Here is a 57,671-nt window from a genome sequence, read left to right on the forward strand (position 1 = left end):
TAAATTCGTTGAGTATTATTTTCTTAATTATCCTAATTTTTTGCGTTGTCATTAACTGAAATTAATTCATACTTCAAATTGAAGTGCGGAATGTGGGTAAAATGTTTTCTATTTTGTAAACTGTTCGGCATACTGCCGATTCTGATAGTCCCCAGTCTAATCCAATATGATAATAAGTGCGGTATTCTCTCCAGTACTGAATAACCATTAAAACTTGGTCTTCAATAGTTAATTTAGGACGGCGACCAGGCTTCTTCTTTTTTTGAGCATCAGCTTTAACTACGTCAACCATTAATTCAAAGGTTTTACGGCTCACTCCAGTCCCGAGGCTTAAATTTTTTTGCAGTAAGCTGTTTGGCGTTCTCTATTTTCACTGCTCCTCAAAGTCCTAATTGCAAATTGCCAAACCCCCTATTATACTACAAAACACTTTTGCAAGAGTTCTATTCAGAATTGCCCTTAAATGCAGCAGTTGAACTAGTTTTGATTGCCATTATTAAATCTGAAATTCATTAGGGCGTGTAATCAATTGAGCCAAATAACAGAAGCAGCAAGATAAATTGGGGTGGAATCAGCGAGGCTGTCATTTGCCGCCACTTAACTCTCAAAAGCTTTACAAGGTAAAGCTTTTAGAAAAAATCTTACTTTTACCTGTTGGCGAAGGCTCTAGTGGACTTAATAGGCTATGGAGGTCTGTACCATTTGAACCGCTCTAATTTTTGTAGCCTGAAACCCTTATGGTGACGTTGCAAAACTCTCCACCAAATAAAGTAAAGGTCAATTGGTACTGCCAAAACAAGCTAATTCTTAGAATTGCGGGTTAAAGAGCTATTTTATTTTTGTAACCCCTGCGGAACATAGCTTTCAGGCGTTGCGTGGCGGCTCATGACAGGCTCGCTACTTTTACCCCGGGTAGTGGCATGGTCGAAAGTGCTTGCAAATGGTTGATTCAACAGAGATTTAAAGGTGTTGGGATGCGGTGGAGTGAAGACGGATTTAACCATTTGTTACATCTGCGTTTGGCTTGGGTCAATGGACGCTTTGATCATCTTTTTCCTAATTCCACTTTTTCCTCCCCCAACCGCTAGATACGCCCAAACTAATGTATGTTTATAGACTCTACTGTCATTGGTTTTAGGTTATTCAAGCGACGCGATCGCTCTTTCCGCGAAGGGCATAATCCGAAAACCAATGAGCCAAGGACAATTCCAGTAACCATTGTGCCTGAATTTTCTGTTTGTTGCAGTTTAAAGAAAAAGTAGCACCATAGATGAATTGCTTTACCACTAGTAATCCAATCACTGCAAAGCCGTAGCCCTCGCTCTTATAAAAACAGGGTATGGCAACGGCGGAGAAAACGTGAGTGTTGAATAGCAGATGTTACACAAGCGCGATCGCTGTTACTGCCAAGAAAGTGCGATTGCCCTTTGAGCCGAAGCCGTAGCCAATCGGCTCCTTCATTGAACGTTGCAATGTATTCTCCAGTTTGTTGCAGAAACGATTAACGTAAATTAGACTTGTCGGGAAATAAAAGATGAGTGAGGCAATGTTGGTCTTGCAACTGGGATTTTCTTAAGCAGCCATCAAGTAGAAGTTCCATAATCCTGCTGCGGTCAGCATCAAGTGATCATCAAACTTTTTAATCCGATTACGATAAATGACACTGACGGCGTTGTATCGCTTCACACCAGCAAAAGCATTTTCGCAAACTACACGGGATTGACTCAATTGGCGATTCTCTGCTTTTTGAAGATCACTTAACTCGCCCCCTTTAGGCTTTTTGTGAGGAAGATGGAGATTGTCATACTGCTTCTGTATTCCTTGAAAGCCAGAGTCTACTTCAATCGGAATTTCATCAGGCACACTGCCGGCAATATCTTCTTCGTCATGAAAGCGTAAGTCCTGGCAGTTTGCCTTCTCTTGCCTTGCTTAACACTAAAATCCGTTTGCTTTCATCAACCGCCGCCAAGTGTTTACGTGTATGACGTTTCTTTTTACCGGAGTAGTTCTGTTTTTGTTGTTCAGGATCTTGAGGACGGGCAATTGGGCGCTCTGTGCCATCAATCATTACCCTTTGGACTCCGGGAAACCGTGACAAAAATGCTTCAATGCTTTGGAGATGGCGTTCCGGTAGTGCCATCTTCTGTCCCAAAGCCGCTTCTAATATTGGTTGCAATCGATGCATCCACTCATGTGCCTGGGAGCGATGCATATCAAATAGCAGTCCCGCCACATCGAAGGTCGGATAACACTTGAAGTAGAACAGGATGAAAAACAATTTGTCTTGAGTTGTCAGCAAGCGGGCTTTGCGTCCTCCACCCAAGGCACGTTGACGAGGCTTGGTCTGTTGATTCTCAAAGTATGTGCTGCTAAAGGTGGGCAATAGAGCGTCAAACGCTTTCCGGTTCAATCCAGTTAATGCACGCAACAGTCGATCTTGCTTCAGCGCACCTTCAATATTCAGCATCATCCTTTCCTACCACTGCTGTCTATTCTCTCTTATTTACCGACAAGTCTAATATCTTTTGGGATGGTGCTGTTTTATTAGCTACGCTTTTAGCCGCCTTTTTTGATGGTAAAGGCAGATTAAGACTAGCATTTTTGCCAGAGTTATCCCTCTTCTGTCACTCTCCGAAAACATTTGCCATTTCTGCATTCTAGAGCTTTTGTATAGCAAGCGATCGCGCGATTATTTTCTAATAACAAATACAAGACCCATTTTTTTCTAATAGTATAGCTTGTATTGATTGCCCCATAAGGCTTATAGCGATCGCCCTTCCGGAAAGTGACAGAAGAGGGATATAGGACTCATATCTGATTTTTGAACAAGATTTCATATAAAACCCTGATAAAACGGGCTTTTCAGTCTCAGGATGTTTTCAGAAATCAAATCGGAGTCCTATATGATAATGATTATTATAATAAAATGTAACTATACAAGATTTTTACCGAGTCTGTTGCTTGGGAGGGAAGAGGGTACACTTCGACTACGCTTAGTACAAGTCAGTGCATCGCGGGTAACGAGTAAGGGAGGACGCAACAAATACATTACTGCACTTTCTGTTGGGCAGGAAGCCTACAGTGTACGTGTTGACGAAAGCCTCTTGTAGAGAAGCTTAAAAATATCCAACTGAATGCTGACTTTTGACTCCTGAATTCTGTTTCGGTAAAACAGACTTTATGCCTTCTTTTGAGACTTAAGTTATGTACTTTATTAATTTTAAGCCCTTGTAACTAATAGTATTTCACGAAATTAATTGAGAGAGTCAGCATCTTAATTTTTCTTTTTGCAGAGATATAAAAGAGATGTGGGCAAGAAAGTTTATAACAGAGGTAATGTTATCGAAGCTGTAAACCAAGGACAAATTAGTACACAGGAGATATAATTGGAACTTTCACTACTACTTCATCATATTCTTTTTGTGCTTCCGCCTATTGACAGATATGTTTAACGTAAATAGTCAGTCCAAAGATTTCTTTGCTGAGAATTTACCTTGAATATTTTATAAAAAGGCCTTGGAAAAACCTAATATTTTCTTTTTTAGACCGTTAACGGTTAACAGTCAACATTCAACTTTAGAACGTTAACGGTTAACAGTCAACAGTCAACAGTCTTTTTTGTGAGATGTAGCTTAGATCGCTACAATCTGATAAGATTTCCAAAAGTACAACAGCTGCTTGTTCTCTTTTTCTTGAAGCCAGTGATTTTGGGTCTTTTTTGGGAAAGGAAAATAAAAAAATGTCTCATCTATTGTGGAAAACTCTGGTACTAAGTCCAGTAGTTTTGGGAGTGACGGTGTTGGTTTCCGCTAGGGCTATGGCTGCTGAAGTAGCAAGTTCTTCTGAGGCAAAATCTGCTCAGACAGAAGCACCAATAGCTTCTAGTGCTTCAATGTCCATTCAAACAGAGCAACTAAAAGTTAATCGGCAGTTGGTTGCCCAAAACACTGATGGAAATAAGGTTTTAGAAGAAGTTAACCGCTACAGCAGTGAAGGCAAGAACCAGAATTCACTGTCTCAAGTCACATCAGTTTCTCAGTTTTCTGATGTACAGCCTACTGACTGGGCATTCCAAGCTTTGCAATCTCTGGTTGAACGCTACGGTTGTATCGCAGGATACCCTAATGCCACTTATCGGGGCAACCGGGCACTAACCCGTTATGAATTTGCCGCAGGTTTAAATGCTTGTTTAGATCGAGTTAATGAACTGATTGCCACTGCAACTGCTGACTTGGTGACAAAACAGGATTTAGCAACTCTCCAACGTTTGCAAGAAGAATTCTCGGCAGAACTAGCAACTCTGCGTGGCCGAGTAGATGCTGTAGAAGCACGGACTGCTGAACTGGAAGCAAATCAGTTTTCTACTACTACAAAATTGGTGGGTGAAGCTATTTTTGCCGTTACTGATGTGTTTGGCGGTAATACTGGCGATGCTAACAATACTGTCTTCCAAAATAGGGTACGTTTAGACTTACAAACCAGCTTCACGGGCAAAGACGTTTTACACACCCGTCTTGCAGCCGGGAATGCACTAGCCTTTAGTCAAGTAGATAATGGTGGTCTTCCTATCGATACTGCTGAAGGCACACAAACTTTTCAAGTCGGCAGCACTGGTAACAACGGTGTCATTATAGACTGGCTGGCGTATTACGTACCCATAGGCCCAGCCCAAGTTTACTTGGCGGGCACTGGAGGTATTCATAGCGATTATGCTGCCACTAACAACCCTTACTTTGAAGACTTTGATGGTGGTAATGGTGCTTTGTCTACCTTTGCTTCTGAAAGTCCCATTTATCGGATTGGTGGTGGTGCCGGTGCAGCACTGACTTTACCCTTTGGTAGCGGTGGTAGCATTTTTAAGCCAAGTTCACTGACTGTAGGCTATTTGGCGTCAAATGCTAATAATCCTGGAGTAAATCAAGGTTTGCTTGAAGGTAACTATGCAGCTCTTGGACAGTTGAACTTTAGTGTAGGCGATCGCTTGGCTTTGGCTGCTACCTACGTTCACGGTTATCATGGTGCTGGAGGCGGTAATTTATTTGACTTAGGTGGTGGTTTAGCTGGCACTAACCGCGTCGTAGGTACTGGTCAAGCTAACACCCTCACTACACTCAACGCATCTTCCAGTAATTCATACGGCATATCAGCAGCCTTCAGACCCAGCGATAAGTTGTCAATTAGTGGCTTCGTTTCTTACCACGATGTCACAGGCTTTGGTGTTGATGATGATTATGAAGCTTGGAGTTACGGTGTTGGGGTAGCCTTACCAGACTTCGGTAAACAAGGTAACGTTTTAGGGATTTTTGCTGGTGCAGAACCCTATTCGTTTAACCGACCAGCTTTTGCTGGTACTGGCAATGATATACCTTATCACATTGAAGGTTTTTACAAGTATCGCGTGTCAGATAACATTTCAATAACTCCTGGTGTTATCTGGTTGACTTCTCCCGGTCAAAACAGCGATAACGACGATGCGATTATCGGTACACTGAGAACAACTTTCACCTTCTAAAGGTTTACTGTAGGGGCGCACAGATGTACGCCCTTACATATCTATCTGTATCAAGTATTTCGTGAAATGGTATTAGGCGATCGCTATGCAGGTGGAAGTCCATTGGAGAGCTATATAAAATATCCAAAATGCGAGAACTTTACCCAGCGATCGAGCCTTACTTAGAAGGTAGTTTAAAGGTTTCCGATCTTCATACCATTCATTTTGAAGAATCAGGAAATCCCCAAGGTCAACCCATTGTTTTGCTGCATGGCGGCCCTGGTGGTGGGTGTCCACCTTTTTATCGACAATATTTCCACCCAAAAAAATGGCGATTGGTAATGTTTGACCAGCGCGGTTGTGGTAAAAGTACGCCCCATGCCGAATTACGAGAAAACACCACTTGGGATTTAGTCTGTGATATCGAAAAACTACGCCAACATTTAGGTATAGAAAAGTGGGCGGTCTTCGGTGGAAGTTGGGGTAGCACTTTATCATTAGCCTACAGTCAAACCCATCCCTCTCGCTGCACGGCGTTAATTCTCCGTGGTATCTTCATGCTGAGACAAAAAGAGTTGCGATGGTTCTACCAAGAGGGTGCTAGCTATATTTTTCCTGATGCTTGGGAAGAATATCTCAAACCAATTGCGATCGCAGAACGTGATGATATGATCGCAGCATATTACAAACGCTTGACCAATCCAGATTTAGAAATTCAATTAACAGCAGCGCGTGCTTGGTCAATTTGGGAAGCGAGTACCAGTAGACTTTTTTTAGATCCACAACTCATGCAAAAGTTTGGCGAGAGCGAATTTGCTTCAGCTTTCGCTCGTATTGAATGCCATTATTTTATGAATAAAGGCTTTTTGGAAACAGAAGATCAATTACTCTTAAATGTAGACCGCATCCGCCATATTCCATCTGTAATTGTTCAGGGGCGCTATGATGTAGTTTGCCCGATGATATCAGCTTGGGAATTACATCGGGCTTGGCCAGAAGCCGAATTTATTGTGGTTCCTGATGCCGGGCATTCGATGAGTGAACCAGGAATTTGCAGTGCTTTAATTGAAGCAACAGATAATATTGATTTCCCTTGAGGGGCTTCGCTTCCAAGACTTTTTAATAAGTAGCTAGGCATAAATAAATTAAGGTTTGTAGTCAGGACTTTAGCCTTAATAAACATTGCTATAAGCGATGAATCACTCATTAAGAATCAAAATATTAATGTTTTAAATTATACTTTTTGGTGGCGTATTTCTATATATATATGGCTAGTATCTTGAAATGCACAAAAATGAGATTTTACTTGGAAAAAACCTTTCAATATTCGTTTGAGTGAATTAAACTTAACCCACCTGATAGCTGTAGCCACTTCTACCCACTTCCGTTTTCTTTTACTTGCTTCTGGATAATCTTCACTTAGCATTTCGACTGGTAACAAATACATCTTGACACGGTAAATTTTGCCTCCTTTGCGATACTTGTAAGTTCCCAGTTCATTAGTGTCTACCTGCCCAATTACCCCTGCTTCTTCCCACGCCTCTTTGGCTGCTGAAGCGGGTGGACTCATGCCATTAGGAATATCTCCTTTTGGAATTACCCAGTGTTGAAAATTACGGGTCGTGATTAGCAAGATTTCGACTTTGCCATTATTCACTCTATAAGGAATCACCCCAGATTGTTTAAAGACTTTGCTGATTTTTCGACTCATCTAACTGCATCCTGTATGGTCTAGCTTTTTTGTACAATGTTTATTTCAAAAATTCAAGAGCTGATACCGGATAAATTTTAGTTAATTCTAGGTTATGAAAAGGTTAAAAGTTTTTTACCCATAAAAGTTAACTATTGAAAGTTATTGATTCTTGAAGTAGCGCCATCTATGCACCCCTACCGTATGTTGCAATAAGACGCGTAGTAAACTATCGCCCATCCCATCTAAGTTGCACATTTTTCTATGTTGACTGTTGACTGTTAACTGTCAGCAGTCAACAAACCTCTTTTTCAAGTTTTGGTAGAGATACAGCGAAGATATTGTATTTAAATCTACTTCTTTACACTCATTTTCATAGTCGTTAGTATTTTTAAACAGTACTGTAAATGCACCAGCGCCTAACCTATCTTGAGGAAACATCCGGTAACAAGGCATCGTAGTTAAATGTGACTGATATTTAGCTAAATTACTAATTTCCATCGCCTCAAACTGGGGAAAGCGTTCCAAAAACCATTCACAAACTTGCTCATTTTCTTCAGGTGAATATGTGCAAGTCATGTAAGCAAGATATCCTTGTGGTGAAACAAGTTTAGCAGAGTTAGCTATAATACGTTTTTGTCGATTTGCACTTTTATTAATAGCAGTTGGATGAAAACACCCAGGTGCTTTTTCACCTTTAGCAAGTAAAGATTGTCCAGTACAAGGAGCATCTACTATTACTAGATTGCTAGAACAGGGAAACATTTCGGCAAATATACTCGAATCTCTATTTACCACCGCACTAGGGCTGATCTGGCAACGTTTCAAATTAGAAATTAGCATTCCCAGACGTTTGCCAATTACTTCATTACTGATAAGTAAGTCAGGTTGTAAAGCTTTCCAAGCGAAAATACTTTTACCTCCTGGTGCGGCACACATATCAAAAACTAAACGCACTGGCGCAGGAATAGCTAACAAAGTAGTAGCTGCAAACACCGAAGAAAAATCTAAACAATAGAAATATCCTTGTTGATGCAAGAGATGCTGACCAGGTTTTTCTCCCAGGTATAAACGCTCAGTAAATGGTGGTTGCCAATAGGTTGGCGTTTCTACTGCTAAAGGTGAATTTTCAGGCTTTTCTTTACACCAAAGAATGCTAGGTGAAAAAGGCTGAGGATTCATTAAAGCATCGATAAATTTTTCTTGCTCATCTAGATTAGTGAACAAACGCCGTGAGACTTTAAGTAATAAATTAGAAGGTTTTTCCATCTGGATATATAAAAAATAACAATTTTCAAAAATCAGAGTAAAGATGCAATTGTGTGAAAACCATATGAAATATGACGCTTCTTAATTCCGAACTGCGTAGCTTGCTTCTCGCCGAAGGCGAGTATTACGAATTAAGTTATATCAAAATCAAACTGTTATACAAGAACAATGTAATTAAGGCTTTTGGCTTCATACTCAAAATATAATGACCGCCATTGGGAACGCAATGGCCAAGCTACCCCACTGCACCGGAGAAGGTCATGTTCTTAGATAATTTTCCGCAAAAGTTACGCAAAGAAGCACAATTATGGAGGGATGAAGGATTAATTAGTTCTTCACTGTATGAGCAAATAGCAGAACGTTATCAATTTAAAAACCTGGAAGCTGCTGCACGCGATCGCAATAAAGTGATTGCTATTGCTATAGGCGGCGTACTTTTATGCTTAGGCATAATTACCTTTGTAGCAGGAAACTGGCAGGGAGGATCGCGAGAAGTCAGATTTATTCTCATGATAAGTTTGTTCTTTGCGATCGCTATCACTGGATTTTACAATTGGAGACCACCTGAAGGAAAGAAGCCAGATAAAAGCAAACGCTTACTAGGAGAAGGGTTGCTAATTTTAAGCGCCTTCATTTTCGGTGCAAATTTACTGCTGATGGCCCAAATGTTCAATATTGTCGGTTCAACTTCCCAACTGTTCCTCGCTTGGGGGTTGGGTGTTGTAGTGATGGCCTTCAGTTTGTGCATAAATTCTTTAGGAATTCTGTCAATTATCCTCGTAGAAATCGGCTATTGGACTGGGCTAGAAGGCTTGTGGTACTCTTCAAGTGAGTTAACTTGGTCGCGGCTAGTAGTGCAGCATATGCCTTTGTTAGCATGGCTGGTATTTGTCCCTTTAGCCTACTTTTGCCGTTCGCGCTGGATTTTTGGTCTAGCAGCCTTTGTCTTTGCTAGTTCCTTACAAGCCAACCTTAATCCTCTGCCATTGCTGAATTATGCTGATATAGCCCCTTGGGTGGCATCTTTTGCTTTTACACTCCCACCTGCACTATTCTGGAGTTATGATGACCTGCTGTTTCCAACCATAAATTACAGATTGTTTCAACCTCTGGCCCGTAATTTAGCATTGGTAAGCTTTGGCATTGTCTTTTATGTCCTGTCTTTTCGTTGGGTCTGGGAATTGCCAGATTATGGTTATAATCGACCAACGACTTTGACAAACTTGTTCGAGTCTCTGCCGATCATTGATTTAGGGATTCTCAGTGGCTTGGCGGTATTGCAATGGTTGTTTCTACTGCGTCAAAGAAATAACCCTCCTCGCCGTGAAGTGATTTTCACAACTGCTGTTATTGGTACCTTTCTTGCTTTCATAGCCATAGTACCTTTTTGGCATCAAACTATCAGCCGAATTGATGAGCTTGGTGTTTTTATTTTCAATGTACTTCTAGCAACATTAGCCTGGGGACTAATTCAAGAAGGATTGAAATTAAGTAACAGAAGTTCTTTTTGGGGCGGGATGCTGCTATTAACACTGCAAATTATCAGTCGCGTGCAAGAGTACGATACCGATTTACTTTTTAAGTCCTTAGTCTTTGTTTTGTGCGGTTCTGCTTTAATTAGTGCTGGACTCTGGTTTGAACGCCGTCTACCTGGTGGTAGCTCTGCAAGTAAGAAGTAGTGTAAAGGATGAAAGAATTCAGGAGTCAGAATTCAGAAGTCAGGAAAAGGTCAACCATAAAGATGATTTTGCCTTCCACTCCTAACTCCTAACTTATTCTAAAATCTCTGTACTTCAAAGTTTTTAAAGTTTCTCTGCGTTAGTCCTAATCTCGTTACTTTTGACCTCCTCAATACCTCTGCTTTTTAGGACTACGCTCATGACTAATAGTTCTTCTGAATCTAAAAATAAAACCTTGTCTCCCGAAGCAGAATTCTCCAGTAAGGTGACTTTTCGGGATTACTTGATTGCTACTGAACAAAAATCGAATAAGCCCTTACCTTTTTGGCGTTTACTAGTTCCTCTGGCGCTGCAAACAGGGTTAATTATGGCAGTACCAGCCCAAGCTCTTTATACAGATGTGACAGGTAAGACGGTGATTTTGCAAACCGTACCTGTAGATTCTAACAATGTGCTGCAAGGTAACACCTTAGCGCTAGATTACAATATATCCCGTACCGCAAATTTGAGCAGATTACCTGGTTGGCAAACATTAGTCAGCAAAGGTCGTGGAAGCGGCAGAAGATTGCCTGAAGGAACCAACGTTTACGTGATTTTGCAAGAGCAACTATCCTCTGGTCGCGGTGTTCCTAGAGCTTGGAGACCGTTACGAGTGACTAGCGATCGCCCCAGTTCTTTAAGAGCCAATCAGGTAGCTTTAAGAGGTGTTTATCAGGATGGTTCAGTCAACTATGGCTTAGAAACATATTACATCCCAGAAAACCAACGGCAGCAGATGAGGAACGATTTGCAAGCCCAACGCGCCCGTAGAGGACAAGTACCCCCCATTGTAGTGAAGGCGAAAGTAGATCCACAGGGTAAGGCAGTCCCAGTTAGTATGTGGGTGCGCGATCGCAACTATCGTTTTTAAGGTCTCTGGAAGAAAAATAATCTTGAAGCAATTCACGAGAGTTGCCACGATTACAAGCACATGAGCAAAAGCGCAAGCTAAGAACATCGGGAGCCGTGTGCAGTGAAAGCTGCACGCACGGATCTAAATGAGAGGTGCGGGAGATAATACTCCCCATCGACTCAACCCAAACAGAAGCAGCACGGCAACAAGCCCAGTATGACTTAGAGCCGTAGTGAAGTTCAGAAATTGGATAATTTATTTTTTGGAGTTCACTAAGATACTGCTGTGACTGGATTTTGAAATTACATCCGGATTACACAAGTGCAAAGTAGTTTATGTATAAAAAAGAGATTGCTTTGCATGATTAACCAAATTGTCACTTTAGAATCTTGTTGGCATAGTTCTGCACCGTGGGGAAAAGCTATGCCGCCATTAGCAGTTCAAATCCTCGAAAAAGTCTTTTTATCAAGTTCTGATATATCAGGCTACTGTTGTGGTGTCCAATGGGAGAAGCAGGAATGGATTTATGCCATTGTCTGCTGTCGTGAAATACTCTACTTGCCTCAAGAAGAATTTTTGAGAACAAACTTTGTGGAAACAGCCACAGTTACCACACCAGTTTTTAAATTGGGCGATGTGGTAGAAGTTGATTTTAGTGAAGAACCAGTACGTCGTATTATTCAAGGGATTTTTAGCCTGAAAAACAATTGGCTATATGCAGTAGAATGGCGTTCTCCAATTTTGGATGAAATGGCATCGGCTCAAAGTAGAATTATCTGGCTTGCAGATGTGGATTTAGTCAAAGTGAATGTATGATTGTGTTTTTAAAGTTTTAACAAAAAAGTTAGTGTGTTCATCCGAGTGTGTGTTTAATTGTTTGAGTTGGTTTACTATTGCTAGGATTGAATCTGAATAGTGAGCCAACTGAATCCCAAATTCGATGTTGCTTTCCAAAAATTGCGTCATCACTAATGTTTAGCTTTCTGCATTGACAGTAACTTTTTATAGTTAGACAGTGTTAATTCTAAAATTAAACCTACAGACTGTAGTAAATTAGCCCTTGTTTTGTCTAGAGTGAAAAACAAGTCATAAGCTAAAATTTCAACTCATGCTGCATCGCGTATCAAAATATGGAGTGATTTGTATCACTCAACCACATCATGCTTGGCTTTCAGGTCAATTAGCACGAGCTTGGGGTAATGAACAATTTGGTCAGTTTCTTCCCAAAGAAGAAGTTTCTCTAGCCGCAGAACAGCATGACATTGGGTGGTTGCGGTGGGAGCAACAGCCTACGCTTAACCCCCAAACTGGTTACCCTTACAAATTTACAGAATTGGCAACTGAGGTACATATAGACATTTGGTCGGGTGCTAAACAGTTAGCACTTCCTTTAGGTAGATATGCAACGCTACTGATTTCATTGCACGGAACAGGATTGTATGAGAGATTCACAAATTGGCAGAACTCAGAAAAGTCTGCTCGAATTGTTCAGGATTTTTTCAAAAACGAGTATGCTTTTCAAAACCAGATTATTGAACTTCTTCAAAAAGATGGATATTATGCATCTTATGTAATGCCACAGGTAATAGAGCGAAACAAAAAGCTTGTAGCAACATGGGATGCACTTTCGATAATTTTATGTGAAGGAAAAACTGGAGAACACTATGTCAATCAAGTTCCAACAACTAATGGTACTACTACATTAAAGTTAAGTTTGACAGAAGATAAAGAGCATCTTCATACAGTAATCATTTCTCCTTGGGTATTTGAGCAAAGTGAAATCAAGCTGGTCTATGAAGGACGCCTTTTGCGAGAAACCTTTAGCGATGAAGCAGCGATGCAAAAGGTTTTGACAAGTGATTGTTGGGTAACTCTAAGCACTACTTTGATACCAGGCTGACGTATGAGATTTTGAATCAAATATTTGACTGAAACTGAACGATAAACTCATGTTTAGCGTTGATAGAATTACGCTATCACTGGCTTTAATGCTCAACTCACTGCACCTCCAAGGAATATCGCCACTTTCGTATCCACACCCGTTACAAGTCAGCGTGCCGTTCAAAACTCCCAGTACTTGTACGGTGGTATAAACATTGACTATTGAATAAAATAATGCTTAGAGGCATAAGATACATATACATTTATATACTCTACTGAAACAAATAATTCAGTAGAGTATTTTTATAGGAATGCGATGTCTGCTCCCTGCCGCTTACCTAACAATTTTGGGGAAGCCAGCCTACTGCTAGTTTTTCTCTCCTAGCGAACCCTACGGTGTACACACAAGTCTTATAGAGTTGCCCCAGAGCCTTTTGATCCCCCCAACCCCCCTTAAGAAGGGGGGCAAAAGTCTCTTAAAGTCCCCCTTTTTAAGGGGGATTTAGGGGGATCTCCAACGATTTTGGGTCTGTACAGAGATGTGTGTACACCGTAGCCTAGCGAACCGGAGGATGTCGAAGGAATAGCTACTGTGTTGACATCCTAGTAAACTCAGCGAGTCCCTCACGAAACTCGCTGGTCTTCAAAACCGTGCTTAATAGTTTCCCATTACACGGCTCCTCAATGATTCGGCACTTTGTCATGTGTACTTTACAACTAAACCATCTTCGGTTGTCTTTTTATTGTGGCAGTGTCTGTGTAATATCTGGGTTGTTATGCTGCTTCCTATTTGCCATCATAAATGTTTGTAAAAAGGACGATACAGGTAGCACTCAAAGCCAGCACGCTTGTAAAAAGATTGATGTTTTCTTCTTGATTGAAGCCTGACATTAACTCAAGTAGCAAGTCACTATCTTGGCTCGAAGCTTCTTTAAGTTCTAGGCTGCTGTACTGGGTCATCTTCTAGATCATTGCTACTAAAATATGAGATTGAAACCGTTATATTACGAAATTACTAATATATTTCAGCGAACTAAACTGGCGAAACAACTACTGAATATAAAAGCCGGGCAATCTCTCAAAAATTCTCTAAATTTACCTATTCAGTTTTATAGCGATCGCCAACTTCATCAACAAGCTAATCGTACAATAATTGAAGCTTCCTGCTCAATAACTGCTTGCCTCGACAGATAAATTTCTTAACCGAGCAGTATGGGGAGTGGGTTATAGCCATCTTAGCTTTGGCTATCCACGTAGGGTGGGGTAATTTACAATTAGGAGATTTTCATTGCCAGAATCTTCAAAGCTACTGCTTCAGGGACAGGCATCACCGATAATCTATTTCCTTGTCTCAGCAACATTAACTCTTCGGCGCTAAACTCCTCTTTGAGTATTGATAGCGATATGGGGTTAGAAAAAGTCTCAACAAATTCTACTACAACTGTTTGCCACCGAGGAGATTCGGAACTTGATTTCGGGTCGTAGTATTTACTTTCTGGCTCAAACTGTGTTGGGTCAGCAATGTCTTTTTTCACCACACGCATTAATCCAGCAATATTGGGAGGATTAGTGTTGGAGTGGTAGAAAAAAGCTAAGTCTCCTTCATCCATTTGGCGCAAAAAGTTGCGAGCTTGATAATTGCGAACACCGTCCCAGATAGTCTCGCTTTGCTTTTGAAGGTCAGCAATGCTATAGGCTTGTGGCTCTGATTTCATTAGCCAATAATTCATTTACACAAATTATATAAAAATAACAAGGGTTTTTTAGACAAGGGGATTTTGCCCCTTGTCTTTGAGATGGTAGCTGGATTTACGCCAAGTTGTACTAGTGAATATTTGACTTAACTGCGGTAAGCTATAACGGCATAAAACGGATCTCCTCCAGCTGCACCCAACCACTGTAATAAATTCGGTAATGTTGACTTATGAACTATAACTTCTGCGGTTGTAAATCCTGAAACTGAGGCGAAATAAGCTTTGACTAATTCTACTCGCTGTGCTTCTGAAGCCTCCCGCCAAGCTTGAATTGCCTTTTCAAAAAACATCCGGTTAGAAAAGCTGATAATTGCGACACCACCGGGTTTCAGGATGCGGTAAATTTCGGAAAATACTGCTTCTGGATATTGCACATACTGCACAGATACGCAATTAAGAACAGCATCAAAATCTTCATCTGGTAAAGGTAGCTGGGGATTTTCGTTAATATTTTGCACAAAGTAATGATTTAAGTGGGGATTTCGTGCTAATTCCTCACTATTGAGTCCATGTCCTTCCACATGGTCAAACTGCATCTCTTCTGGTAGATGAGACACCCAGCTGCTCATCATATCAAAAATGCGGGTGTTGGGTTTCAGGCGATCGCGATATAAATCCGTTAGCTGTTGAATAAATCCTTCATCTACATGAGTGACCAAGCGGGGATAAGCATAAAACAGCTTATCGTCTGTGTCGTCTAATTTCAGGCGCTGATTCGGTCTTAACTGCATAAATCTCTGTTTTGGAGTACTTTTTGGGAAAATTGCTGCAATTTCAGGTATTTTTTTACAAACCTATGTAACATATTTTAATAACACCGAGACACATGAATGAGTTTAAATAGCAGCATTCAATTTTTATCAATTCAATGTTATATAAACTACACTTCTTGCAGCATATTTGGCGACAACTCCGCTTAGTCGCATCATTACCCTATTTTAGTTTGTTAGTTTGGATACTTCCATTATTATTATTTACTTCAGGGCACAATAGCCTAATGGCACATGATGAAGGGCTTTATGCATCGCGTGCCCGTCTGATGTTTGATTCTGGTAATTGGATAGCTCCTTGGGAAAGGGCACATCATAAAACCCCTGGCCCTTATTGGATAATTGCTAGTTTCTACAAGCTGTTTGGTATCAGTGATACTACTGCGCGTTTTCCTAGTATGATTGCTGGCATTTTTAGCTTATGGCTTGTGTATGAAATCGGCAAAAGTATGCTAGACAAAAAATTAGGTTGGCTAGCTGCGGCAATTTTAAGTGTGGAATTTCTCTGGCTGCAATACTCTCGCTTAAGTACACCTGATTTACCGACGGTTCTCTTGGTACTTTTAGCTATTTTGTCTTTAATAAAAACAGAATTGCATCCTAAGTCCCGTTATTTGTGGAGTTTTCTAGCTGGTTTTAGTTTAGGTTTAGGCTTCTTAGTCAGAAGCTTTATGATTTTTTTGCCAATTATAGCTTTATTGCCTTATTTAATTTGGGAAAATCGCCGTCATCGTCATCTTAATAACCCAATTTTGTATTTAGGCTTTTTCGTAGGTTTAATACCTACCTGTGTTTGGCTGTGGTTAAGTTGGCGGCACTACGGAATTCAGAGCTTGCAGGAGTTGTTCAACTTTGTTGTGCAACTAGGTTCTAAAGATAATTACCAAAATGATCGGCTGTTTTATTTATGGAATATTCCTTTAAAAGCATTCCCTTGGGCTTTTTTCGGACTTTTAGGTTTGTTTTTGACCCTCCGTCGTCCTATTCCTCGTTACCAGTTAATATTAGTTGGGTTTCCACTTGTCCTATTTGTAGAACTTAGTCTTTTTACCACTCGTTTATCTCACTATAGTCTTTGCCTTTATCCGTTTATAGCTTTGTTTGCATCTGTAGGTTTAAACTGGCTAGGCAATATCTATCAAATAGGAATGACCCCACAATTACCTCTTAAAAAAAGTAAAATAAATGTATTAAACGTTTTTGCAAAGAAGAATCTTCCCCGAAACCTCAGTTATGGCTTTGGTGGGTTAGGAGTTCTACTTGTGATAGCAAGTATTGGCATTTTTAGTTGGGGTAGTTCTGATATTCGCAAGTATGCAATTATTGGCTTGGCTATGGGCTTGGGTTGGTTAATTTTGCCTATAGTGTGGATTGGCCGTTACCACTTTGGCAAAAAGTTTCTCACAGCGCGTTATTGGATTGCAGGTTGGTTAATTCCCTGCTGGCTGGCTTTGGCGGCGATGGGTAGCGTAGGTTTTTTAAGTGACTATAACCCTGGTTTAAAAACTTTTTTACAACAAAGTGCGATCGCCTCAATTGTCCAATCTTATCCTACCTACTATGTAGATATAGATGCTAAAACCAAAGTACTGTTTAATTTCTATCTTCCTAGTCGCCCTCAAGCAGTAGCCTCTATCTCCCAAATACCACCTTTGAGCTATGCTTGGATATATGCTAACCAATCCCCTAAATTATCTCGACCTCACCGCATTATCGGCACTGTCAAAGAGTCCCAATTGATTCAAGTTATTCCCTAAGACAGATGCAAAACAACTATTGCTAAAAAAGGTCAATTCATTTATAATAGTACGTACGCTAAGTATTATATTAAATGGTTTCTACATCTAATCATTCCTCAGCTTTAGATTCGTGGCAGCAAAACCTAGCACCATACAATTTGGGTTACAGAATCAAATTAGTCTCACAACTGCTCAGTCGCAAGTTTACTGAGAGGCTAGAACCATTTGGACTTACGCCATTTCATTGGTTGGTGTTGTGTTGTTTGTGGCAAGAAGATGGTTTACCTACTTCTAGTATTGGGGACAAACTCAAACAAGTAGGAGGGACTTTAACAGGCGTACTAGATCGGATGGAAGAACGCGGCTTGGTGCGCCGAGAACGCGACACTCACGATCGCCGCATCTGGCGAATCTGGCTAACGGATGCAGGTAAGGAACTAGAAGCTGTCTTACCCCCAATCGCCGCCGCAGTGCGTGATGAAGCGATGGATGGCATTTCCTTTGCTGATCGGGAACTGTTTTCCCAAATCTTGAATCGGGCGATCACTAACCTCTCCTAAAGATAGTCCCACAATCACCCGACTGGAGGAAGTGGTGTAAAGATTTGTTTTGAGACAATACTACGTATACGAAGGAAATAAGGATTTTTTTCAGGAAATACTACGCATTCTAAATAAAAGACTATTAATCAAATTTATTGAACGAACAAGCGAGTTAAGAATCATGGAGGCTAATACTTTTAACGGACGCAATCAAAACAAAACCCCATTTATCGGAAAACAATTGATTCCTGATTCCGAGACTTTAGAAACTGTGATAGCACAAGCACCAGTTGTAACAGATGAGATAGAGAAAGAGAAAGAAGTTCCACCGAAGCGGAAAAAACCGATTGGTTTAATTTTGACAGCATTAGGTGTGGGTGCGATCGCAGCAGGTACTTTTGGTTATAACTATTGGCAATACGCTTCCACCCATCAAGAAACAGACAACGCCACCGTTGCCGGAAATATTCACCAAGTTAGTAGCCGTATTCCCGGAACTGTAAGTCAGGTGCTAGTGAATGATAACCAACTGGTGCAACCGGGACAATTGTTAGTGAAGTTAGATCAACGAGATTATGAAAGTAAGGTACAGCAAGCAGCAGCAGCCTTAGAAAATGCTCGTGGGCAGGCGCAAGCAGCCGAAGCAAATATTGCTTTAAGTTCACAAACCACCAGTGGTAAAACAACTCAGGCACAGGGCGATGTTAGCGGTGCGGTAGCAGCAATTTCCACAGCAAAAGCAGCAGTACAAGAAGCCCAAGCTGGGATACCAGCAGCGCAAGCTGAAGTCAGACTAGCCCAAGCTGGGATTCCCGCCGCGCAAGCGCAGGTAGCACAAGCAAATGCGAATTTGGAAAGAGCACAAGCAGATTACAATCGCTATAACCAGTTGTATCAATCAGGTGCGATCGCTCGTCAGCAATTAGACACCGCCAAGGCAGCTTATAACGTGGCTACGGCAGAAAAAAATGCCGCCATTCAGGGAGTAGAACAAGCCCAAGCTAAGTTAGCCTCTGCTAGAGTTGGTGTCGCCAAAGCGCAGTCTCAACTAGCACAGGCGCAAGAAAATGTTACCAATGCCCAAGCTAAATTGGCAGCATCCAAGGGGGGATTGCAACAAGCCACCGCAGGCGGACAAGATACAACAGCAAAACGTAGTCAATACGAAGCGGCAAAAGCAGCGATCGCGCAATCAGAAGCATCGCTTAAAGACGCGCAATTGCAACTATCTTACGCCAACATTACCGCTCCCAGTGCCGGACGCGTAGGTAGAAAAAACGTGGAAGTTGGCAACCGAGTCCAATCGGGAACACCATTAATGGCGATCGTGGATAACAACTATTGGGTAATTGCAAACTTCAAAGAAACCCAATTAGAAAAGATGCGTCCAGGCGAACCAGTAGAAATCAAGCTAGATGCTTTCCCTCATCACACCTTTATTGGTCGTGTTGACAGTATTTCGCCAGCTTCCGGCGCTCAGTTTGCCTTATTACCACCGGATAACGCGACAGGTAACTTTACTAAAGTTGTCCAACGCATTCCAGTAAAAGTAGTTTTTGATCAAAAGAGCATTCAAGGGTACGAATCGCGGGTTACTCCAGGAATGTCTGCGGAAGTTGCGGTGGAAGTCAAGTAATAGCAAATTACTTAAAAACATATGAAAAACATCTTTCTTGTTGTAACATCTTCCTACATCTACGGAGAGGCGTAAGAGATGAGGTGAAATGATATTTATGAAAGCAGATTGATATAAAGCAAGCCTGAGATGAAAAAACCGCTACTACCTGCATTAAAGTCAAAAAACTACCAGTTGTTTTTTGCCGGACAAGGTATTTCTCTAATTGGGACGTGGATGACGCAACTTGCGACAATTTGGCTAGTTTATGACTTGACAAACTCACCATTAATGCTAGGAGTTGTGGGATTTTCGAGTCAAATTCCTAGCTTTTTTTTAGCTCCCTTTGGCGGAGTATTTGTAGATCACTTTTCTCGATATCGTACCTTAATTAGTACGCAAGTCTTGGCGATGATTCAGTCGTTAACATTAGCAGTGCTGGCGCTGACTGGTGTGATTCAGGTATGGCATATCATTGCCTTGAGTTTATTCCAAGGATTTATTAATGCCTTAGATGCGCCAGCCCGCCAAGCGTTTGTGCCAGAATTGGTTGAACGCAGAGAAGATTTAGCAAATGCGATCGCCATTAACTCTACCATGATCAACGGTGCGCGATTAATTGGCCCTGCGATCGGAGGTTTACTAATTGCCGGGGTTGGAGCGGCCTATTGTTTTTTAATAGATGGTTTGAGCTACATTGCTGTAATCGCCGCTTTATTGGCAATGAAAGTTAAGCCTTGGAAACACTCGGTAACTAACGGTAATCCCTTGCAAAGAGTCAAAGAGGGATTTATATATGCCTTTAGTTTTCCACCCATTCGAGCTATTTTATTGTTATCAGCTTTAGTCAGCCTTATGGGGCTGCAAAACACTATTTTGGTACCAGTTATTGCAGAACAAGTTCTCAAAGGTGGTGCAGAAACATTGGGTTTTTTGATGGCGGCATCTGGAGTTGGAGCTTTAACGGGTGGTATTTATCTAGCTACCCGCCAAACAATCTTAGGAATTGGTAAGTTGATTGCCATAGCTCCGGCAATTTTAGGAAGTGGTTTAATTGCCTTTTCTTTATCTCGATTTTTACCACTTTCTTTATTTACAATGTTATTTGTTGGCTTAGGTACAATTCTCCAAATTGCTGCTAGCAACACATTTTTACAAACAATTGTTGAGGATGACAAACGTGGGCGATTGATGAGCTTATACACAATGTCATTTTTGGGAATGATTCCTATAGGTAATTTGTTAGGAGGTTTCTTAGCTAGTCGTATTGGTGCTACAAACACTTTAATTATTGATGGTATAGTTTGTATTTTAGGCTCTATCTTTTTTAGCAGACAGCTGCCTGCTTTAAGGAAAATAATGCTTCCAATTTATGAGCAAAAAGGCATTGTAATCAGTAAGAGAGCTTAGGATAAAACCTGCCAAGAGATGTAAAAATATAATAATAATTTTGTTGCTTAATTTTAAAACTAGAAAAATGCTATGACTAATATAGGTGTAATTCGTCAGCAAGCACCACCAGAACGTGTACCGCTAAGAACCTGGATTGGTGTATTAGCCAGTATGCTTGGTGCATTTATGGCAGTATTAGATATTCAAATAACTAATGCTTCGTTGCAAGATATTCAAGCAAGTTTAGGAGCAACTTTAGAAGAAGGTTCTTGGATTTCTACAGCGTATCTCGTAGCAGAAATTGTGGTAATTCCTCTAACAGGGTGGTTATCACGGGTGTTTTCTCTACGACGTTATTTATTAGTAAATACTGCACTATTTATTTTCTTTTCTATATGTTGTGCTTGGTCGTGGAATCTAAATTCCATGATTTTATTTCGCGCCTTGCAAGGTTTGAGCGGAGGAGTACTAATTCCTACCGCTATGACAGTTGTATTAACCACTTTACCCCAATCTAAGCAATCAGTTGGGCTGGCTGCATTTGGATTTAGTGCAGTTTTTGCACCCTCAATTGGCCCGACATTAGGAGGTTGGTTAACAGAAAACTTTGGTTGGGAATACAATTTTTATATAAATGTAATTCCAGGAGCATTAATGCTAGCTGGCGTTTGGTATGGAATTAAGCAAGAGCGTCCCCAAATTAATTTACTGAAACAAGGTGATTGGTGGGGAATTATTGCGATGGCTATTGGATTAGGTTCCCTGCAAGTTGTTTTAGAAGAAGGTAGCCGCAAAGATTGGTTTGGTTCAGCGTTGATTGTGCGCTTAAGCGTAATTGCGGTAATTTTTTTGGCGATATTTTTCTATATTGAATTAACTCGAAAGCAACCATTTATTAATTTACGGCTTTTAAGGCGTAACTTTGGTTTAGCCAGTATTGTGAATGTCTCGCTGGGAGTAGGATTGTATGGTTCAATTTATATTTTACCGTTGTATCTCGCCCAAATCCAAAAATACAATGCGCTGCAAATTGGTGAAGTATTAATTTGGGCTGGTATTCCCCAATTATTTATTATTCCTCTGATACCCAAACTCATGCAACGCATTGATGTGCGGTTAATGGTGGCTGTTGGTGTAACTTTGTTTTCCATCAGTGCATTTATGAACTCTGGAATGACTAATGAAACTGGATTAGATCAATTACGATGGTCACAATTTGTGCGTGCAATGGGGCAACCCCTAATTATGGTGCCACTAACTTCTATCGCCACTGCTGGGTTAAGCCCAAAAGAAGCAGGATCGGCGAGTGGTTTATTTAATATGATGCGGAATATGGGCGGTTCTATAGGAATTGCATCTTTAGCAACTCTATTAACTAATAGAGAGCAATTTCACTCAAATAGATTAAGTGATGGAATATCTTTATATAACCCAGAAACTCAACAGCGAATTGACCAAATGACACAGTATTTTATGAGTCGAGGAGCAGATTTAAGTACAGCGCAAAATCAAGCGATCGCATCCATATCTAATATAGTTCGTCGGGAAGCATTTGTAATGGCTTTTAACGATTGTTTTTACTTTATTGGTATTGCATTGTTACTCAGTGGCATTGCTATTTTATTCTTCAAAAAGGTAAAACTAATCGGTGGCGCTGTTGCTCATTAGATTTATTCTCTGGGGTAAAATATTTGATAAAACTACTAAGGTACTAATACTAATTCAAATAATGTTTGCGACACATCAATTATTTGTAAGGGCACAACATTGTTGTGCCCCTAGCCATCTGTCGCATTATTTTTTCAAATTGGTATAAGATGGTTATTAGTATGATAATCTAACATTTTTGGGTCAATCACTAAAGCATTATTCAAAATTCAAATTTTGGGGTTTTAATAGTTTAATATAGCAGTCCTAAAATTAAATAAGATTGCTATATCAACTAAAGACTTGCTTTCGATAATTTTTTAATTTGCCCAGTAAAATATGCTTCTTCATGTTTGAGTTGTTGTGCTAGTTCCAACCCTTTTTTAAAAGCTGTTAATGCTTGAGGAAACTCTTTACGTTCTAGATACAATTGCCCAATTTGGTCATAAGCTTGCATCATTCCGTAAAAGTTGGCTGCTTGCGACTCTGTCTCCACAAGAATTTGACTAACCTGCAAAGCCTCATCTGTTTGTCCTTGAGAACGGTACAGCGCAATTAACTTCTGCAAAGCTTCACCAGCACGAACGTACTCCTTTAATTGCCAAGCAGTAGTATAAGCTTCTTGATAATTATTAAAAGCTTCTAGCAGTAAGTTAGGATTTTCCTTTGCTAAAGATTCGTAATTTGAAGCGATCGCTAGCTTTAATTCTGGTATTTCAATAAGATTATTTTCATTGACGTAAATTTCTACTAATTTATTCAGTACATTCAATGACTGCTGCGGTTGTCTCGTCTGCTCATAAATGTAAGCCAGCCGTTGCAGATATGTTACCTCATTTACACGTTCGTTTTGGGAAGTAGCTAAAGCCAACAATTCTTCGTAAACTGGGGCGGCTTTGGGATAATCAAACCAACTCAAATGCAGTTCCCCCATTGTCTTGAGGTTTTCTACTACTGCTGTTGTATTTTTTTGCTCTCGCATCACTAATAAAACTTGGTCGTAAGCTTCCACAGCTAGTTTAGGCGATCGTAGATTTTGGTAAGCTTGACCTAGCGATCGCCACAATTCTAGATCAACTTGAGCAGTTGTTTTTTTAGATTGTGCCTGCTTTTGAATTGCTTGCAATCGCTGCGTAATATATTGTACTTCTTGTCCATCATTTTGCTTCCAAGCGATCGCTCCGACTCGTGATAGTGCTTGCACTTCTGCTAATGAACCTAAAAAGCGCCGCAAGCGAAGTTCCCGGTTCCAAATTTCAAACGCCCCCACTTGATCTCCTGCTTGCAGTTTCGTTGCTGCTTCTTGATTTAACGCATCCAGCGCTGGTTCTAACTTTTGTTGTTCTTGGAGAGTTAATGGTTGTTTATCCTTGGGCAAACGTGGTAGTAGTGGATCGGGTGTGGTAATTTCTAGGGGATTAGGAGGAAATTTATCAGGAAGTTTGGGCTTTTTAGTCTGTGCCAGCGTCAAGGAACTGCTAAATACTATAGCAGCAGTCACAATCACAATTAAGCGCCTGAGCATGGGTACTTTACCTTACCTCGAGTTGTTTCATGAGGTAATTATCCCCATGTCCTATTATTTTTACCTTATTTCAGCAATTCCGAAGCGTCACTGACTTAATCCTAAGCAGGAACCAAAATTCGTCCGTTGTAACCTGCTTGGTTATATTGTTCAAGGACATGAGTTGCAATACCTTTGCTCTGGCCTGATCTTACCAAAGCTACACTTGCCCCCCCAAAGCCTGCACCCGTCAGTCTTGCACCAAACACTCCTTCTGTTTTCTGCAAAATATCTACCAATATATCTAGGGCAGGCACTGAAACTTCATAATCATCTCGCAAGCTGGCATGGGAAGCATTCATTAATTCGCCAAAGCGCTCAGATGTTACTCCCTGCAAGACTTCCAAGACGCGGTTATCTTCTGTAACTACATGACGGGCACGACGCTGTAGTGGTTCGGGTAATGTTTCTGTTACATTAACATCAGTAATATCTCGCAATGCCTTAACTCCGAGCGATCGCGCCGCCTCCTCACACTCAGCGCGACGCTGGTTATAACCGCTACCTGCAAGTGTACGCGGTACACCGCTATCAATAACCAAAATCTCCGCTTTCTCAGGCAAAGGCATCACCCGACGTTCTAAAGTCCGAGTATCTAAAAACAAGATATGCTCAGTGTCAGCCAAGCTAGAAGCCATCTGATCCATAATGCCGCATTGCACGCCAGCATATTGAATTTCTGCTTGCTGGGCAATTTGGGCGATTTCAACATCATCAATGGGAAGGTTCAGAAGTTGGCGTAATGCCCGGAGGGTTGCCACTTCTAAAGCGGCGCTGCTAGATAAACCCGAACCCATAGGAACCGACGATTTGACGTACACACAAAGCGATGGAATTGTATATCCTGCTTTTTGCAAAAGCTCAATACAGCCAAAAATATAACTGGCAAATCCAGAGGGTTGATGATTAATATCTGAAATGCTCACTTGCTCGTTTAAATTTTCCGAGTAAAAGTGATGTTGGCTATCGCTACTAAAACCTAGCTGTACCGTCGTACCTTGAGGAATCGCAGTTGGAAGAACGAACCCGTCATTATAGTCGGTATGTTCGCCCAGTAAATTTACTCTTCCTGGCGCACTCGCTTGAGTTTCAGGTGGTTTACCGAATACTTGTTGAAAATCCATAATTTTTAATTATATAAAGGTACAGGGCGCAATCTTCCTTCTACCTCAACATTAGGAAAATTTGGATCAAAAGTCAGATTTTCCAACTTTCCATCCTCCAGAATCACAAAAGTATCTTCAACCTTCGCCCCTCGTAAACTGGGATTCCAAGCGACAGCAATACCTTCTGCCAAAGTATCAGTAGTGCTTGGATTTGCTACGATTTCTCGCGCTAAATATCCAGTAGTTCCTCCCTGGTGATGTTCAAGGATGGCATTGGGGAACCCATGCTGTTCATAAGCCTGAGCTAGCGCATGATAAACTCTGTCCAAACTGGTTCCAGGTTGGCACAAATTTAAAACTACTGCTTCTATTTCGCGCACATGGGAATGCAATTCGGCCTGTTCGTCTGAGAGCTTACCAAAACAAACAAATCGAGTCAGATTTGCATACAAACCGTAACCTCTAGCGCAAAACACCAGCATCGCTTGCCGTCCAATTTGCTCTGCTGTGGCTGTAGCATGACGGTATAGCGGTAAACGTCTATCACCTGCTACCAGTGTCAGCGCCGGATGCAAGCCTTTCGCCCATAATGCCTCTGCACCCGCACCTGCTAACTGATATTCTGTCCAAGTTGGCTTGGCGGCTTTGAGTACCTCTGTCATTGCCTGACTAGCTTTTTGCCCAACTTGGCGATATCGCTCTAATTCACTTGACATCATTACCCGTTTATGTAGTTGCAGAGATGTGGGTAACGGCTGTTCTAAATTGGAGATGGGGCGTTCGCGCTTCGCGTTGTCGGGGACATCGCTAATTGTTTTTCCGCCACCAGTTGCATCACGAACAAAAGACTCACGCGCAGCAGCATCGGCCCAAGGGTTAATATGCATCTTAAAATTAGCAGGCAGTTCTTCATCAATAAGACGCTGCCCTTCAATTTCATCCGTCAATACCCAAGCATCATCAATAGTTACTAATACTTCTGCTATACCAGTTTCAGCAGTAAGCAGCACGGTGCTAGAAGCGCCGCCTGTCGCCCAGGCAAACCAGTCTGTACCGCGTAAACGAACGCCTTGCGCTTCGGTTTCACGCAAGGTTTGCCTGATTAACTCTAGTTTTTTGGAGACTTCTTCGTTCATACAAAATTAGTAACCACAGATGAATACACACAATTATGAGATTCATCTGTATTTATATGCGTATGTCTATGGTTGGAAAAAAACTTTGGTAGGGTATTGTATCCCACATTCCGCAGGTTAATTAAGTTGAAAAAGGAGTTAAATCCCTAAAAGGGGATAGGACAACACGAAAGATGTTGACTGTTAACCGTCAACGGCCTAAAAAGCTGTCTCTCATCCCATCTTTGAAAAGAGTCGGTTTTCCCAATGCCTTTTTATAATATTTTTGACAAAGAGCACCAAAAAACTGGAGGAGCCACTTAGCATTATTTCTGTAATCGCCATCCACGTGGAACGAACTCGAATCGCCCCATATCAGCAGGGAGTTTTCAATATTTAGATCCGCTCGCTATGCCCGCTACACCCTAAAGTTACCGTTGAGTTAACAGAAGCACAACAGTGTAGAAACAGAAAATTCACAGGTGGAGTAAAGTACACCATCTATAAAAACAAGCAATTTATACCACTAATTTAATACTGTTTCAGCCAATATCCAATTAGTGTAAACATCCTCCATAAATCCTCTGTAGCCAAGAGTTTCACTCTGATTTCTAAACCTTACTTTCAAGGTAGTGATATAAGTTCCATTTATTACCTGATGACCATAGCCTAAAACTTGACCAACTTGGCCGATTTTCTGATGCAGGGCATAATCTCCGATATTCAGCATAGTTCTGATTCCCTACTTACTAAATAGAGTGGTTTGTGTTGGAATATTTGTGCGTGACAGTAATGTTCTCAAGCTTTAAAACTTAAGCTGCAATCTGAGGTTGTTTCTCAGTTTTAGCCCTAGTTTGAGTCAGCAAATGAGTATAGAGATCAGTTAACCCAGAAGCTACACTATCCCAGCTAAAAGCAATTTCTACCCGTTTGCGACCGGCTGCACCTAATTCGTCTCGCCAAATAGGGTTAATCAAAATCCGGTCAATAGCATCAGCAAAAGCTGCTTCGTCTTTCGGTGGTACTAGTAATCCTGTAACTTCAGGTACAACAGTAAACTCTAATCCGCCAACATTACTTGCCACTACTGGAGTCTGACTAGCCATAGCCTCAATCGCTACTAAACCAAAGGGTTCGTAGTGGCTGGGTACTACGCAGACATCAGCAGCAGCATAGTAGAAGGGTAGAACAGTATCATTTAAACGGCCCGGAAAGGTCGTGCAATCTTCTAGCCCTACTTCATCAACAATATTAGCAATGCGATCGCGTTCAATTCCATCACTTTGCCCTGGACAGCTACCACCCCCAATCACTAGCTTCAGATTAGCCTTACCCCTTAAACTAGACTGGGCAACGGCTCTTACCAAAGTTTCAATTCCCTTGCGACGGTCAAAACGACCAACGTAGAGAACCATTTTGGCATCAGGTGCAATTCCTAATTTTTCTCGTGCGACACTGCGCTCAATTCCGCCGTACTTATCAATATCAGTACCACAGGGAATCATTTTAATTTTCCCTTTCTGGGAAACTAATATCCGCATATGTTTTTGCTCTTGCGGACTTGTGGCAATCACACGATCTACAGTTTCTAAACAAGCTTTTTCTACAGCTAATCGTTGAGTAGCAATGACAGGAACTTCCCCAATACTTCTGTATTTTACTGCTCCTAATGAGTGGTAAGTATGCACCTGAATCAGCGATTGCTGCTTTTTCAATTCCATACCTACCCAACGCTATTTTGTGGGGCTCAAGTTATGTAATTGGCATTCAATATTTATTTAAAAAAGTGTATTCGCAATTACCAATTAATTTGACATCGACTAACCCCTCTAGGAGAACCGCACATCGAGCCAAGGTAGTTCTTAAGAACGATGTACTCATTAGTAAAACTTTGAAATTATGAAAACACACGAGCTATAAAGATATCAAAAAAAGCCCATGAAATCCCAAGAGACTCAAAACACAAGAACAGAAAATAATCTTCCCGTGGAAGAGGACACACCTGATTATATAAATCCTCAAGAACCTGGAAAATCTGAGCCTATGACTCAGGTACAAAGCGATAGTGTAATTACCAATCAGGACTTACCCGATCCACGGGTTCGCTATGGTTTTACCCTGGTTATAGTGGGGGCTGTCTTATTTGTTGTTGCCATTTACTACGGGATTATTAACCCTTAAGTGATTTACCTAACTCAGTCCTTTGACATCCTAGTAAACTCAGCGAGTCCGTCACGAAACTCGCTGGCTTTCAAAACCGTGCTTTATAGTTTCCCATTACACGGCTCACTCCACCCAAACAAAGTTATCTCTGAGAAGTGAGCCATCCCTGAAGATTTCTGCTCATTTCGATTGAACGAATCGCACCACCGGGTTTTAAAGATTTGAATTTGACGGCGTGCGATAACTATAGCCAACATTAGAATCTTTTTGAATGTGTGCTTTAATACTATCAAGATCAATGAAGCAGTCAGCAACATCAATTAAGCTTTCACTAGTGCTTGTTTGTAGACTTACCACTTCCACCCGAACCCCCATTCTGCTGACAGCGTTTACAGCATAGGCTAGATCACCATCACCACTGACTAAAACGGCAGTATCATAATAAGGAGCTAAAGTGATCATGTCTACAGCAATTTCTACATTCAAATTTGATTTTTTGAAATTCTCTGCTGGTTGCGTGATATCTTTAGCTACAACACGATAGCCATTACGACGCATCCATAATAGAAAACCCTGTTGCTTTTCATTACTAAGATCAACCCCAGTATAGAAGAAAGCACGCAACAGCCTTGAACCGTTAGTTAAATGACAAAGCAATTTAACGTAGTCAATTTCGATGCCGAGTTGTAAAGCTGTATGAAATAGACTTAAGCCATCAATAAAAATAGCAACTCGACCACGATTTAGGCTATTGAAAGTCGAACTATCAGGTGCAGTATCTCCCATCTTGGCATCTTTACTTTTGACGGCAGTATCGTTCAAATTTTGACCTTGCCAATGTGGTTTAGCCTTAAGTACTTTAGATTCTTTAAATTCATTTCTTTGTTTGCTAAAATTAGTTATAATCATTGATACCTCTGATTTTAAAAATCGAAAAATTTTTGGGTAAATTGTCTATACTATAGTCTGCGCTGATTTATAGCTCTATATTAAGTCACTATATGCAGATAAATTTAACTGGCGCTCAAGAGGATTCAAAGTAGACGCTCTAAGGGTTCTTCACTGTTGTCAGCCTTTGTTTGACGGAACATTACCTGCGCCCACAGATATGTTAATCTTTACCCACCGAGACAGCAAGAGTTTGGAGAAAATAAATCTTCCTGTAAGGGTAGGGGCAAGAATTCATGATGCTTGCGACGGGCTACGCCAATGCCATCTGTTTATTTATTTTTATTTTACCTCTGTATTTTAATAGAATTTACCACAAGCTAAAGACGCTCAAATAATGGCAAAATTAGAGTCACTAATAATTTAATATACGATGCCTGCGGCGGGCTACGGCAACGCGCCTCAATAAGTAAGTTTTAGCAAGGTATTTAGGTAATCTTTAATACAACTTTTATAAAAGTTGATCTAAATAAAAGACTACTAAACGGTCAATAGCCAGAAAGCGTTGACGAAAATACAATATTCCCGGCTTCTCTAGAGAAGCCGGGAATATGAGTCTTAGTCTTTAGCTAACTTATTATTGGATGTGTAGTAAACCTTACTACCAGTATCAGGTACAAAATGGCAGCTGATACATGAATTCCATACTGACTTCCAAATCGGTTCTTCCGATTTATGGAAATACTCACCCATCACTGGTTTTATTGCCTCAGTTGCTTTCAGCAAATTGTAGTGAGGGATGTTAAGGAATATATGGTGAGCAACATGAGTACCGATATCGTGATGGATATGATTGATCAAACCATAGTTACGGTCAATGCTAGAAATTGCGCCTTTTAGGAAAGTCCAATCTTCTCCACGATACCAGGGAAGCTCTGGCTCAGTATGGTGCAAGAATGTCACCAAATCTAGCCAAACTATGAACACCAGGTAGGGCACAGCGTAATATTTCAGCAACCACATCCAGCCCCATTGGTAGGTGAGGAAACCTAGCAAACCTACCATGCCAATCAACAGTACAGTACTAGTGATGACATCCCATTTTTCCGATGGTTTGAAAAGCGAACTACTGGGCAAAAAGTGAGAGCCTTCTTTATTAGGAGAACGCTTAAACAGATACACAGGATAAGCCAAAAGAAAAACATAATATCTGCCTATTTTTTGGGCTAAAGGCATCTCCTTATATTGGGATTCTGTCACAGGATACCAGCTTTCATCGTTATCGATGTTGCCAGTATTTTTGTGATGAGTTCTGTGACTAATCCGCCAACCATGATAAGGAACAAGTATTGGTGTGTGAGAAAGATGTCCAATCAAATCATTGAGCCATTTATGCTTAGAAAAAGATTGGTGTCCGCAGTCATGTCCTACTACAAACAAAGCCCAAAACATCGTTCCTTGCATTAGCCAGAAAATCGGAAAGAAAAGCCAAGAATCCAGGTAAGAAGCAACTGCATAAAGCAGAGCGATAATCACGATATCACGAAAAAAGTAAAAAAGTGATTTTGTGACATTGGGCTGAAAGCATTCAGCAGGAATTGCAGCTTTTAAATCCCCAAGTGTGAAAGGTAATTTAGTTGTATCCTCAGACGTTTCAAAGCCAGGAGGATTGTTGGACGTGATGATATTTGATGGCACTGGATTCTTTTGTTTAGATATAAATCGGAACTTGATTTGAGACAAGATAATCTCACCTCTAGGATGCCCATGATACTAGCGATCGCTAACAAACAAGAGGATAATTTCTGGCAATTTGCCTAACAATATTTAGTCAGTAATAAATTGCCAGATTCTATTTAAACACAGCATGATAAACGCTCTCGTTGGTTCAAGAGCGTGAGTGTAATCACAGCGCTATTTATTGCTGTGTGTAATGTTCGTTGAAAGTCTTATAGCCAACATCAGTTGTGTATAGTTGACATTGGTCTGTAATCTGCTTCATTAAAGGCCAAGAAAACTGACATTCATCATGCAGATAAGGCTCCCAATTTTCTTTGATGCTGCTGTAAGCTAGCCGCAAATTATAAGAAGGAATCGCAGTGGAAATATGATGAGGGACATGAACATTAATATCGTGGCACAGGATTTCTACCCAGCGCGGATAATCGCAATGAATAGTGCCATTTAGCTGTGCTAGAGCTTCGTTCCACTTGTTCGCTGTCGCAAAAGGAACATCTGCGGCAGTGTGGTGAACAATAGTAAAAGTACTCATCCAAAAATGGTAAATCATCCAAGGCACTAGCCAAAACTTGACAAATCCCCAGATACCAGTTGTAGCGATGAGAATTGGGAAAGCGATCGCCGCAAACACAACTACTACTGCTACAGAAAGCTTGATGCTCGATTGGTCTTTCGTTTTGAAGTTCCGCCAATCAAAATGCACTACAGCCCAATGTCCAATGGAACCTACCCACCAGAGGCGTTTACGCATGAATAGCTCAAAAGCAGACTGCCGGGTTTTATCCCAATCTTCAAACACTTCTGGTCTGATTGGATGCCAAGCGTTATCCTCATCCAGCTTGTTGGTATGAGTATGGTGATAATTATGCTTAATGCGCCAACTGTGAAAGGGGTAAATCAACGGCATCATGAAGAAATGCCCTACCAAATCATTTACCCAACGACGTTTGGCAAAAGATCTGTGACCACAATCATGGCCAATTACAAAAAAACCTGTTAAAGCAGTGCCCGTAAAAATCCAAGCCAGGGGCAAGAGAAACCAAGGAGTGATAATCAGGCTGTAATAGCCCAAGCCAACCGCCAAGACACTGAGCAGTACTTGTGTCCAAGCTTTGCGACGATTCTGCTGAAAACATTCCCGTGGCAGCGTTTTGACAATATCTTTGAGCCGAAAGTCGGAATTACTAGGCTCGTCACTTAGTTTCTGGCTATTAATTATTGATGTAGTCATGAACACCTGAAAAAGAACAAACTCCTCCACCAAGTCACTAAAAAAGCAACTTGCCGCAAAATTTCTTAATATTAGCGCTTCGGATTATAGCAATCTAACCGACACAAGCGCACCAGTAAATAGCTTTTTGAAAAGTTAGGAGTTAGAAGTGATGAGTTATGAGTTAAAAACGTTACGCATCATAACTCCAAACTCCAACTTCAGCTCCTAACCCCTAACTCCTAACCCCTAACTAACTTTTGTTGGGGCCAACTTCACATTAGTAGCCAGACCAACTGCTTGCAGCAATTGAACAGTCATCCAAGTTAAATCGATTTCCCACCATTCCAACCCATGACGAGCTGAGTATTGAAAAGCATGATGGTTATTATGCCAGCCTTCACCGAAAACTAGTACGGCTACCCACCAGCAATTAGTCGATTGATCCCCAGAATCATAGCTCCGATAGCCAAATTTATGAGTAGCGCTGTTCACCAACCAAGTGCAGTGGTAAACCCACACAATGCGAACAAAAATTCCCCAAATAACAAAGGGCCAGCCACCCAGAAGCAAAAGCAATACACCCAGAGCAACCTGGATCAAAATGAAATATTTTTCTAAAAACTGATAAACTGGGTCTTCTGCAATGTCTTTGGTGAAACGAGGAACATCAGCGTGAGCGGGACAAAAATGAATCAGCCAATCCATGTGGCTCCACCAGAACCCTTTATTAGAATCATGTGGATCAGCGTCAGTATCCGAGTGTAAATGATGGATACGATGTGTCCCTATCCACTCAATTGGGCCTCCTTGACAGGAGAGTGTCCCAAAGAAAACCAGGAGATATTCTAGCCACTTGGGAGTTTGAAAACTGCGATGGGTGACAAGGCGATGAAATCCTAGAGTAACGCCTAAGCCGCCAGTCACCCAATATAGCAAGACACCCACACCAACTGCCGTCCAGCTAAAGTTACCAGGAACAAAGGCAAATAAAGCGCCGATGTGCAGTGCAATGAAGAACAGGGTATTAACCCAGTTAATTTGAGGTTTAGTTGAGGTAGCAATTGTCATGCAGTAACCTGAATTTGAATTTTCCAGCCTAGTCTGCGCGATTTTAAAATCCGCATATCTATAATTTAATTTTTTTTGAACGAGGAACTGATGAACAGCTTAGAGCAGCTGCAGCAAGCAGAACAGGCACTATTAGAAATTTTTTCTGGAATTGACACTCATATCAAGCATAATCTAAAACGAGTGCTGGATGCCTTTCGTAATCACCGTGTGGGCGCACACCATTTTGCTGGTGTAAGTGGCTATGGTCACGATGATTTAGGACGAGAAACTTTAGATAAAGTTTTTGCCGAAGTTATGGGTGCTGAAGCTGCGGCGGTGCGGGTGCAGTTCGTTTCGGGAACTCATGCGATCGCCTGTGCTTTGTTTGGTGTTCTCCGTCCTGGAGATGAAATGTTAGCAGTGGTCGGTTCTCCCTACGATACGCTTGAAGAAGTCATTGGTTTACGTGGTCAAGGTCAAGGCTCTCTTATCGAGTTTGGCATAAATTACCGCCAATTGGAGCTAACCTCAGAAGGAACTATAGATTGGCAAGCTTTAAGTACTAATGTGACTGAAAACACTCGTTTAGTGTTAATTCAGCGTTCTTGTGGCTATTCTTGGCGGCCTAGTTTATCAATTGCTGATATTGAAAAAATTGTCCACTTAGTCAAACAGCAAAACCCGAACACCGTTTGCTTTGTGGATAACTGCTACGGCGAATTTATTGAAACCAAGGAACCTACAGCCGTAGGTGCTGATTTAATGGCGGGATCGCTGATTAAAAATCCTGGTGGAACTATTGTCAGCGCTGGTGGTTATGTTGCCGGTCGCGCCGACTTAGTGGAAGCATCTGCTTGTCGCCTTACTGCTCCCGGTATCGGGAGTTATGGTGGCGCTACTTTTGACCAAAATCGCCTGCTGTTCCAAGGCTTATTTCTGGCTCCGCAAATGGTAGGAGAGGCGATGAAAGGGACATACTTAACTGGTTATGTATTTGACAAACTCGGTTATCCAGTGAATCCCGCACCTCTGGCTCCCCGTGGAGATGTAATTCAGGCAATCAAACTCGGTTCTGCCGAAAAGCTAATTGCTTTCTGTAAAGCCATACAACAGCATTCTCCCATTGGTTCCTATCTTGACCCTGTTCCAGATGAAATGCCGGGGTATGAGAGCAAAGTAGTCATGGCTGGGGGGACATTTATTGAAGGGAGTACCTTGGAATTATCGGCAGATGGGCCTTTGCGTGAACCGTATGTGGTTTATTGCCAGGGGGGGACTCATTGGACTCATGTAGCGATCGCACTAGAAGCTGCGATCGATGCAATAGGAAGTGCTGGTGATTGATTACAGGATATATCCCGCAGGGCGTCAGGTTTATTGAGAAATTAGTGAAAAGCGATGCCTACGGCTGGCTACGCCTACGCATTTGTTATTTCGGCGAACCCATTTGTTATTTCGGCGATACCTACGGCTGGCTACGCCTACGCATTTGTTATATTAGGGATTTCGTTTCTAGCATCGCTCTCACTAATTTCACGTTCCTAATTTATCAAACTACCAAATGATAGCTACCTGATGCATCTTCATCAAAAATTCCCCCAACCTTCTTTTGCAAGGAGAATTGGGGGAATCAAGTCTTATTCAGATGTGAATGCAACTCTATGCCAATGATTAGCCACTGATAGTTGTTGTATGCTCAATCAAAGAGGTGCGATCAAACCGTTGCCTTATGCCTGTGGCATTTTCGAGGTACCATGCAGTCTTGGATCGGGCACAGGAGGTTGCGGTTCTGGACCTAGTGGTTGGGGATTTTCCACATACTCAAATTCGCCTTTGCCATCCATTGAGGGGCCTTTTGCCCAACGACCTTCAGAGCTTTCTGTGCCTTCTGAGTGATTCCAGAACTGATAAGAAAACTCGCGTTTTTCCAATTCCAATGGGAAGGAACTAGGAACCGGAGTGGTTTCCATTCCAGAGCTTTCTAAATCTTCAATGGTTGCTAGCCACAAGTTTTGATGCATGGTGTCACGAGCGATCATAAAGCTTAAGGTATCTTTCACCCCTGGATCGTCGGTCATCTCATACAGTCGCACTGCTTGCAAACGTCCTTGACTTTCGGCGTGAAGATTAGACCGGAAATCTGCCAACAGGTTACCACTGGAGACAATAAAGCGACCGTTCCAAGGATAGCCGACGCTATCAGATGGTGTTGCACCCAAACCAGACACAATGGCGTGTTGGGGGTTCATCGCCGCTGCCATAATTACATCCCGTGGGCTACTACCGCCCATTACCGCACCTACTACCGCATCTTTTGCACTTTCTTCTTGCATTTTGATCGGCGCTTTATCTAGAAGATGGGCAATCATCGTTGCCAGCATCTCAATATGACCGATTTCTTCAGTCCCAACGTCTAGCAGCATATCTCGGTACTTGGCAGGGCCTCGACAGTTCCAACCCTGAAACAGATACTGCATCATCACCGTCATTTCACCAAAAGTGCCGCCAATGAGTTCTTGAATTTTCATTGCGTAAACTGCATCTGGTTTTTCTGGTGGCTTAAAATACTGAAGTTTCTTATTGTGATAAAACATTTGAATTCCTCGTTAATAGATGTCGTTTACACAAAATCAAACAGTTGCCAAACTTTTATGCGATTTTGCGTAGCCTCTTATTACTAGGAAACTAATCAAATGCTTTATCTTCATCAGCCTCTAGTCTGATAAAAAAAATACTTTTAAATAAGTATTCCGACTAGGGCTTTTTTATTTATAGTTCTGTCTAGGAAAGGATTTCATAAACCCCTGGCTTATTTCGAGAAAGGTATAACCAAAAGACAGTAGGGTAGCACAGCTGTGCTACCCTACCAAATGCCTACATTTAGAAAGAGGCAAGGGGGATGGAAAAGAATTGGGATTCGGCACTTCTCTACGAGAGGCTGCGCCCTAAGCATAGATATGACGCAGCCTTTACGACAGAGCTACGTAACTAACCCACCTGTTGCGTTAACTTATCGCTCTTTACAAGAACCACATCCCCTGTTGTGGGGGACTCAGACCCATGTTCCCTCGTTCATTCCACAGCAAGATGAGGTCATTTCCCCCTGCTCCCTGCTCCCTGCCCCCTGCTCCTACTCGCTGCCCTCTGCCTCTTCATTGAAAACGGCTTGTTATCTATCTGTAGCTTAATTCTCATCCCGTCCGTGGACTTGAGCCGGTGGACTGGTTGCTTCAACAGCCGTGAATGGTTCCAGGATTTTGTATGTGTGGCTGGCTCCTTTGGGTACAACCCAAGAATTTCCAGGCTCTAGCAAAATCATTTGCCCTTCAATGTGCAATTCGGCACGACCATTAATTACATAACCAACTGTTTCATAGTCGCGCGAAGCTGGTTCTTTGTCTTCATTTGGTTGTTCGTCTTCCCAAAGACGCATGGAAATAGATTTACCAGAAGCAAGATACTTCTGACCGAGTTTACCTTTAGGGGAATGGGTAGAATCTATTTTTTTAACGCTGGTATCGCTCATAATCACCTTACGGTTTGAGTACAACTTTGATGCAGTTATCTTTCTTGTGCTTAAAAATTTCGTAGCCGTGGGGCGCTTGTTCTAGAGGTAAAGTATGGGTGATGATAAAGGTTGGATCGATTTCACCGTTTTGAATCCGTTCTAACAAGGGTCGTAAATACCTATGGACATTTGTTTGTCCCATTTTAAAGGTTAATCCCTTGTTCATGGCAGCACCCATCGGGATTTTGTCAAGGAAGCCACCGTACACACCCGCAATTGATACGTGACCACCTTTAGCAGCAGATACTATTACTTGCCGTAATGCCGTTGGACGGTCTGTTTCGAGGCGTACTGCTTGCTTTACCTGGTCGTAGAATGCCATAAAATCTGTGCCGTGTGCCTCCATTCCTACTGCATCTATGCAAGCATCGGGGCCACGACCGCCAGTCATTTCTTTGAGTGCTTCGCCTACATTCACTTCTTCATAGTTCAGAACTTCTGCTTTGCCGTATTCTTTAGCCATTTGCAGCCGTTCAGGAATCCGGTCAAAGGCGATAACACGTTCCGCGCCGAGCATATATGCGCTTTTTATGGCGAATTGCCCAACTGGACCACAACCCCAAACGGCAACAATATCACCAGGTTTAATGTTGCAGTTCTCGGCTGCCATATAGCCAGTGGGAAAAATATCTGTTAAAAATAGCACTTGCTCATCCGTTAAACCATCGGGAATTTTGAGCAAACCTACATCGGCAAAGGGTACTCGTGCATACTCTGCTTGACCACCAGCGTAACCACCGAATAAATGAGAGTAGCCAAATAGTCCTGCTGGCGAATGACCCATTTGCTTTTCTACTAACCAAGCATTGGGGTTAGAGTTATCGCACAGTGACCATAAATCCCGATTGCAGAAAAAGCAACTACCACAAGATATAGTAAAAGGAACAACGACGCGATCGCCTACCTTCACATTTTTAACCGCACTTCCAAGTTCTACAACTTCCCCCATGAATTCATGACCAAGGATATCGCCCTTTTGCATGGTGGGAATGTAGCCATCATAAATATGCAAATCTGAACCGCAAATTGCCGTAGAAGTAATTTTAACAATGGCATCGCGTGGGTTGAGAATTTTGGGGTCGGGAACTGTATCAACCCGAACGTCGTTTGCTCCATGCCAGCAAACTGCTTTCATAATTATTTATTCCTTAGTTATGATTTATGGCTTGTTTATATCAAGATAAATACTCGATTTAGCCTGATTTTGAGACGCGATAATTATCGCGTCTCAGTCACTACTCAAATTTGGTTGAGCAATGTATGAGTCAAAAACCTAGACTCTATCTCTTAGTGCTTGATGGAGGATTTTGGTAATAACCTTCTTTAGTTTCAGTCAATGGCTGAACTGTTTCTTCAACTTTATTTTTTGTAGACTTCAGAAACTCTTTTGTAGCTCGAGGAGTTTCTTCATCCAAGTTTAACTTCTCGCGGATAGTATCAGCAGCGCTTTTTAATCTATTACCAGTATTTTCTACCTGGGGATTATTTAGCTCGTCTGGGATTCCTTTATAATAAGTACCCTCTGGAGTTTTAACATCAGCTTGTGCTACATTAACGTAGGTAAAAGCTTGACCCAGTAAAAACATAAATCCTACTAGGAAAACTACAAGGATTTGGGAAATGCGAATATTCCGCAGCCAAGAACTTACTCGATTCATAAAAAACCTCAATTCTATTATGTAAGGTGTACAAATCCAAACACTGAATGACTATTCGCCATTTAGGGTTTAAGAACAACTTTGATGCAGTTATCCTTTTTTTGTTGAAAGATGTTGTAGGCGTGGGGTGCTTGTTCTAGTGGTAATTGATGGGTGACAACGAAGGATGGATCAAGTTTTCCATCCAAAATCATTTGCAATAACGAATGCATATATTTTTGTCCATGCATTTGTCCCATCCTAAAGGTTAGTCCTTTATTAAAGGCTGCACCCAATGGTATTTTGTCTACAAAACCACCATAAACACCCATGATTGAAAGAGTCCCGCCTTTACGACAGGCGACCATCATTTCCCGCAAAACGTGGGGACGGTCGGTTTCCAATTTGAGCTTTTGTTTTGTCTGGTCGTAGAAGTCTTCAATACCAACGCCGTGTGCTTCTAAACCAACGGCATCAATGCAAGCATCGGGGCCACGTCCACCAGTCATCTCTTTCAACGCTTCGCCAGCATTAACTTCTTCGTAGTTAATCACTTCTGCTTTGGCAAACTTTTTCGCCATTTCCAGGCGTTCAGGAAAGCGATCTATACCGATCACTTTTTCGGCTCCCATCATGTAGGCGCTAATCATGGCAAATTGTCCAACAGCACCGCAACCCCAAACGGCTACAGTATCACCCGGTTGAATATCGCATAATTCTGCGCCCATATAACCGGTGGGGATAGCATCGGAGATGAATAACAACATCTCATCCGGCAAGTCTGGCGGAACTTTAACAACACCCACATCAGCAAAGGGTACACGGATATATTCTGCTTGTGCGCCTGCATAGCCACCTAACATGTGGGAGTAGCCATAAATGGCTGAGGTAACATTGCCGAACAATTTTTCTTCAATCCAACCTTTGGGATTGGAATTATCGCACAATGACCACATATCACGTTGGCAATAATGGCAATTACCACAGCCAATCGTGGAAGGAACAACAACGCGATCGCCTATTTTTAAATTGTTGACTCCTCTGCCAACTTCCACGACTTCCCCCATAAATTCGTGACCAATAATGTCACCCTGTTGCACTGTGGGAATATAGCCACCATATATATGTAGATCAGAGCCACAAATCGCCGTGGAAGTAATTTTAATAATCGCATCACGCGGGTTGAGAATTGTCGGATCTGGTACCGACTGTACCCGCACATCATTAGCACCGTTCCAGCAGACTGCTTTCATATTTATTAATCATTGGGCATTGAGCAAATAACTAGCTGCGTCCAGAAGTTTGACCTTCTGTTGTGGCGATTTCGCCTGCTTCCATTAGCATCTTGAAGCGGCGTAATTCATCGCCAATTTGCTGTTCTGGTTCTTCACCAAAAAGTTTAGCTACGGTAGCTCCCAATGCTCCACCGGGGGGGTTATACTCCAAAACAACCTTAACCTCCGTGCCGCGATCGCCTGGTGCTTTTTTGAAGCGAACAAAACCAGAATTATCAATGTCTGCACCTTCTACAGAAGCCCAAGAAATAAATTCATTTTCCCGGTCTTCGAGAATATCTGCATCCCATTCTACTGTATTATCCAAAGGTGCATTGGCAACCCAATGAGAACGTTTTTCGTTGTACACCTTAACAGATTTGAGATGCTTCATAAATGTGGGCAAATTCTCAAAGTCGTGCCAAAAGCGGTATAATTCTTCTGCCGATTTATTGATAGTTACCGTCTTTTCAACTTTGATGGGCTGGTTTAGACCTATTGCTTCCTGTGCTTTCTGGATTGTGCTTTGCTTGGTTGCACCTTGATAAACCAAACCGCTACCGGCTAAAGCCGTCAGCGCTCCTCGCAATGAACCTTGCCTTAAACCCATCAGCACCATCGCACCGCCACCGATAAGGGATGCCCAACGCTCTACTTCACTAGCTTCTGGCTGGTTTGTACTTGATTTATCCCCTGATGTTGAAGTCACTATTTTATATCTCCATTACTGTAAATTCACCATCAAGGCGCAAATACCCTCTTCTTTCTTGTGTGTTATTTGCGCCTCTTCGGTAGCCGTCTACGTTCAAAAAACCTTACATTGACACAGCAGCCCCTGTAGTGGGCTTAGGAGGCTGAATCTGAGCTACTATCCGTGCCCGATACAACTGTGCCAATCGCTGTTCGTATTTCAATAAATCGTGGTAGATTTCTTTGAAAATAGCAGTTGCTACTGGGTCAGTGAACATTGCAGACAAATTGCCAATATCGCCGATACCAGTTTGCACATCACCTAAAGCAGAACGTAACTGATATATATCATCACTTCCGGTCATGGCAGTTTTGACCTTGGCATACTGATTGGCAATATTTGCGCCTAAAGAGGGTTTTTCGCCCAATCGCTGAAGATAAGTTTCCAGTTTTTGAATGTGGCGCTGTTTATTAGCAATTATTTCTTGAAAGACTGAGTTAACTTCGTTATCTGATTCCTTTTGCAAGTAGTTTTCAAATGCTTCTAGCGAATAACGTTCACCAGCAAGGGCATTATTTAAACCTTTGGTGATCTCACCTTTAGTTGAGCCACCCCAAGCATCAGCCAGCTTCCACCATTCAGCACTTGTGTCTTTTTCATTTGGTAATGCAGCATCTTTGCCACCATAACCCAAACGGCTCAAAATAGCTGTGGTAAAAATTGGCAAGTCTCCAGGTTCACGAGATGTAATCAAATTTCCGTCAACTACCACCGGCTCATCTAGATATTTTGCGCCAGCGTTAATCATGTCCTTGGCAATAGCGATAAAACCAGTGGCTTGTTTACCTTTGAGCAAGTCACCTTCAATCAAAACTTGTGGCCCATGACAAACAGCAGCAACTAATTTTCCTTGTTGTATAGCTTCTTGGACAAAACGTACTGTGTTGGTGTTCCGTCGCATTTGATCAGGAGCCATCCCACCAGGAATAATCACTGCGTCGAATTCGGCTGCGATCGCTTCTGTGGTTGTCCCATCCGCTTGTATGCTAAGTTTGCCGCGTTTACCCTTATATTTTTCATTCATTCGGGAACCGAGGACTACTACCTCCATTCCTGCTTGTTTTAGTCCATTATAAGGAACTGTAAATTCTGCATCCTCTACTGCCTGTTCAATGAGGATGGCAACTTTTTTCTTACCGGAATGAGTGTTATGGTCAGTCATAGTCATAGATGTTATCACCTGTTTATTTCTAGTATTTAACTAGCTACCATATTAATCAATTAGGGCCGTTAAACAGCCAAAATTTTTTCTGAAAAAATTTGTTTGGATTCCTTAATTATCGAATTAATTTACTTGTTGGTTGAGTTCCAAACAGTTCTTCGTAATCGTGAGATAAATGGCTATGTAAAGCAGCAAATAATTCTAGGCTAATAGCATTTTTTAACACAGGAAATACAGCCCGAAGGCTAAACTTAAATTTTTATTTTTGCTCACCAATAAAATAGTTATGAGCGAGAACTTGCCTACTGAATAGCTTCGGTTTGAGAGTTACTAACTCATAATTAAAAACTTCAACTACAAGTTCCTTGACCATCAATTCATATTTACAATAGTATGACCCGATAGGTACTTTAGCTTCGTTCCAAGGGGATAGATTATTTTATTTCTAAAGCTATACATCTCTAGTAAGACAACTTAGTGGCAGGAAAACGTTATTGTGAGAATGCACAAAAGGGCTAGTATCATGGCAGAAAAAGATCATAATGACGAAATTGAAACCAATGATTTGCCACAGGAAATCACCGAATCCTACGGTACAGGTGTAAAAGACTTACCGGGATACAATATTGGTGGGCGCTCAATGAGAGCAGAAAGACAGGAGTATACAGAAACTAGTCCTGAACTCACTGGTGGCGATGTTGATGCTTATTGGCAAGATGCAGATGCAGTTGGGGATGAAGCTGTTGGTGGTAGTACTTCCACTCCCGATCAAAATGTAACTGAGGAGCTAGAAGCAGCAGTAGGGCTAGAAATGGATGATTTTGCCTTTCTGCGTACCAACGAAATTTTAGAGGAACGTGATGATTCTCGCTGGGAGTTAGATCCCAAGTCTTCTGAAGATTATCAAGATCGGCGAGAATAAGCTCAAGAAAGGCAGAAGCCGTACGTATTCGTACTGTACATTCAAAAATTGAATGTTGGCATCAACAAATTAATGTCGTGGCATTGGGTCGTACTTATAAAAGTACTGTCAAAACAAAACTAGCATCTACCTACCGAAATACTTTCTGAGAATATCTCAATTTAGCAGCATTCCCATTGCTAATTTTTTTACCTTACCAAAGACAAGCATTATTTCTGGTTTTGATATAACTGTAATACTTCCAATGCAGGACTAAATTATGCCAAATTTATGTTCTGCTTATAATTGTTCTTCTTTATGATTCCAATACATCTGTCTTTAGTAGGGTCAAACCCTAAATGTACATTTGATAACCTTGCTAATGAAATTAAATAATTGCAATTGGAGTTAATAATGACATTTACACAAACTAGCGATCCAACTATTCGTGAGCATGTCCAAGCTTGGCAACAGTTGGATGTGGATCAACAACTGGCTTTATTTTGGTTCATTTACAAAGAAATGGGTAAGTCGATTACGCCAGCTGCTCCTGGTGCTAGCACTGTTTCTCCAGAAATTGCTGAAGGTTTGTTTAATCAAGTTAATGAATTATCTCACGAACAACAATTACAAGTTCAGCGTGACTTGATAAATAAAGCCGATACCCTAATATCTCGTGAATATGGTTCTTTGGGTGATACCACCAAGCTACTATTTTGGTATCGATTATCTCAAGGTATGGATAATGGTACTATCATTCCTGTACCTTCGGACTATGAACTTCCCTCAGAATGTCAAGAGTTGTTTGGCAGAATTCAAGGATTAGAGTTTGAGCAACAAATGACTCTTTTCCGTGATTATGTTTCGCCAATGGGTGCTGAAGCAAAGCCAGGTGCTGAAATTTAGCACTTTTGAAGTTTTTAGGCCCCTTGAGGCTACCTTTTTAGTCTCCAAATGGCGATCGCTGTTATACCAAGTTGATTTGGTTGTAGTAAGATTCAACAATCAAAATGTCTTTACTTTCCACCAGGTTTAGGCGATCGGTATTAGTGTAGGCTTACCAACCTGCGATATGCAGCATTGCCTTCATAAGAGGAGTAAGGGTGTTATAACCCTTTTCTTAAAACTAGCTATGTTCGCCAGTCGGTTAATATAAAGCTAAATTTTGATGACTGGCGTTTTTATTTTTTTTGATAAATAAACACAGAGCAAAATTAAAACTCTTACTCTTTGTTTATATATATCTTTAGAGGTTGTTTTGGCGATCGCTAAACAATGGTTAGACATATTTAATAATTAAGCTATGATACAATACCCCCTAATAGAATAGATACATTGCTAACATAAATTATTGCAAAGTAATAAAAACTTAGGATTGATACCTAAGATGACAGATACACGATTAGCATGAATTGTTTCCAGCAAAACAGCTTTACCAAAATGAAGTGATTTACCTCATTTTGTTTTCGAGCAAAGCGAGAATCAAACTGGTTCAAGGCAGGATTACAATTTTCACTCGATATTTTTTTAATTAAGTAGTTAATTACTGTGAGGTGTTTTATGACTTCTACGAACGTCAATTTTTTAGAACAAAGTGTATCAAAATTTAAGAATTTAGATGCCGACGATCGCCTGACTGTGCTATCTTTACTTTACACTGAAATTTCTGATGAAATTCCAGCGATCGCTCTCAATGATGTGCCAAACGAAAAAACTGCGAATTTAGTTGCACAAATTCAAAACCTGCCACAGCAGGAACAGGTTTCTGGTTTGCGTCAGTTGCTAAACCAAGATGAAGTAGGGGAAACAGCAATTCCTACTGAAGAGTATGCTTCAATGAACGTTGATGATAAATTAGCTTTTTGGTATCAATTAGCCCAAAACTTGGGAACTACAATCATTGGTATACCAGATGACTATATACCTTCTGAAAAAGCTACAGAAGTAGTAGATTTACTTGATACACCGAACATTGAGGATTTAGTGACTTTCTTCAAGCAAGTGCTGTAACAGTTTTGAGTTAAGAAACGTAGGTGGGGCATAGCCTCACCTTTATTTTTAATACTCGCCGACAAGTTTTTAATACTCGTGAATGAGTCTTTGATACTCGTCTCCCCTGCTTCCATTAGCACAAAACTGCTTGATAGCGACCTAGGGCAATTAAAGGAAAGTATTGTTGATACATATGATACTTGAGATAAAAATGGCAGGGGAAGCCAGTACCTGTAAAGTCTGCCTCAAACCAAGTACCATCTGGCTGTTGAGTTGCAACTAGATAGTCAATTCCTCGCTCAATAACCTTAAGAGCTAATTGACCAGTTGCTTCACCGGCTGCCAAGAGGCCAATTAAAGCCCAAGCAGTTTGAGATGCAGTACTATTTCCTTTTCCTTTAAGACTGGGGTCGTCGTAGCTGCGGCAAGTCTCACCCCAACCACCATCTGGGTTTTGGCATCTAATTAACCAAGCTGCTCCTCGTTCTATACTGAGTTTATGCTTTTGAGGATCAATTAACGCTAAGGCTGACAAAACGCCACTAGTGCCGTAGATATAATTTACACCCCAACGACCAAACCAACAGCCTTCGGTTTCTTGTTCGCGCAGAAGATAAGTAAGCGATCGCTCTAAATTATAACTATCTATTGACAAATCACAAGCACCAAGCATTTCTACGACTCTAGCCGTAACATCTGCGGTGTTTGGATCAATCATGGCTTTCAAGTCGCCATAAGGGATGGAGTTCAGCCAATCTTGATCATTGTCCAAATCAAAAGCAGCCCATCCACCTGGTTTACATTGCATAGATGCAATCCAGTTTAAGGCACGAGCGATCGCAGCCTGCTTAATTTTTTCATTGGGCAGTTTCACCAAATGTAAAGCCATCACTACCACCGCCGAGTCGTCTACATCGGGATAAAAGCGATTGTCAAACTCAAAAGCCCAAGCCCCTGGTTTTCCCTGGTGATTTTTTACAGCCCAATCTCCGTAATCTAAAATTTGTTTTTGCAGCAACCATTCTCCAGCCTTTACTACAGCTGGATAATCTGGTGCAAAGCCAGATTCTATTAAGGCACGCATTGCCCAAGCTGTATCCCAAACGGGTGAAACACAGGGTTGTACTCGGTAACTATTCTCTGTTTCAATGGCAAAGTTATCAATTGCTTGCAAACCTCGTTCCACAATCGGGTCGCTTCGGTGATAATCCAGACATCGCAAAGCCAGCATTGAATTCAGCATCGCCGGAATAATGCCACCCCAGTCGCCTGTAGCTTCTTGGCGTTCTAAAATCCATTTTTCGGCAGCTTTGATGCCCTCTTGGCGGAAGGGTACTAAATTCAGGCTTTCGGCCAACTTGAACCCTTGATCGAGGGTGAGGAATAAATCTGTCCAATCGCCACTTTGGGGTAATTCCCACCGGACTTGATCAACGCCTTCAGCGTATAGCTCATCTAGGTTGATAGTTGGGTTGGTGATAAAAACAGGTTTGCGATCGCATACAATCAGCAATGGTACTGTGCTGGAACGTGCCCAGCTAGACATTTCATAGATATTAACGGGGAAAGCTTTTGGTAACAGCATCAGCCAAGGTGGTAGCGAGGGAATACCGCGCCAGTTGTAGCAGCCAATCAAGGCTAGATGCAATTTGGTGAAAATCCGAGTTTTGCTGATACCACCCCGTTGGAGAATAAAAGCTTGCGCCCGAATCATCGCCGGATCGGTTGCTGATACACCTAGCAGTCTTAGCGCCATGTAGGCTTCAACCGAGGTGCTAAGTTCTCCGCCATCACCGTAGTAAAGTTCCCAGCCACCATGCTGCCGTTGCTGTTGACGCAGGTAGGCTTCAACTTTGTGTAAAGGTCTGCCTTGGTCTGTTCCCCAAATTTTATGCAGGAGGACGACTTCAGCAGTGATGGTGACATTAGATTCTAACTCTGCCCACCAGTAACCTGCCGGATTTTGAATCGAAAGCAAATATTGTTGGCTGGCTGCGATCGCATCTGCGACTTGATTGACTTTTACCCTGTCTTGTGTTTGCATAAAATACCGTTCAACCTCAACACCTAGTTATAAACACGGCACTACAGAGAAAAAATTATTTTTCTCTATCGGTAGACATAGTATTGTGTCTGAGTCACTGAGAATTTGCAATAGGTCATGGGTGTAATTGTGTTAGGGTTGATGCTGTTATCCTTGACAATTTGGTTAGGATTACTGTGTTTTTGGGGACAATTTTGGCGGACAGATCAGCAATTAGAGGTTACAGAAACTCAGCTACAATCGTTACCTGTAGTTTGTGCCGTCGTTCCAGCCCGTAACGAAGCCCAATTGCTACCAACCACCTTGCGATCGCTCTTACTCCAAGACTATCCTGGTTCTTTCAACGTGTTTTTGGTAGACGATCGCAGCACAGACGGTACAGCAAATTTTGCCGAAAAAGTTGCACACGCTGTAAGTAAACCCCAGCAATTGCATATTATCTCAGGTGAAGCACTGCCTTCTGGTTGGTCTGGCAAACTTTGGGCAGTTGAGCAAGGTATAAACAGCGCGAGTAAATTCACACCTGACTATTTTTTATTGACTGATGCAGATATCGAGCATGATCCTGGTAATCTCCGCCGACTCGTTGCGAAAGCTGTTCAAGAAGATTTAGACCTGGTTTCGGTAATGGTGCGACTCAGGTGTGAAAGCTTTTGGGAAAAACTTTTGATTCCAGCTTTCGTCTTTTTCTTCCAGAAACTCTATCCCTTTCGCTGGGTTAATAATCCCAACAATCCCACAGCCGCCGCCGCAGGGGGATCTATTCTAATCGCCCGTGAAGCTTTAGAGCGAATCGGTGGTATTCAAGTGATTCGCCAAGCTTTAATTGACGATTGCGCCCTAGCTCAGGCTGTTAAGAAAAGCAAAGAAGACAAGGAAAATACCCCATTCCCAATGCCCAATGCCCCATGCCCCATGCCCAATCAAGGCCGTATCTGGTTAGGATTGAGTAGCTTGACTCGGAGTCTGCGTCCCTATGACTCGCTGGCGACGATTTGGGATATGGTTGCTCGTACTGCCTATACCCAACTTAATTATTCTCCATTACTACTATTGGGCACTTTGGTGGGAATGCCTCTGATTTATCTAGTTTCACCTATGTGTGTAATTCTAGGTGCAGTTTGGGGTAATTGGGCGATCGCATTTACAGGTTTATTCGGTTGGTTATTAATGACTTTTGCTTACTACCCGACAATCCGCTTTTATAAATGTTCTCCTTGGTTAGCATTTAGTTTACCTGCGATCGCTTTTCTCTATACCCTGATGACTCTAGACTCAGCATTACGTCACTGGCAAGGACGCGGCGGCGCTTGGAAAGGAAGAGTTTATCCCAACCCAGATAATTTATAGTTAGAATAAAATTGAATTTCAAAATCGTTAGTGCTAATCTAAAATTAAAGTTAAGCCTAAAGTGGTTGATTAAAAGAGTTATGACAACCGCAACACCAACAACTAATCCAGTTATTGTACCCAAAAAACTGCCTTTTCTGGAGTCGATTTGTTGGCAGACTGCCGATGTATATCGCTTTACTTCAGAACAAATGCTGAGTCGCTACGAGCGTGGCTGGCAATATCACGACCTATTTAATAATCTTGAGGGTGAAGAACTCAATTTCCTTAAGGAACTTGCCAGACGGTATAAATCTTGGTTACAAGTTTCTTTATGACCTTCAGGTTAGAACACCATAATCAAATTCTCACAGTTCTTGAATCCTTAGATTCTGAAATACTTGGGAAGGGTTCTGCTTACTTCGGTGGCGGAACCCTTCTTGCATTTGAGTTTGAAGAATATCGCTGGAGTAAGGACGTTGATTTTATCGCTTCTGTTAGTACAGAAGGCTACAAATACCTGCGGACAGTGGTATTTGATGGTGGGCATGAAGCATTATTTCGTGATTTAAGTAAAATCCAAGTTGGACGTAGCACAACTGACCAATATGGAATTCGGATGATCGTTTTTGTGGATGATGTGCCCATTAAAACGGAAATTATTGCCGAAACTCGTTTTCAAATAGATCCACCAAGATATCTAAACTGGTCACTCATTCCCTGCTTAAGCTCCAATGACTGTTTTACCTCTAAGCTGCTGTCAAATTCTGACCGTTATGCAGATGACAGCGTTGAGGCAAGAGATTTAATCGATTTAGCAGTTCTTAGGCTGCAATCTCCAATACCTCAAGCATCAATTGAAAAGGCTGAAAAAGCCTATGAGGTTATGCGCCCTTTGAAAAGAGCGATCACACTATTTCAAGAAAGACCAGATTACAGAGAGAAATGCTTTCTTAGCTTGCAAGTCGATCAAGCTCAGATACCCAAAATTATTGACGGTATTGATTTACTCTCTACAGATTTAGGTTTATCTCACACTCCAAGAACTTTTTGGGAACAACATGATATCTTTGCTGATTTAGAAACACAAATTCAAAAACGACAAGATTTTTAAACAGATAGTGATCGCCCCATTCCCCATTCCTAAATCCTTGCAGCTGTTTGTTTATCACTCGCAGGACTAACAAGTAATGGTTGAGCCGCTTTCAATATCGCATCCAGCAACCCTGGAAACAGCACCTCTAAATCTTCACGCCGCAGGATGTTAATGTGATGTGTCCCTTCTTTACGTGTAAAGACTATCCCAGACTCCCGCAAAATCTTGAAGTGATTGGACATAGTAGACTTAGCGATCGCAAAATCAAAACTGGCACAGCATTGTTCCCCCTCAGTAGCCAACCGCCGCACAATCTCTAGCCGGACTGGATCGCCCAATGCATACAGCACTCCCGGTAAAGAAATATTTTTTCTATCTGGATGATAAAGAAATCTCATAGTTGCATTATCTCATCAGGTGGCATATATTTTTATTATTCGATATTATCGAATTATAGAATTAATTAGGAGGGCAATTTTATGTCATCCATTACAAATGTCACAGAAGCCACATTCAAGCAAGAAGTTTTGGAAAGTGAAATTCCGGTCTTAGTAGACTTTTGGGCCCCGTGGTGCGGCCCTTGTCGGATGGTGGGCCCAGTAGTCGATGAAGTCGCTACTGAATACGAGGGACAGGTGAAATTTGTGAAGCTAAACACAGATCAGAATCCTACTGTCGCCAGCCATTATGGAATTCGCAGCATCCCGACGCTGATGGTTTTTAAGGGAGGTCGGCAGGTTGACACTGTCGTAGGGGCAGTCCCAAAAACTACCTTGAATAAGACCTTAGCACAGCATCTTTAATCTAGGTACTGTTGTGAGATGCATTTAGTTCGCAGTCTTTTTTAATCAAGGGAGTCAGGAATCAGATGTATTCTGATTCCTGACTCTTAACTCCTGACTTCTGACTCCTGAGTTCTGTTTCAATTAACGGGGAAAGAGCGAAATGGACTTGAAATTGCATGGTAAATCCGCGCTGGTGAGTGGCTCAACCGCAGGTATTGGTTTTGCGACAGCCCTTGGGTTAGCTCAAGAAGGTGCATCAGTAATTGTCAACGGTCGGTCTGAAGAAAGAGTAGCCCAAGCGATCGCCAAAATTAAGCATTATACACCCGAAGCGAAAATTTCTAGTGTTGTTGCTGACGTAGGCACTGCATCAGGGGTAGAGCAAATTTTTCAAGAAGTTCCTCACGTTGATATTCTCATAAATAATGTCGGTATTTATGAGCCAAAAACCTTCTTTGATATTACTGATAAAGACTGGTTAAACATATTTGAGGTTAACGTCCTCAGTGGAGTCCGTTTGAGCCGGCAATATCTGCAAAAGCAGCTAGAGCAAAACTGGGGGCGGATAATTTTTATCTCCAGCGAATCTGCCATTCAGATCCCAGTGGAAATGATTCACTATGGCACCACTAAGACAGCGCAGCTTGCTATTGCACGAGGTCTAGCAGAAATGACTGTCGGGACTGGAGTCACGGTAAACTCCGTCCTACCAGGGCCAACCCGTTCAGAAGGAGTTGAAGACTTTATCACTAAGCTGGCGCAGGAACGTGGCATTAGTGCAGGTGAAGTTGAGGCTGAGTTTTTCCAAAATGTGCGCCCCAGTTCCCTAATTAAACGCTTTGCAACTAATGAAGAAGTAGCTGCGATCGTAGTTTACCTTTGTAGTCCCGTAGCTTCAGCAACTAATGGTGCAGCTTTGCGGGTAGATGGTGGGGTTATTCGATCGATTGTTTAGTATTTGAACCACATCTGTAACAGGCGTACAGTGAACTTAACGTGAAAAGGGCGGTTAGAAACCGCGTCTACACTAAACTTTACCCACCTTAGTGGGTTAAAAAGCTTTGAATTGGAGTAAACAACATGACTACTGATATCAATTTATTTTCTTCTTACCAATTAGGAAATCTGGAACTACCTAACCGGATTGTGATGGCACCCTTAACCCGAAATAGGGCAGGTGAGGGAAACGTCCCACACCAACTGAATGCTACCTACTACACCCAACGTGCTTCCGCCGGACTGATTATTGCAGAAGCAACACAGGTAACTCCTGAAGGACAAGGTTATCCCGCTACACCGGGAATTCATTCATCAGAACAGGTGGAGGGATGGAAGTTAGTGACTGATGTCGTGCATCAGCAGGGAGGGAGAATTTTTCTGCAACTATGGCACGTAGGCAGGATTTCTCACCCAGATTTACAACCGAATGGAGCTTTACCTGTGGCACCTTCTGCCATTGCTCCTAAAGGTGAGGCTTCAACCTATGAGGGACCAAAACCCTTTGTAACTCCCCGTGCTTTAGAAACATCGGAAATACCGCAGATAGTCGAACAGTATCGTCAGGGAGCAGCAAATGCCCTAGCGGCTGGATTTGATGGGGTAGAAATTCACGGGGCTAATGGTTATTTAATAGATCAGTTTCTCCGCGATCGCACCAATCAGCGCACAGATAAATATGGCGGTTCCATTGAGAATCGCGCTCGGCTACTGTTAGAAGTGACAGAGGCAGTAACTAGTGTGTGGGATTCTAACCGGGTAGGAGTACGTTTATCTCCCAGTGGGACTTTTAACGATATAGGTGACTCCAATCCTTTGGAGACATTCGGTTATGCGGCTCAAGCGTTGAACCAATTTAATTTGGCATATCTGCATATTTTTGAGGCAACAGAGGCAGACATTAGACATGGCGGGATAATTGTACCCACTAGTCATATACGCGATCGCTTTACAGGTACACTCATCGTCAATGGTGGTTATACCCGTGAAAAAGGCGATGCTGTACTGGCAAACAAAGCAGCAGATTTAGTTGCCTTTGGCACATTATTTATATCAAATCCCGATTTACCCAGGCGCTTGGCTTTAAATGCACCACTAAATGAAGCAGATCAAGCAACCTTTTATGGTGGCGATGAAAAGGGATATACAGATTATCCATTTTGGTCAGCTGCTAATGAGCCAGTAGCTAACGCATAATTCTGATAATCTATTTTCAAGCAACTTTTTACACCACTAGATAATTTCGGACAATCCTAAAAATCGCTACAGCAGCTTCATAACCCAACTATCAAGAAGGAGAATCTCATGATTTCGATCACTCAAACCCAACCTTTAGATGTACCAAGTGCGATCGCTCAACGCCGCTCAATCAAAACTTTTAAAACAGACCCCATCACCCCAGAACTGCTCAAGCAACTTGTAGAGTTGACCGTGGCAGCACCCAGCAGCTTTAATATGCAAGGCTGGCAAATTATTATTGTGCAAGATGAAGCGCAAAAGGCAGCATTGTCAGCCGCATCGTGGAATCAACAGCAAATTGTCCAAGCACCTGTAACCTTTGTCTTTGCTGCCGATCCTAACGCAGGCGAACAAGACTTGACCCCGATTCTGGAGCGGGGACTCGAAACTGGAGCATGGAATGAAAAGACGATAAACTACTTTAAAACCTCCATTCCGCAATTCCAAGCTGGGCTAGGCGACAAGCGACGCGAATATGCGATCAAAGATGCGATGATTGCTGCTACTCATTTAGTGTTAGCGGCAGAAAGTTTGGGATTATCCACTTGTTTTATGAACGGTTGGATTGAGGATCAGGTGAAAGAAGTGATTGGTGCTGGGGATAATCCAGATTTAGCGATCGCTGTTTTAGTTCCTGTTGGCTATGCAGCAGAACCACGCTTAAATCCAGGCCGTTTGCCATTCTCCTCCAACATCTCTGTGGATAAAATCGGGAACCCTTATGTTGGGTAGTTCTATCTGAATCGGGCATTAAATTTCTTTATATAACTGTCTTAACGCACCCCATCTATATTTGATTTAGAGGGGGTGCGTTCAACTGACTAAAATTTTTAACAAGGAGAATTGAATTTATGGCAACAACAGCTTTAATTGTCGGTGCAGGTAGTGGGCTGAGTGCATCTTTAGCCCGCCTATTTGCAAAAGAAGGATTCACTGTAGCTTTAGCGGCTCGCCAAATTGAAAAACTCACTCAATTGAGCAGTGAAATTGGCGCAGTTAGTTTCGCTGCTGATGCCTCAAAGCCAGATGAAGTAGAACAGTTATTTATTGATGTTGAGAATAAACTCGGTTCTCCAAATGTTGTCATTTACAATCCCAGTTTCCGGGTGCGGGGATCTCTTGTTGATCTAGACCCTAGTGAGGTGGCAAAAACCCTAGATGTAACCGCCTATGGAGGCTTTCTCGTCGCCCAAGCTGCTACCAAAAGGTTTTTACAGCTTGGCGGCGGTGCTATCTTCTTTACTGGAGCCTCAGCGAGTATCAAGGGTTATCCTCTGTCTGCTCCTTTTGCAATGGGTAAATTTGCACTACGCGGTTTAGCTCAAAGTATTGCTAGAGAATTAGCACCAAAGAATATCCATGTGGCGCATTTTGTGATTGACGGTGCAATCCGCTCCCCAGTCCGCCAAGATCCATTAGATAATCCTGATAGTACTCTTGACCCTGATGCAATCGCTCAAACTTATCTCAGCATTTTACGCCAACCCCGCAGTGCTTGGACATGGGAAGTAGAACTACGTCCTTGGGTAGAGAACTTCTAGCCTAGACAATTGTTACAAGAATAGTTTTGAACATATGAAAATTGATTTTGGTGCAACTGCTGTTGATTATGCAAAACACCGCGCTGGCTTTCCCAGTTCATTATTTAACAAACTGTCTGAATATGGTATAGGTTTACCAGGGCAGTACATTGTTGACCTTGGTACAGGAACAGGAACATTAGCGCGGGGCTTTGCAGATAGAGGTGCTTATGTAATTGGCATAGACCCATCAGTATCACTTTTAGAACAAGCAAAACAGTTAAGCGAACCTGCCCAAATCAAAGTAGATTATCGAGTTGCAACTGCTGAGAATACCGAGTTACCAGACGCAAGTGCGGATGTGGTGACAGCAGGACAGTGTTGGCATTGGTTTGATCGTCCCCGTGCTGTCCAAGAAATTACTCGCATATTGAAAAGAAATGGCTTGATTGCGATCGCTCATTTTGATTGGATACCCTTAAAAGGTAATGTAGTTGAAGCAACAGAACAACTAATCAAGGCTCATAATCCAGCGTGGAATCTGGGTGGTGGTAATGGATTGTACCCCCTGTGGTTACAAGACATTGGCGAAGGAGGATTCCGAGAAATCCGCACATTTTCTTATGATGTATTTGTACCTTATACACACGAAGCTTGGCGGGGGCGAATTCGGGCTAGTGCTGGTGTAGGAGCTAGTTTGACGCCAGAAAAGGTAGAAGTGTTTGATCAGGAATTAGCGACATTACTCGAAGCAAAATATCCTACACCAATTCTTCAGGTTCACCACAGAGTATGGGCAGCGATGGCAAAATCACCGCAAAAATGAAGGTTTCTGATAACGGACAAGGCAAAATATTAAGCCAAGACTAATTAAGGCGATTGTTCGCAGAGGGATTTCTCACCCCACGCGATCGCGCCACCCACAGATATGCGATAACGAAAACTAATGTCTTGTTTGCAAGCCACAGCAGCTACGCTAGTTTAGCGTTTCATACAATTGATACCTGCTCAGAAAACCAATTTCAGGGGAAATAGGTAGAAACAACTTAGAAATATTTATTGATAACTTTAAACAAATCCTGCAAGGCTATAAATAATTTATGATTCTTTTATAAATATTATTTATATATCAAAAATATTAGATATTAAAAAGCTTGATAATTATAGTAATAAAGGCTATCTAACGGATTAAATTCCATATATTTACTTACTAAGCTCAGATAAGAAAAATGCTCATAATAAATACTGAAAAAAGAGCAAAAAAATTGTCATAGGGCTTGCTATCTTCCCAAATCTGGATTGTCAAGTCTGTACATATACATTCTTTTTGATTAGTCTAATTAATAGTTAGAGCAATAAATAATCTTATTTTCTTGCTCAAAAGATAAAAAGTAAATTTTCGTACTTATTTATTCGGGAGAATAATTCATCATGTCTATAAACAAAAGCCTGATAGTTGAAAACCAAGAAGAATTGTTTGAAGACTTATCAGATGAATGCTGCGAACAAATAACAGGAGGTAAAAGTTGGTGGAAGAAAGTTACAAAAACAGTTGAGCGTGCCACAGTAAAAACTTTGAATAATGCAGGCAACGCAGTGACTCAGACCGGAGGCATGACAGCACTTGGACTCTACACAGCAGGTGAGCTAGCTTTAGAAGCAACTGGAATTGTGGGAAAAGACCAAATAGACGGAAATTAGACTAACAAAACTTAAACAATTGATCTACCTCATTTCTCAACTCTAGCCGAGAAATGCACTTACTTAAGCTCTGCCCCTTTGAAACAACTAAAGGCAGAGCTTTTTGCTTACTACACTTCAAAAATAACTCATGCATTTTTGGACTACGCACAATAGTCCACTATGGGGCTTTAGCTCCATTCCTGAAAGCGATTTTCCATCTTACCTCTAGGGCAATACTTTTGAGTAGAAAGTGCTAAAATTCTTGCTATATATACGATTTTCGCAGTTATTAACCCCTTTGTTTTCAGATTTGGTGAGAAATGCGAAAGAGGTGTCCGCACCATTGACTTAGAAAACCATCGCACAATTTGAGGAAATAACCATGATTGATCTTTATTATTGGACAACCCCAAACGGTCATAAAATTACAATTTTCTTAGAAGAAGTCGGTTTGCAATATACCATAATTCCTGTGAATATTGGGGCTGGAGATCAATTTAAACCGGAATTTTTAAAGATTTCTCCTAACAATCGCATCCCTGCGATCGTTGACCACGAACCAGCAGATGGAGGTACGCCGATTTCAGTATTTGAGTCTGGGGCAATCTTGCTATATTTAGCAGAAAAAACCGGGAAATTAATTCCCCAAGATTTACGTAATCGCACTCAAGTTTTAGAATGGTTATTCTGGCAAATGTCCGGGTTGGGGCCAATGGCGGGACAAAATCATCACTTTAGCGCCTATGCTCCCGAAAAGATTGAATATGCCATTAACCGCTACGTGAATGAGACGGGACGCTTATATGGAGTGCTAAATAAGCAACTAGCAGATCGAGAATTTGTGGCTGGTGATTATTCTATCGCCGATATTGCTGCCTATCCCTGGATTGTGCCCTATGAACGCCAAAGTCAGAATCTAGAAGATTTTCCTAATCTCAAACGGTGGTTTGAGACAATTAAAGCTCGTCCGGCAATAATTCGCGCCTATGAGAAAGCAGAAGCATTGAAAACTCAAGCGCTTGATCCAGATCAGTCACGAGACTTGTTATTTAACCAATCGGCGAAAACTATTCAACCTTGAGCCTTTTAAATTGTCTTATAGCGCTTCCCATTCAGATGTAGTACAACGCAAGGTGTAGGGACACGGCAGTGCCGTGTCTTTACGGATGTACCTCACGTAAATGAGAACTGCCATACATACATATTATTGTAGCGATCGCTAAGTTAGTTCTAAACTCAGATCATCAGTCGCAACTATGAGCAACGATTTCTCACTATCTTCCTTTCCTGAATTAGAAACAGAAAGGCTCCTTCTTCGTGAGACAACTTTGCTGGATGCTGAGGCTATCTTTGCTATATTCTCCGATCCAGCCGTGACTCAGTTTCATGATCTTGATACTTTCACTTCAATTGAAGAAGCGATCACTGTAATTGGACGTAGAGCCAAGCGATTTGAGCAAAGAGAAGGAATTCGCTGGGGAATTGCCCGTAAGCAAGACAACGTTTTGATTGGTTCTTGTGGCTTTAGGTGGAACCCACAAGAAAATTCTGCTGAGGTCGGTTATGAGCTTGCCAGTACTTTTTGGAGACAAGGCATAATGACTGAGGCAGTGCATACCATTTTGCAATTTGGTTTTAATAAAATGGATTTGCGTTTTATTGTTGCCCAAGTCATGCTGAACAACATAGCTTCTAAAAACTTGCTAGAAAAGTTAGGTTTTCACAGTCAGGGTGTACTGGAACAGCATGGCTTTTTCAAAGGGCAGTTTCACGATCTAGAGCAATTTGTGCTTAATAAATAAAAAAACTGAGTGAGTAGGTTAGCAATGGATAGAGGCTGATGTTGAGTTTAGTTTTTTAGGCCAAGGTTGCTGACCGAAACACACTCATAATACAGAGCAACTAAATTTATGTATGGGAGTTTTTAATTTTTAATTCCGAGCAAAGCGACGTGACTTGCGCCTGTAATTTTCCTTCTACTTGAAACGGTAGTTGATGATAGTTGCTAAATTGATATTCTGGTGTCACCTTCCAATCATATCGTTGTAGCAACGTTGCCAAAAAAATCTTTATTTCCATCTTGGCAAACTCCATTCCAATGCATATATGTTCGCCACCACCAAAACCAATTAAAGCAAAGGAGTCTTTTTTATCTTCTTCGCGGGGAGGGGCAAAGCGTTCTGGCTCAAAACTTTCTGGGTTAGTATAAATCTCGCTCATGCGATGCGTTAATCCTTGAGCGACAATCACCACCCAACCAGGAGGAATGCGGTATCCTGCGTATTCAATTTCTTTTACAACTCCCCGAAACAGTACTACACCTGCGGGGTTGTAAAGTCGTTCTATTTCTTTCAAAAAATAAGTCATTTGATTAAGTTGCTTAAGGTGTCCCAAGTTCAAAGGTTCATCTCCTACAACTTCTGCCAGTTCTTGGCGGAGTTTTTCACGCCATTGCGGACGGGTTGCCAGTTCAACCATTGCCCACGTTAAGGAT

At 41.7% G+C, this 57,671-nt stretch carries 55 protein-coding genes and 3 pseudogenes (1 of these 58 running past the window's edge); 31 read left to right on the forward strand and 27 right to left on the reverse strand.

All coding sequences use genetic code 11. The annotated features are described in order from the left end of the window. Nucleotides 1-97: 97 nt before the first annotated feature. A pseudogene (locus tag H6G26_RS20895) lies at nucleotides 98-374 on the reverse strand (transposase family protein); the annotation flags it as partial. A 537-nt stretch (nucleotides 375-911) separates the two neighbouring features. Here H6G26_RS20895 and H6G26_RS20900 point away from each other — a divergent pair. Further along, a pseudogene (locus tag H6G26_RS20900) lies at nucleotides 912-1,088 on the forward strand (ISKra4 family transposase); the annotation flags it as partial. 18 nt (nucleotides 1,089-1,106) lie between these two features. Beyond that, entirely contained in the window at nucleotides 1,107-1,262 is a 156-nt protein-coding gene (locus tag H6G26_RS20905; RefSeq protein WP_190731084.1) for an HU family DNA-binding protein, read from the forward strand. Nucleotides 1,263-1,572: 310 nt separating this feature from the next. Here H6G26_RS20905 and H6G26_RS43850 read toward each other — a convergent pair whose 3' ends face one another. Together H6G26_RS43850 and H6G26_RS20910 are read right to left on the reverse strand one after the other, a co-directional pair. Next, nucleotides 1,573-1,863: a transposase family protein gene (locus H6G26_RS43850; protein WP_347242487.1), complete on the reverse strand. Its 291-nt coding sequence runs from the start codon at nucleotides 1,861-1,863 to the stop codon at nucleotides 1,573-1,575. A 22-nt stretch (nucleotides 1,864-1,885) separates the two neighbouring features. Further along, nucleotides 1,886-2,470: a transposase gene (locus tag H6G26_RS20910; RefSeq protein ID WP_277883910.1), complete on the reverse strand. Its 585-nt coding sequence runs from the start codon at nucleotides 2,468-2,470 to the stop codon at nucleotides 1,886-1,888. 1,269 nt (nucleotides 2,471-3,739) lie between these two features. Between H6G26_RS20910 and H6G26_RS20915 the strand changes: the two genes are divergently transcribed. Further along, nucleotides 3,740-5,512 carry an iron uptake porin gene (locus H6G26_RS20915; protein ID WP_190731085.1) on the forward strand — a complete coding sequence of 591 codons (1,773 nt, stop codon included), beginning with the start codon at nucleotides 3,740-3,742 and terminating at the stop codon, nucleotides 5,510-5,512. Between the two features lie 128 nt (nucleotides 5,513-5,640). Beyond that, on the forward strand, nucleotides 5,641-6,588 hold the full coding sequence (gene pip, locus H6G26_RS20920) for a prolyl aminopeptidase (protein ID WP_190731086.1): 948 nt from the start codon (nucleotides 5,641-5,643) through the stop codon (nucleotides 6,586-6,588). Nucleotides 6,589-6,725: 137 nt separating this feature from the next. On the opposite strand, the gene H6G26_RS20925 is transcribed toward pip, so the two are convergent. Next, nucleotides 6,726-7,202, reverse strand: a complete 477-nt coding sequence (locus H6G26_RS20925; protein ID WP_190731087.1) for an NUDIX hydrolase — start codon at nucleotides 7,200-7,202, stop codon at nucleotides 6,726-6,728. 267 nt (nucleotides 7,203-7,469) lie between these two features. Continuing rightward, nucleotides 7,470-8,450, reverse strand: coding sequence for an RsmB/NOP family class I SAM-dependent RNA methyltransferase (locus H6G26_RS20930; protein WP_190731088.1), 981 nt, complete (start codon nucleotides 8,448-8,450; stop codon nucleotides 7,470-7,472). 260 nt (nucleotides 8,451-8,710) lie between these two features. On the opposite strand from H6G26_RS20930, the gene H6G26_RS20935 reads away from it, so the two are divergent. The 4 genes from H6G26_RS20935 to H6G26_RS20950 all read left to right on the forward strand — a co-directional run bounded on the left by H6G26_RS20935 (nucleotide 8,711) and on the right by H6G26_RS20950 (nucleotide 12,921). Next, complete coding sequence (locus tag H6G26_RS20935) at nucleotides 8,711-10,129, forward strand: DUF2157 domain-containing protein (RefSeq protein ID WP_190731089.1); 1,419 nt, start codon at nucleotides 8,711-8,713, stop codon at nucleotides 10,127-10,129. A 199-nt stretch (nucleotides 10,130-10,328) separates the two neighbouring features. Beyond that, nucleotides 10,329-11,039 (forward strand): GDYXXLXY domain-containing protein, encoded by a 711-nt coding sequence (locus tag H6G26_RS20940; RefSeq protein WP_190731090.1) that lies wholly within the window; start codon nucleotides 10,329-10,331, stop codon nucleotides 11,037-11,039. Between the two features lie 342 nt (nucleotides 11,040-11,381). Then, complete coding sequence (locus tag H6G26_RS20945; protein WP_190731091.1) at nucleotides 11,382-11,837, forward strand: DUF1392 domain-containing protein; 456 nt, start codon at nucleotides 11,382-11,384, stop codon at nucleotides 11,835-11,837. Between the two features lie 292 nt (nucleotides 11,838-12,129). Beyond that, nucleotides 12,130-12,921, forward strand: coding sequence for a DUF3891 family protein (locus H6G26_RS20950; protein WP_190731092.1), 792 nt, complete (start codon nucleotides 12,130-12,132; stop codon nucleotides 12,919-12,921). 767 nt (nucleotides 12,922-13,688) lie between these two features. On the opposite strand, the gene H6G26_RS20955 is transcribed toward H6G26_RS20950, so the two are convergent. Next, entirely contained in the window at nucleotides 13,689-13,862 is a 174-nt protein-coding gene (locus tag H6G26_RS20955; RefSeq protein WP_190731093.1) for a hypothetical protein, read from the reverse strand. 30 nt (nucleotides 13,863-13,892) lie between these two features. Between H6G26_RS20955 and H6G26_RS20960 the strand changes: the two genes are divergently transcribed. Next, nucleotides 13,893-14,096, forward strand: a complete 204-nt coding sequence (locus tag H6G26_RS20960; RefSeq protein WP_242053817.1) for a hypothetical protein — start codon at nucleotides 13,893-13,895, stop codon at nucleotides 14,094-14,096. 80 nt (nucleotides 14,097-14,176) lie between these two features. On the opposite strand, the gene H6G26_RS20965 is transcribed toward H6G26_RS20960, so the two are convergent. Together H6G26_RS20965 and H6G26_RS20970 are read right to left on the reverse strand one after the other, a co-directional pair. Continuing rightward, on the reverse strand, nucleotides 14,177-14,632 hold the full coding sequence (locus tag H6G26_RS20965; protein ID WP_190731094.1) for an EVE domain-containing protein: 456 nt from the start codon (nucleotides 14,630-14,632) through the stop codon (nucleotides 14,177-14,179). A 110-nt stretch (nucleotides 14,633-14,742) separates the two neighbouring features. Beyond that, nucleotides 14,743-15,387: a class I SAM-dependent methyltransferase gene (locus tag H6G26_RS20970; protein ID WP_190731095.1), complete on the reverse strand. Its 645-nt coding sequence runs from the start codon at nucleotides 15,385-15,387 to the stop codon at nucleotides 14,743-14,745. 137 nt (nucleotides 15,388-15,524) lie between these two features. Between H6G26_RS20970 and H6G26_RS20975 the strand changes: the two genes are divergently transcribed. The 5 genes from H6G26_RS20975 (at nucleotide 15,525) to H6G26_RS20995 (ending at nucleotide 22,382) form a co-directional block, all read left to right on the forward strand. Then, nucleotides 15,525-17,183 carry a glycosyltransferase family 39 protein gene (locus H6G26_RS20975; RefSeq protein ID WP_190731096.1) on the forward strand — a complete coding sequence of 553 codons (1,659 nt, stop codon included), beginning with the start codon at nucleotides 15,525-15,527 and terminating at the stop codon, nucleotides 17,181-17,183. 74 nt (nucleotides 17,184-17,257) lie between these two features. Then, nucleotides 17,258-17,725: a MarR family transcriptional regulator gene (locus tag H6G26_RS20980; RefSeq protein WP_190731097.1), complete on the forward strand. Its 468-nt coding sequence runs from the start codon at nucleotides 17,258-17,260 to the stop codon at nucleotides 17,723-17,725. A 163-nt stretch (nucleotides 17,726-17,888) separates the two neighbouring features. Then, on the forward strand, nucleotides 17,889-19,343 hold the full coding sequence (locus H6G26_RS20985; protein WP_190731098.1) for an HlyD family secretion protein: 1,455 nt from the start codon (nucleotides 17,889-17,891) through the stop codon (nucleotides 19,341-19,343). Between the two features lie 129 nt (nucleotides 19,344-19,472). Next, nucleotides 19,473-20,732, forward strand: coding sequence for an MFS transporter (locus H6G26_RS20990; RefSeq protein ID WP_190731099.1), 1,260 nt, complete (start codon nucleotides 19,473-19,475; stop codon nucleotides 20,730-20,732). A 72-nt stretch (nucleotides 20,733-20,804) separates the two neighbouring features. Then, a complete protein-coding gene (locus tag H6G26_RS20995) occupies nucleotides 20,805-22,382 on the forward strand; it encodes a DHA2 family efflux MFS transporter permease subunit (protein ID WP_190731100.1) in 1,578 nt (525 codons plus the stop codon). 274 nt (nucleotides 22,383-22,656) lie between these two features. Here the strand turns inward: H6G26_RS20995 and H6G26_RS21000 are convergent, their stop codons facing one another. The 5 genes and pseudogenes from H6G26_RS21000 to H6G26_RS21020 form a co-directional block, all read right to left on the reverse strand. Further along, nucleotides 22,657-23,886: a hypothetical protein gene (locus H6G26_RS21000; protein ID WP_190731101.1), complete on the reverse strand. Its 1,230-nt coding sequence runs from the start codon at nucleotides 23,884-23,886 to the stop codon at nucleotides 22,657-22,659. Between the two features lie 101 nt (nucleotides 23,887-23,987). Further along, nucleotides 23,988-25,049, reverse strand: coding sequence for a galactokinase (gene galK / locus H6G26_RS21005; RefSeq protein ID WP_190731102.1), 1,062 nt, complete (start codon nucleotides 25,047-25,049; stop codon nucleotides 23,988-23,990). A gap of 5 nt (nucleotides 25,050-25,054) precedes the next feature. After that, the gene (locus tag H6G26_RS21010) at nucleotides 25,055-26,167 is read right to left on the reverse strand and encodes a M24 family metallopeptidase (protein ID WP_190731103.1); all 1,113 of its coding nucleotides are present in this window, start codon (nucleotides 26,165-26,167) and stop codon (nucleotides 25,055-25,057) included. Between the two features lie 505 nt (nucleotides 26,168-26,672). Continuing rightward, the gene (locus H6G26_RS21015) at nucleotides 26,673-26,876 is read right to left on the reverse strand and encodes a hypothetical protein (RefSeq protein WP_190731104.1); all 204 of its coding nucleotides are present in this window, start codon (nucleotides 26,874-26,876) and stop codon (nucleotides 26,673-26,675) included. A gap of 82 nt (nucleotides 26,877-26,958) precedes the next feature. Then, nucleotides 26,959-27,876: pseudogene (locus H6G26_RS21020) on the reverse strand (glycosyltransferase); the annotation flags it as partial. 208 nt (nucleotides 27,877-28,084) lie between these two features. On the opposite strand from H6G26_RS21020, the gene H6G26_RS21025 reads away from it, so the two are divergent. Next, on the forward strand, nucleotides 28,085-28,327 hold the full coding sequence (locus H6G26_RS21025) for a hypothetical protein (RefSeq protein WP_190731105.1): 243 nt from the start codon (nucleotides 28,085-28,087) through the stop codon (nucleotides 28,325-28,327). A 195-nt stretch (nucleotides 28,328-28,522) separates the two neighbouring features. Here H6G26_RS21025 and H6G26_RS21030 read toward each other — a convergent pair whose 3' ends face one another. From H6G26_RS21030 to H6G26_RS21045, 4 genes are all read right to left on the reverse strand, one after another. Next, entirely contained in the window at nucleotides 28,523-29,218 is a 696-nt protein-coding gene (locus H6G26_RS21030) for an NYN domain-containing protein (RefSeq protein WP_190731106.1), read from the reverse strand. Nucleotides 29,219-29,815: 597 nt separating this feature from the next. Then, nucleotides 29,816-30,895: a fatty acid desaturase gene (locus tag H6G26_RS21035; RefSeq protein WP_190731145.1), complete on the reverse strand. Its 1,080-nt coding sequence runs from the start codon at nucleotides 30,893-30,895 to the stop codon at nucleotides 29,816-29,818. A gap of 220 nt (nucleotides 30,896-31,115) precedes the next feature. Next, nucleotides 31,116-32,168: a fatty acid desaturase gene (locus H6G26_RS21040; RefSeq protein WP_190731107.1), complete on the reverse strand. Its 1,053-nt coding sequence runs from the start codon at nucleotides 32,166-32,168 to the stop codon at nucleotides 31,116-31,118. Nucleotides 32,169-32,396: 228 nt separating this feature from the next. Beyond that, nucleotides 32,397-33,218 (reverse strand): acyl-CoA desaturase, encoded by an 822-nt coding sequence (locus H6G26_RS21045; protein ID WP_190731108.1) that lies wholly within the window; start codon nucleotides 33,216-33,218, stop codon nucleotides 32,397-32,399. A 90-nt stretch (nucleotides 33,219-33,308) separates the two neighbouring features. Here H6G26_RS21045 and H6G26_RS21050 point away from each other — a divergent pair, with 90 nt between their 5' ends. After that, a complete protein-coding gene (locus H6G26_RS21050) occupies nucleotides 33,309-34,544 on the forward strand; it encodes a methionine gamma-lyase family protein (RefSeq protein ID WP_190731109.1) in 1,236 nt (411 codons plus the stop codon). Nucleotides 34,545-34,927: 383 nt separating this feature from the next. On the opposite strand, the gene H6G26_RS21055 is transcribed toward H6G26_RS21050, so the two are convergent. From H6G26_RS21055 to H6G26_RS21085, 7 genes are all read right to left on the reverse strand, one after another. Next, nucleotides 34,928-35,794 carry a manganese catalase family protein gene (locus tag H6G26_RS21055; RefSeq protein WP_190731110.1) on the reverse strand — a complete coding sequence of 289 codons (867 nt, stop codon included), beginning with the start codon at nucleotides 35,792-35,794 and terminating at the stop codon, nucleotides 34,928-34,930. 590 nt (nucleotides 35,795-36,384) lie between these two features. Continuing rightward, nucleotides 36,385-36,726, reverse strand: coding sequence for a cupin domain-containing protein (locus tag H6G26_RS21060; protein WP_190731111.1), 342 nt, complete (start codon nucleotides 36,724-36,726; stop codon nucleotides 36,385-36,387). Between the two features lie 7 nt (nucleotides 36,727-36,733). Next, nucleotides 36,734-37,903, reverse strand: coding sequence for a zinc-dependent alcohol dehydrogenase (locus H6G26_RS21065; RefSeq protein ID WP_190731112.1), 1,170 nt, complete (start codon nucleotides 37,901-37,903; stop codon nucleotides 36,734-36,736). 145 nt (nucleotides 37,904-38,048) lie between these two features. Then, entirely contained in the window at nucleotides 38,049-38,426 is a 378-nt protein-coding gene (locus H6G26_RS21070) for a hypothetical protein (protein ID WP_190731113.1), read from the reverse strand. 62 nt (nucleotides 38,427-38,488) lie between these two features. Then, nucleotides 38,489-39,658 carry a zinc-dependent alcohol dehydrogenase gene (locus tag H6G26_RS21075; RefSeq protein WP_190731114.1) on the reverse strand — a complete coding sequence of 390 codons (1,170 nt, stop codon included), beginning with the start codon at nucleotides 39,656-39,658 and terminating at the stop codon, nucleotides 38,489-38,491. 31 nt (nucleotides 39,659-39,689) lie between these two features. Next, nucleotides 39,690-40,388, reverse strand: coding sequence for an SRPBCC family protein (locus H6G26_RS21080; protein ID WP_190731115.1), 699 nt, complete (start codon nucleotides 40,386-40,388; stop codon nucleotides 39,690-39,692). 106 nt (nucleotides 40,389-40,494) lie between these two features. Beyond that, a complete protein-coding gene (locus H6G26_RS21085; RefSeq protein WP_190731146.1) occupies nucleotides 40,495-41,592 on the reverse strand; it encodes a DJ-1/PfpI/YhbO family deglycase/protease in 1,098 nt (365 codons plus the stop codon). Nucleotides 41,593-42,115: 523 nt separating this feature from the next. On the opposite strand from H6G26_RS21085, the gene H6G26_RS21090 reads away from it, so the two are divergent. From H6G26_RS21090 to H6G26_RS21100, 3 genes are all read left to right on the forward strand, one after another. Beyond that, the gene (locus H6G26_RS21090; RefSeq protein ID WP_190731116.1) at nucleotides 42,116-42,514 is read left to right on the forward strand and encodes a DUF6335 family protein; all 399 of its coding nucleotides are present in this window, start codon (nucleotides 42,116-42,118) and stop codon (nucleotides 42,512-42,514) included. Nucleotides 42,515-42,907: 393 nt separating this feature from the next. Further along, nucleotides 42,908-43,399, forward strand: a complete 492-nt coding sequence (locus H6G26_RS21095) for an orange carotenoid protein N-terminal domain-containing protein (protein ID WP_190731117.1) — start codon at nucleotides 42,908-42,910, stop codon at nucleotides 43,397-43,399. A 654-nt stretch (nucleotides 43,400-44,053) separates the two neighbouring features. Further along, entirely contained in the window at nucleotides 44,054-44,503 is a 450-nt protein-coding gene (locus H6G26_RS21100) for an orange carotenoid protein N-terminal domain-containing protein (RefSeq protein ID WP_190731118.1), read from the forward strand. A gap of 115 nt (nucleotides 44,504-44,618) precedes the next feature. Here the strand turns inward: H6G26_RS21100 and shc are convergent, their stop codons facing one another. Beyond that, nucleotides 44,619-46,529 carry a squalene--hopene cyclase gene (shc, locus tag H6G26_RS21105; RefSeq protein WP_190731119.1) on the reverse strand — a complete coding sequence of 637 codons (1,911 nt, stop codon included), beginning with the start codon at nucleotides 46,527-46,529 and terminating at the stop codon, nucleotides 44,619-44,621. Nucleotides 46,530-46,646: 117 nt separating this feature from the next. On the opposite strand from shc, the gene H6G26_RS21110 reads away from it, so the two are divergent. The 3 genes from H6G26_RS21110 (at nucleotide 46,647) to H6G26_RS21120 (ending at nucleotide 48,972) form a co-directional block, all read left to right on the forward strand. Continuing rightward, nucleotides 46,647-47,879: a glycosyltransferase gene (locus tag H6G26_RS21110; RefSeq protein ID WP_190731120.1), complete on the forward strand. Its 1,233-nt coding sequence runs from the start codon at nucleotides 46,647-46,649 to the stop codon at nucleotides 47,877-47,879. An 80-nt stretch (nucleotides 47,880-47,959) separates the two neighbouring features. After that, a complete protein-coding gene (locus H6G26_RS21115; RefSeq protein WP_190731121.1) occupies nucleotides 47,960-48,196 on the forward strand; it encodes a hypothetical protein in 237 nt (78 codons plus the stop codon). Beyond that, nucleotides 48,193-48,972 carry a nucleotidyl transferase AbiEii/AbiGii toxin family protein gene (locus tag H6G26_RS21120; protein WP_190731122.1) on the forward strand — a complete coding sequence of 260 codons (780 nt, stop codon included), beginning with the start codon at nucleotides 48,193-48,195 and terminating at the stop codon, nucleotides 48,970-48,972. The genes H6G26_RS21115 and H6G26_RS21120 overlap by 4 nt, the downstream gene beginning before the upstream one ends. Nucleotides 48,973-49,001: 29 nt before the next feature. Here H6G26_RS21120 and H6G26_RS21125 read toward each other — a convergent pair whose 3' ends face one another. Continuing rightward, nucleotides 49,002-49,352: a helix-turn-helix transcriptional regulator gene (locus H6G26_RS21125; RefSeq protein ID WP_190731123.1), complete on the reverse strand. Its 351-nt coding sequence runs from the start codon at nucleotides 49,350-49,352 to the stop codon at nucleotides 49,002-49,004. Between the two features lie 81 nt (nucleotides 49,353-49,433). Between H6G26_RS21125 and trxA the strand changes: the two genes are divergently transcribed. The 9 genes from trxA (at nucleotide 49,434) to H6G26_RS21170 (ending at nucleotide 56,979) form a co-directional block, all read left to right on the forward strand. Then, complete coding sequence (gene trxA, locus H6G26_RS21130; RefSeq protein WP_104906809.1) at nucleotides 49,434-49,757, forward strand: thioredoxin; 324 nt, start codon at nucleotides 49,434-49,436, stop codon at nucleotides 49,755-49,757. 142 nt (nucleotides 49,758-49,899) lie between these two features. Next, nucleotides 49,900-50,694, forward strand: a complete 795-nt coding sequence (locus tag H6G26_RS21135) for an SDR family NAD(P)-dependent oxidoreductase (RefSeq protein ID WP_190731124.1) — start codon at nucleotides 49,900-49,902, stop codon at nucleotides 50,692-50,694. 125 nt (nucleotides 50,695-50,819) lie between these two features. Beyond that, a complete protein-coding gene (locus H6G26_RS21140) occupies nucleotides 50,820-51,932 on the forward strand; it encodes an alkene reductase (RefSeq protein ID WP_190731125.1) in 1,113 nt (370 codons plus the stop codon). Nucleotides 51,933-52,040: 108 nt separating this feature from the next. Then, nucleotides 52,041-52,706 (forward strand): nitroreductase family protein, encoded by a 666-nt coding sequence (locus H6G26_RS21145; RefSeq protein ID WP_190731126.1) that lies wholly within the window; start codon nucleotides 52,041-52,043, stop codon nucleotides 52,704-52,706. 119 nt (nucleotides 52,707-52,825) lie between these two features. Beyond that, nucleotides 52,826-53,515 (forward strand): SDR family NAD(P)-dependent oxidoreductase, encoded by a 690-nt coding sequence (locus tag H6G26_RS21150; RefSeq protein WP_190731127.1) that lies wholly within the window; start codon nucleotides 52,826-52,828, stop codon nucleotides 53,513-53,515. Nucleotides 53,516-53,549: 34 nt separating this feature from the next. Continuing rightward, nucleotides 53,550-54,320 (forward strand): class I SAM-dependent methyltransferase, encoded by a 771-nt coding sequence (locus H6G26_RS21155; RefSeq protein WP_190731128.1) that lies wholly within the window; start codon nucleotides 53,550-53,552, stop codon nucleotides 54,318-54,320. A 605-nt stretch (nucleotides 54,321-54,925) separates the two neighbouring features. Further along, nucleotides 54,926-55,195 (forward strand): hypothetical protein, encoded by a 270-nt coding sequence (locus H6G26_RS21160; protein WP_190731129.1) that lies wholly within the window; start codon nucleotides 54,926-54,928, stop codon nucleotides 55,193-55,195. Nucleotides 55,196-55,559: 364 nt separating this feature from the next. Next, nucleotides 55,560-56,258: a glutathione binding-like protein gene (locus H6G26_RS21165; protein WP_190731130.1), complete on the forward strand. Its 699-nt coding sequence runs from the start codon at nucleotides 55,560-55,562 to the stop codon at nucleotides 56,256-56,258. A 175-nt stretch (nucleotides 56,259-56,433) separates the two neighbouring features. After that, nucleotides 56,434-56,979: a GNAT family N-acetyltransferase gene (locus H6G26_RS21170; protein ID WP_190731131.1), complete on the forward strand. Its 546-nt coding sequence runs from the start codon at nucleotides 56,434-56,436 to the stop codon at nucleotides 56,977-56,979. A gap of 106 nt (nucleotides 56,980-57,085) precedes the next feature. Here H6G26_RS21170 and H6G26_RS21175 read toward each other — a convergent pair whose 3' ends face one another. Continuing rightward, on the reverse strand, nucleotides 57,086-57,671 hold the 3' end of the coding sequence (locus tag H6G26_RS21175; RefSeq protein WP_190731132.1) for a cytochrome P450. Its footprint extends 788 nt past the window's final position; only the last 586 of its 1,374 coding nucleotides appear in the window; the start codon falls outside the window, past its right edge; it ends in the stop codon at nucleotides 57,086-57,088.

It is taken from the genome of Nostoc sp. FACHB-888, assembly GCF_014696655.1.
In the GTDB taxonomy this organism is placed as follows: Bacteria; Cyanobacteriota; Cyanobacteriia; order Cyanobacteriales; family Nostocaceae; genus Nostoc.

Bases quoted from the DNA above. Each gene is read 5' to 3' on its own strand.
- H6G26_RS21025 (WP_190731105.1), top strand. From the start codon at position 28,085: ATGAAATCCCAAGAGACTCAAAACACAAGAACAGAAAATAATCTTCCC.
- H6G26_RS21145 (WP_190731126.1), top strand. From the start codon at position 52,041: ATGATTTCGATCACTCAAACCCAACCTTTAGATGTACCAAGTGCGATC.
- H6G26_RS20965 (WP_190731094.1), bottom strand. From the start codon at position 14,632: ATGAATTATTGGCTAATGAAATCAGAGCCACAAGCCTATAGCATTGCT.
- H6G26_RS20910 (WP_277883910.1), bottom strand. From the start codon at position 2,470: ATGATGCTGAATATTGAAGGTGCGCTGAAGCAAGATCGACTGTTGCGT.
- H6G26_RS21100 (WP_190731118.1), top strand. From the start codon at position 44,054: ATGACTTCTACGAACGTCAATTTTTTAGAACAAAGTGTATCAAAATTT.
- H6G26_RS21085 (WP_190731146.1), bottom strand. From the start codon at position 41,592: ATGACTGACCATAACACTCATTCCGGTAAGAAAAAAGTTGCCATCCTC.
- H6G26_RS21120 (WP_190731122.1), top strand. From the start codon at position 48,193: ATGACCTTCAGGTTAGAACACCATAATCAAATTCTCACAGTTCTTGAA.
- H6G26_RS21030 (WP_190731106.1), bottom strand. From the start codon at position 29,218: ATGATTATAACTAATTTTAGCAAACAAAGAAATGAATTTAAAGAATCT.
- galK (WP_190731102.1), bottom strand. From the start codon at position 25,049: ATGGATTTTCAACAAGTATTCGGTAAACCACCTGAAACTCAAGCGAGT.
- H6G26_RS20970 (WP_190731095.1), bottom strand. From the start codon at position 15,387: ATGCAGTTAAGACCGAATCAGCGCCTGAAATTAGACGACACAGACGAT.
- H6G26_RS20980 (WP_190731097.1), top strand. From the start codon at position 17,258: ATGGTTTCTACATCTAATCATTCCTCAGCTTTAGATTCGTGGCAGCAA.
- H6G26_RS20935 (WP_190731089.1), top strand. From the start codon at position 8,711: ATGTTCTTAGATAATTTTCCGCAAAAGTTACGCAAAGAAGCACAATTA.
- H6G26_RS21045 (WP_190731108.1), bottom strand. From the start codon at position 33,218: ATGACAATTGCTACCTCAACTAAACCTCAAATTAACTGGGTTAATACC.
- pip (WP_190731086.1), top strand. From the start codon at position 5,641: ATGCGAGAACTTTACCCAGCGATCGAGCCTTACTTAGAAGGTAGTTTA.
- H6G26_RS20940 (WP_190731090.1), top strand. From the start codon at position 10,329: ATGACTAATAGTTCTTCTGAATCTAAAAATAAAACCTTGTCTCCCGAA.
- H6G26_RS20930 (WP_190731088.1), bottom strand. From the start codon at position 8,450: ATGGAAAAACCTTCTAATTTATTACTTAAAGTCTCACGGCGTTTGTTC.
- trxA (WP_104906809.1), top strand. From the start codon at position 49,434: ATGTCATCCATTACAAATGTCACAGAAGCCACATTCAAGCAAGAAGTT.
- H6G26_RS21070 (WP_190731113.1), bottom strand. From the start codon at position 38,426: ATGAATCGAGTAAGTTCTTGGCTGCGGAATATTCGCATTTCCCAAATC.
- H6G26_RS21165 (WP_190731130.1), top strand. From the start codon at position 55,560: ATGATTGATCTTTATTATTGGACAACCCCAAACGGTCATAAAATTACA.
- H6G26_RS21125 (WP_190731123.1), bottom strand. From the start codon at position 49,352: ATGAGATTTCTTTATCATCCAGATAGAAAAAATATTTCTTTACCGGGA.
- H6G26_RS20945 (WP_190731091.1), top strand. From the start codon at position 11,382: ATGATTAACCAAATTGTCACTTTAGAATCTTGTTGGCATAGTTCTGCA.
- H6G26_RS20990 (WP_190731099.1), top strand. From the start codon at position 19,473: ATGAAAAAACCGCTACTACCTGCATTAAAGTCAAAAAACTACCAGTTG.
- H6G26_RS21135 (WP_190731124.1), top strand. From the start codon at position 49,900: ATGGACTTGAAATTGCATGGTAAATCCGCGCTGGTGAGTGGCTCAACC.
- H6G26_RS20925 (WP_190731087.1), bottom strand. From the start codon at position 7,202: ATGAGTCGAAAAATCAGCAAAGTCTTTAAACAATCTGGGGTGATTCCT.
- H6G26_RS21090 (WP_190731116.1), top strand. From the start codon at position 42,116: ATGGCAGAAAAAGATCATAATGACGAAATTGAAACCAATGATTTGCCA.
- H6G26_RS20950 (WP_190731092.1), top strand. From the start codon at position 12,130: ATGCTGCATCGCGTATCAAAATATGGAGTGATTTGTATCACTCAACCA.
- H6G26_RS20975 (WP_190731096.1), top strand. From the start codon at position 15,525: ATGTTATATAAACTACACTTCTTGCAGCATATTTGGCGACAACTCCGC.
- H6G26_RS21015 (WP_190731104.1), bottom strand. From the start codon at position 26,876: ATGCTGAATATCGGAGATTATGCCCTGCATCAGAAAATCGGCCAAGTT.
- H6G26_RS21010 (WP_190731103.1), bottom strand. From the start codon at position 26,167: ATGAACGAAGAAGTCTCCAAAAAACTAGAGTTAATCAGGCAAACCTTG.
- H6G26_RS21060 (WP_190731111.1), bottom strand. From the start codon at position 36,726: ATGAGCGATACCAGCGTTAAAAAAATAGATTCTACCCATTCCCCTAAA.
- H6G26_RS21040 (WP_190731107.1), bottom strand. From the start codon at position 32,168: ATGACTACATCAATAATTAATAGCCAGAAACTAAGTGACGAGCCTAGT.
- H6G26_RS21140 (WP_190731125.1), top strand. From the start codon at position 50,820: ATGACTACTGATATCAATTTATTTTCTTCTTACCAATTAGGAAATCTG.
- H6G26_RS20955 (WP_190731093.1), bottom strand. From the start codon at position 13,862: ATGACCCAGTACAGCAGCCTAGAACTTAAAGAAGCTTCGAGCCAAGAT.
- H6G26_RS21110 (WP_190731120.1), top strand. From the start codon at position 46,647: ATGGGTGTAATTGTGTTAGGGTTGATGCTGTTATCCTTGACAATTTGG.
- H6G26_RS21150 (WP_190731127.1), top strand. From the start codon at position 52,826: ATGGCAACAACAGCTTTAATTGTCGGTGCAGGTAGTGGGCTGAGTGCA.
- H6G26_RS21050 (WP_190731109.1), top strand. From the start codon at position 33,309: ATGAACAGCTTAGAGCAGCTGCAGCAAGCAGAACAGGCACTATTAGAA.
- H6G26_RS21115 (WP_190731121.1), top strand. From the start codon at position 47,960: ATGACAACCGCAACACCAACAACTAATCCAGTTATTGTACCCAAAAAA.
- H6G26_RS21160 (WP_190731129.1), top strand. From the start codon at position 54,926: ATGTCTATAAACAAAAGCCTGATAGTTGAAAACCAAGAAGAATTGTTT.
- H6G26_RS20985 (WP_190731098.1), top strand. From the start codon at position 17,889: ATGGAGGCTAATACTTTTAACGGACGCAATCAAAACAAAACCCCATTT.
- H6G26_RS20905 (WP_190731084.1), top strand. From the start codon at position 1,107: ATGTTTATAGACTCTACTGTCATTGGTTTTAGGTTATTCAAGCGACGC.
- H6G26_RS20915 (WP_190731085.1), top strand. From the start codon at position 3,740: ATGTCTCATCTATTGTGGAAAACTCTGGTACTAAGTCCAGTAGTTTTG.
- H6G26_RS21055 (WP_190731110.1), bottom strand. From the start codon at position 35,794: ATGTTTTATCACAATAAGAAACTTCAGTATTTTAAGCCACCAGAAAAA.
- shc (WP_190731119.1), bottom strand. From the start codon at position 46,529: ATGCAAACACAAGACAGGGTAAAAGTCAATCAAGTCGCAGATGCGATC.
- H6G26_RS21000 (WP_190731101.1), bottom strand. From the start codon at position 23,886: ATGCTCAGGCGCTTAATTGTGATTGTGACTGCTGCTATAGTATTTAGC.
- H6G26_RS21095 (WP_190731117.1), top strand. From the start codon at position 42,908: ATGACATTTACACAAACTAGCGATCCAACTATTCGTGAGCATGTCCAA.
- H6G26_RS21065 (WP_190731112.1), bottom strand. From the start codon at position 37,903: ATGAAAGCAGTTTGCTGGCATGGAGCAAACGACGTTCGGGTTGATACA.
- H6G26_RS21155 (WP_190731128.1), top strand. From the start codon at position 53,550: ATGAAAATTGATTTTGGTGCAACTGCTGTTGATTATGCAAAACACCGC.
- H6G26_RS21075 (WP_190731114.1), bottom strand. From the start codon at position 39,658: ATGAAAGCAGTCTGCTGGAACGGTGCTAATGATGTGCGGGTACAGTCG.
- H6G26_RS21170 (WP_190731131.1), top strand. From the start codon at position 56,434: ATGAGCAACGATTTCTCACTATCTTCCTTTCCTGAATTAGAAACAGAA.
- H6G26_RS20995 (WP_190731100.1), top strand. From the start codon at position 20,805: ATGACTAATATAGGTGTAATTCGTCAGCAAGCACCACCAGAACGTGTA.